At 72.1% G+C, this 57,441-nt stretch carries 47 protein-coding genes and 7 pseudogenes (1 of these 54 only partly in view); 35 read left to right on the top strand and 19 right to left on the bottom strand.

The genetic code is table 11. The features are described from left to right. Positions 1–277: 277 nt before the first annotated feature. Both QMZ92_RS36605 and QMZ92_RS32130 read right to left on the bottom strand, forming a co-directional pair. A pseudogene (locus QMZ92_RS36605) lies at positions 278–529 on the bottom strand (hypothetical protein); the annotation flags it as partial. Positions 530–663: 134 nt separating this feature from the next. Further along, positions 664–993, bottom strand: a complete 330-nt coding sequence (locus tag QMZ92_RS32130; RefSeq protein ID WP_283301100.1) for a PepSY domain-containing protein — start codon at positions 991–993, stop codon at positions 664–666. Between the two features lie 1,517 nt (positions 994–2,510). Here QMZ92_RS32130 and QMZ92_RS32135 point away from each other — a divergent pair. Together QMZ92_RS32135 and QMZ92_RS32140 are read left to right on the top strand one after the other, a co-directional pair. Continuing rightward, a complete protein-coding gene (locus QMZ92_RS32135) occupies positions 2,511–2,717 on the top strand; it encodes a hypothetical protein (protein ID WP_138052150.1) in 207 nt (68 codons plus the stop codon). A gap of 35 nt (positions 2,718–2,752) precedes the next feature. Next, positions 2,753–4,423, top strand: a complete 1,671-nt coding sequence (locus QMZ92_RS32140) for a DUF6895 family protein (protein WP_283301101.1) — start codon at positions 2,753–2,755, stop codon at positions 4,421–4,423. Positions 4,424–4,655: 232 nt separating this feature from the next. Here the strand turns inward: QMZ92_RS32140 and QMZ92_RS32145 are convergent, their stop codons facing one another. The 3 genes from QMZ92_RS32145 to QMZ92_RS32155 form a co-directional block, all read right to left on the bottom strand. Next, positions 4,656–6,884 (bottom strand): xanthine dehydrogenase family protein molybdopterin-binding subunit, encoded by a 2,229-nt coding sequence (locus tag QMZ92_RS32145; protein ID WP_283301102.1) that lies wholly within the window; start codon positions 6,882–6,884, stop codon positions 4,656–4,658. A gap of 76 nt (positions 6,885–6,960) precedes the next feature. After that, positions 6,961–7,947, bottom strand: a complete 987-nt coding sequence (locus QMZ92_RS32150; protein WP_283301103.1) for an FAD binding domain-containing protein — start codon at positions 7,945–7,947, stop codon at positions 6,961–6,963. After that, a complete protein-coding gene (locus QMZ92_RS32155) occupies positions 7,944–8,513 on the bottom strand; it encodes a 2Fe-2S iron-sulfur cluster-binding protein (protein WP_283301104.1) in 570 nt (189 codons plus the stop codon). The genes QMZ92_RS32150 and QMZ92_RS32155 overlap by 4 nt, the downstream gene beginning before the upstream one ends. A gap of 290 nt (positions 8,514–8,803) precedes the next feature. On the opposite strand from QMZ92_RS32155, the gene QMZ92_RS32160 reads away from it, so the two are divergent. After that, on the top strand, positions 8,804–9,703 hold the full coding sequence (locus tag QMZ92_RS32160; RefSeq protein ID WP_283301106.1) for a bifunctional helix-turn-helix transcriptional regulator/GNAT family N-acetyltransferase: 900 nt from the start codon (positions 8,804–8,806) through the stop codon (positions 9,701–9,703). 97 nt (positions 9,704–9,800) lie between these two features. Here the strand turns inward: QMZ92_RS32160 and QMZ92_RS32165 are convergent, their stop codons facing one another. The 4 genes from QMZ92_RS32165 to QMZ92_RS32180 all read right to left on the bottom strand — a co-directional run bounded on the left by QMZ92_RS32165 (position 9,801) and on the right by QMZ92_RS32180 (position 15,384). Beyond that, complete coding sequence (locus QMZ92_RS32165; protein WP_502962185.1) at positions 9,801–10,400, bottom strand: MepB family protein; 600 nt, start codon at positions 10,398–10,400, stop codon at positions 9,801–9,803. 169 nt (positions 10,401–10,569) lie between these two features. Further along, positions 10,570–11,886 carry a Na+/H+ antiporter NhaA gene (gene nhaA / locus QMZ92_RS32170; RefSeq protein WP_283301107.1) on the bottom strand — a complete coding sequence of 439 codons (1,317 nt, stop codon included), beginning with the start codon at positions 11,884–11,886 and terminating at the stop codon, positions 10,570–10,572. A 224-nt stretch (positions 11,887–12,110) separates the two neighbouring features. Further along, positions 12,111–13,646 (bottom strand): alanine/glycine:cation symporter family protein, encoded by a 1,536-nt coding sequence (locus QMZ92_RS32175; RefSeq protein ID WP_283301108.1) that lies wholly within the window; start codon positions 13,644–13,646, stop codon positions 12,111–12,113. Between the two features lie 676 nt (positions 13,647–14,322). Next, on the bottom strand, positions 14,323–15,384 hold the full coding sequence (locus QMZ92_RS32180; RefSeq protein WP_283301109.1) for a PucR family transcriptional regulator: 1,062 nt from the start codon (positions 15,382–15,384) through the stop codon (positions 14,323–14,325). A gap of 397 nt (positions 15,385–15,781) precedes the next feature. Between QMZ92_RS32180 and QMZ92_RS32185 the strand changes: the two genes are divergently transcribed. After that, positions 15,782–16,066 (top strand): YkvA family protein, encoded by a 285-nt coding sequence (locus QMZ92_RS32185; protein WP_283301110.1) that lies wholly within the window; start codon positions 15,782–15,784, stop codon positions 16,064–16,066. A 29-nt stretch (positions 16,067–16,095) separates the two neighbouring features. On the opposite strand, the gene QMZ92_RS32190 is transcribed toward QMZ92_RS32185, so the two are convergent. Then, positions 16,096–16,740 carry a CAP domain-containing protein gene (locus QMZ92_RS32190; RefSeq protein ID WP_283301111.1) on the bottom strand — a complete coding sequence of 215 codons (645 nt, stop codon included), beginning with the start codon at positions 16,738–16,740 and terminating at the stop codon, positions 16,096–16,098. 308 nt (positions 16,741–17,048) lie between these two features. Between QMZ92_RS32190 and QMZ92_RS32195 the strand changes: the two are divergent. From QMZ92_RS32195 to QMZ92_RS32235, 9 genes and pseudogenes are all read left to right on the top strand, one after another. Beyond that, positions 17,049–17,383: pseudogene (locus QMZ92_RS32195) on the top strand (ArsR/SmtB family transcription factor). Beyond that, positions 17,380–17,637: pseudogene (locus tag QMZ92_RS32200) on the top strand (cation transporter); the annotation flags it as partial. The pseudogenes QMZ92_RS32195 and QMZ92_RS32200, both read left to right, overlap by 4 nt. Positions 17,638–17,974: 337 nt before the next feature. Then, complete coding sequence (locus QMZ92_RS32205) at positions 17,975–18,820, top strand: DUF4394 domain-containing protein (RefSeq protein ID WP_283301112.1); 846 nt, start codon at positions 17,975–17,977, stop codon at positions 18,818–18,820. Positions 18,821–19,802: 982 nt separating this feature from the next. Next, positions 19,803–20,528: pseudogene (locus tag QMZ92_RS32210) on the top strand (class I SAM-dependent methyltransferase); the annotation flags it as partial. 1 nt (position 20,529) lies between these two features. After that, a pseudogene (locus QMZ92_RS32215) lies at positions 20,530–20,790 on the top strand (hypothetical protein); the annotation flags it as partial. 244 nt (positions 20,791–21,034) lie between these two features. Then, on the top strand, positions 21,035–21,208 hold the full coding sequence (locus QMZ92_RS32220; RefSeq protein ID WP_283301113.1) for a hypothetical protein: 174 nt from the start codon (positions 21,035–21,037) through the stop codon (positions 21,206–21,208). Further along, a pseudogene (locus QMZ92_RS32225) lies at positions 21,169–21,756 on the top strand (oxidoreductase dimerization domain-containing protein); the annotation flags it as partial. The gene QMZ92_RS32220 and the pseudogene QMZ92_RS32225, both read left to right, overlap by 40 nt. A 402-nt stretch (positions 21,757–22,158) precedes the next feature. Continuing rightward, positions 22,159–23,265: a selina-4(15),7(11)-diene synthase gene (locus QMZ92_RS32230; RefSeq protein ID WP_502962186.1), complete on the top strand. Its 1,107-nt coding sequence runs from the start codon at positions 22,159–22,161 to the stop codon at positions 23,263–23,265. A 206-nt stretch (positions 23,266–23,471) separates the two neighbouring features. Continuing rightward, positions 23,472–23,612: a hypothetical protein gene (locus tag QMZ92_RS32235; RefSeq protein WP_283301115.1), complete on the top strand. Its 141-nt coding sequence runs from the start codon at positions 23,472–23,474 to the stop codon at positions 23,610–23,612. A gap of 62 nt (positions 23,613–23,674) precedes the next feature. Here the strand turns inward: QMZ92_RS32235 and QMZ92_RS32240 are convergent, their stop codons facing one another. Both QMZ92_RS32240 and QMZ92_RS32245 read right to left on the bottom strand, forming a co-directional pair. After that, complete coding sequence (locus QMZ92_RS32240; RefSeq protein WP_283301116.1) at positions 23,675–23,962, bottom strand: hypothetical protein; 288 nt, start codon at positions 23,960–23,962, stop codon at positions 23,675–23,677. A 36-nt stretch (positions 23,963–23,998) separates the two neighbouring features. Beyond that, entirely contained in the window at positions 23,999–25,402 is a 1,404-nt protein-coding gene (locus QMZ92_RS32245; protein ID WP_283301117.1) for a cytochrome P450, read from the bottom strand. Positions 25,403–26,365: 963 nt separating this feature from the next. On the opposite strand from QMZ92_RS32245, the gene QMZ92_RS32250 reads away from it, so the two are divergent. The 3 genes from QMZ92_RS32250 to QMZ92_RS32260 all read left to right on the top strand — a co-directional run bounded on the left by QMZ92_RS32250 (position 26,366) and on the right by QMZ92_RS32260 (position 29,404). Continuing rightward, on the top strand, positions 26,366–27,700 hold the full coding sequence (locus QMZ92_RS32250) for a cytochrome P450 (RefSeq protein WP_349307785.1): 1,335 nt from the start codon (positions 26,366–26,368) through the stop codon (positions 27,698–27,700). Between the two features lie 573 nt (positions 27,701–28,273). Next, on the top strand, positions 28,274–28,702 hold the full coding sequence (locus QMZ92_RS32255) for a subtilase-type protease inhibitor (protein ID WP_283301118.1): 429 nt from the start codon (positions 28,274–28,276) through the stop codon (positions 28,700–28,702). 336 nt (positions 28,703–29,038) lie between these two features. Further along, on the top strand, positions 29,039–29,404 hold the full coding sequence (locus tag QMZ92_RS32260) for an MmcQ/YjbR family DNA-binding protein (RefSeq protein WP_283301119.1): 366 nt from the start codon (positions 29,039–29,041) through the stop codon (positions 29,402–29,404). Positions 29,405–29,534: 130 nt separating this feature from the next. Here QMZ92_RS32260 and QMZ92_RS32265 read toward each other — a convergent pair whose 3' ends face one another. Beyond that, entirely contained in the window at positions 29,535–30,260 is a 726-nt protein-coding gene (locus tag QMZ92_RS32265; RefSeq protein ID WP_283301120.1) for a DUF1775 domain-containing protein, read from the bottom strand. Then, the gene (locus QMZ92_RS32270; protein WP_283301121.1) at positions 30,257–30,526 is read right to left on the bottom strand and encodes a hypothetical protein; all 270 of its coding nucleotides are present in this window, start codon (positions 30,524–30,526) and stop codon (positions 30,257–30,259) included. Before QMZ92_RS32270 ends, QMZ92_RS32265 begins: the two co-directional genes overlap by 4 nt. A 490-nt stretch (positions 30,527–31,016) precedes the next feature. On the opposite strand from QMZ92_RS32270, the gene QMZ92_RS32275 reads away from it, so the two are divergent. From QMZ92_RS32275 to QMZ92_RS32340, 14 genes and pseudogenes are all read left to right on the top strand, one after another. Beyond that, the gene (locus QMZ92_RS32275) at positions 31,017–32,063 is read left to right on the top strand and encodes a cation diffusion facilitator family transporter (protein ID WP_283301122.1); all 1,047 of its coding nucleotides are present in this window, start codon (positions 31,017–31,019) and stop codon (positions 32,061–32,063) included. A 446-nt stretch (positions 32,064–32,509) separates the two neighbouring features. After that, positions 32,510–32,938, top strand: coding sequence for an NfeD family protein (locus QMZ92_RS32280; RefSeq protein ID WP_283301123.1), 429 nt, complete (start codon positions 32,510–32,512; stop codon positions 32,936–32,938). A 3-nt stretch (positions 32,939–32,941) separates the two neighbouring features. Continuing rightward, the gene (locus QMZ92_RS32285) at positions 32,942–33,961 is read left to right on the top strand and encodes an SPFH domain-containing protein (RefSeq protein WP_283301124.1); all 1,020 of its coding nucleotides are present in this window, start codon (positions 32,942–32,944) and stop codon (positions 33,959–33,961) included. Between the two features lie 280 nt (positions 33,962–34,241). Next, positions 34,242–35,036: pseudogene (gene cobF / locus QMZ92_RS32290) on the top strand (precorrin-6A synthase (deacetylating)); the annotation flags it as partial. A gap of 51 nt (positions 35,037–35,087) precedes the next feature. Beyond that, positions 35,088–35,450: a glyoxalase superfamily protein gene (locus QMZ92_RS32295; RefSeq protein ID WP_502962188.1), complete on the top strand. Its 363-nt coding sequence runs from the start codon at positions 35,088–35,090 to the stop codon at positions 35,448–35,450. Positions 35,451–35,711: 261 nt separating this feature from the next. Next, positions 35,712–35,945 (top strand): hypothetical protein, encoded by a 234-nt coding sequence (locus QMZ92_RS32300; RefSeq protein ID WP_283301125.1) that lies wholly within the window; start codon positions 35,712–35,714, stop codon positions 35,943–35,945. After that, entirely contained in the window at positions 35,945–38,209 is a 2,265-nt protein-coding gene (locus tag QMZ92_RS32305) for a heavy metal translocating P-type ATPase (protein WP_283301126.1), read from the top strand. Before QMZ92_RS32300 ends, QMZ92_RS32305 begins: the two co-directional genes overlap by 1 nt. Next, the gene (locus QMZ92_RS32310; protein WP_283301127.1) at positions 38,206–38,709 is read left to right on the top strand and encodes a copper chaperone PCu(A)C; all 504 of its coding nucleotides are present in this window, start codon (positions 38,206–38,208) and stop codon (positions 38,707–38,709) included. Before QMZ92_RS32305 ends, QMZ92_RS32310 begins: the two co-directional genes overlap by 4 nt. A 611-nt stretch (positions 38,710–39,320) precedes the next feature. Continuing rightward, a complete protein-coding gene (locus tag QMZ92_RS32315) occupies positions 39,321–40,091 on the top strand; it encodes a hypothetical protein (protein WP_283301128.1) in 771 nt (256 codons plus the stop codon). 169 nt (positions 40,092–40,260) lie between these two features. Beyond that, a complete protein-coding gene (locus tag QMZ92_RS32320) occupies positions 40,261–40,881 on the top strand; it encodes a sigma-70 family RNA polymerase sigma factor (RefSeq protein WP_283301129.1) in 621 nt (206 codons plus the stop codon). An 89-nt stretch (positions 40,882–40,970) separates the two neighbouring features. Then, a complete protein-coding gene (locus tag QMZ92_RS32325; protein WP_283301130.1) occupies positions 40,971–41,189 on the top strand; it encodes a hypothetical protein in 219 nt (72 codons plus the stop codon). 54 nt (positions 41,190–41,243) lie between these two features. After that, the gene (locus QMZ92_RS32330) at positions 41,244–42,308 is read left to right on the top strand and encodes an ABC transporter substrate-binding protein (protein ID WP_283301131.1); all 1,065 of its coding nucleotides are present in this window, start codon (positions 41,244–41,246) and stop codon (positions 42,306–42,308) included. A 2-nt stretch (positions 42,309–42,310) separates the two neighbouring features. After that, on the top strand, positions 42,311–43,390 hold the full coding sequence (locus QMZ92_RS32335) for a FecCD family ABC transporter permease (protein ID WP_283301132.1): 1,080 nt from the start codon (positions 42,311–42,313) through the stop codon (positions 43,388–43,390). After that, a complete protein-coding gene (locus QMZ92_RS32340; RefSeq protein WP_283301133.1) occupies positions 43,387–44,202 on the top strand; it encodes an ABC transporter ATP-binding protein in 816 nt (271 codons plus the stop codon). The genes QMZ92_RS32335 and QMZ92_RS32340 overlap by 4 nt, the downstream gene beginning before the upstream one ends. Positions 44,203–44,274: 72 nt before the next feature. Here QMZ92_RS32340 and QMZ92_RS32345 read toward each other — a convergent pair whose 3' ends face one another. After that, on the bottom strand, positions 44,275–44,490 hold the full coding sequence (locus QMZ92_RS32345; protein WP_283301134.1) for a heavy-metal-associated domain-containing protein: 216 nt from the start codon (positions 44,488–44,490) through the stop codon (positions 44,275–44,277). Between the two features lie 353 nt (positions 44,491–44,843). Here QMZ92_RS32345 and QMZ92_RS32350 point away from each other — a divergent pair, with 353 nt between their 5' ends. From QMZ92_RS32350 to QMZ92_RS32365, 4 genes are all read left to right on the top strand, one after another. Then, entirely contained in the window at positions 44,844–46,250 is a 1,407-nt protein-coding gene (locus QMZ92_RS32350; protein WP_283301135.1) for an MFS transporter, read from the top strand. A gap of 15 nt (positions 46,251–46,265) precedes the next feature. Further along, entirely contained in the window at positions 46,266–48,092 is a 1,827-nt protein-coding gene (asnB, locus tag QMZ92_RS32355; protein WP_283301136.1) for an asparagine synthase (glutamine-hydrolyzing), read from the top strand. A 10-nt stretch (positions 48,093–48,102) separates the two neighbouring features. Beyond that, the gene (locus QMZ92_RS32360) at positions 48,103–49,368 is read left to right on the top strand and encodes a cytochrome P450 family protein (RefSeq protein WP_283301137.1); all 1,266 of its coding nucleotides are present in this window, start codon (positions 48,103–48,105) and stop codon (positions 49,366–49,368) included. 180 nt (positions 49,369–49,548) lie between these two features. Continuing rightward, positions 49,549–50,490 carry an L-tyrosine/L-tryptophan isonitrile synthase family protein gene (locus tag QMZ92_RS32365; RefSeq protein ID WP_283301138.1) on the top strand — a complete coding sequence of 314 codons (942 nt, stop codon included), beginning with the start codon at positions 49,549–49,551 and terminating at the stop codon, positions 50,488–50,490. Positions 50,491–50,631: 141 nt separating this feature from the next. Here QMZ92_RS32365 and QMZ92_RS32370 read toward each other — a convergent pair whose 3' ends face one another. From QMZ92_RS32370 to QMZ92_RS32380, 3 genes are all read right to left on the bottom strand, one after another. Beyond that, positions 50,632–51,534 carry a SigB/SigF/SigG family RNA polymerase sigma factor gene (locus tag QMZ92_RS32370; RefSeq protein WP_283301139.1) on the bottom strand — a complete coding sequence of 301 codons (903 nt, stop codon included), beginning with the start codon at positions 51,532–51,534 and terminating at the stop codon, positions 50,632–50,634. 169 nt (positions 51,535–51,703) lie between these two features. After that, complete coding sequence (locus tag QMZ92_RS32375) at positions 51,704–53,071, bottom strand: MFS transporter (RefSeq protein ID WP_283301140.1); 1,368 nt, start codon at positions 53,069–53,071, stop codon at positions 51,704–51,706. A 237-nt stretch (positions 53,072–53,308) separates the two neighbouring features. After that, positions 53,309–53,956 (bottom strand): GAP family protein, encoded by a 648-nt coding sequence (locus QMZ92_RS32380; RefSeq protein WP_283301141.1) that lies wholly within the window; start codon positions 53,954–53,956, stop codon positions 53,309–53,311. A 438-nt stretch (positions 53,957–54,394) separates the two neighbouring features. Here QMZ92_RS32380 and QMZ92_RS32385 point away from each other — a divergent pair, with 438 nt between their 5' ends. Next, positions 54,395–55,606: a cytochrome P450 gene (locus tag QMZ92_RS32385; RefSeq protein ID WP_283301143.1), complete on the top strand. Its 1,212-nt coding sequence runs from the start codon at positions 54,395–54,397 to the stop codon at positions 55,604–55,606. Between the two features lie 181 nt (positions 55,607–55,787). Here QMZ92_RS32385 and helR read toward each other — a convergent pair whose 3' ends face one another. Continuing rightward, positions 55,788–57,441 carry the 3' portion of an RNA polymerase recycling motor ATPase HelR gene (gene helR, locus QMZ92_RS32390; RefSeq protein WP_283301144.1) on the bottom strand. The gene runs 515 nt beyond the window's last position, so the window shows 1,654 of its 2,169 coding nt (coding positions 516–2,169); the start codon falls outside the window, past its right edge — the gene reads right to left on this strand; it ends in the stop codon at positions 55,788–55,790.

Below are 57,441 nucleotides of genomic sequence, written 5' to 3' on the forward strand. Positions count from 1 at the left end.
CTCGGTTTCGGCCGGAACGAACCCCTCCAGCGTCCCGGACCCGTAGCAACTCACGTCAGGGCAGACAGAAGCACCCCCGGCGCACGCCACGGGATTTACCACGCCCACGGCGCGCGCCGAAGGCGCGCTGCGCTGCTGACCTGCGGACACCCGCCTGGGCGGCGCCGGCGGCCTCCCGGCCCCAGGGGACCTCGCGGTCCACGAGGCGCACCCGGCCCGGGGTGTTCACGGAGACCGCACGGTCCGCGGTGCCCCGCAGAGGGGGCCGCGGTCGGTCTCAGCTGAGCCGGAACACCGGCCCGCGGGGCGTGAAGGGGAGCGAGGCACCCTCCGGGACGAGATGGGCGTGCTCGGGCCGCACGCGCAGGACATCGCAGCAGCCTTCCGTGATGACGGGCACGGGCGCCGTCGCAGGGAAGTCCTCCGCGCGCCGCAGGAGGCGACCCCCGGCTGTGCGTCCGAACGGTCCGGACGTTCCGGACCTCTCGTCGCAGCCGGCTCTGTCGCCCCGTGCGGCGGTGCGCCCGGCGCGGTCCGGACCGACGCCCGGGGCGCTCGACCGGCTCCGGGCGCGGCCCGGACCGACGCCCGGCGGGCGCGACCGGCTCCCGTGAGCGCCTCGCCCGGGCGCCGGGCGGACGTCCCGTGTCGGCCCGCGGAAGGTCAGCCCTTGTCCACCTGCTCGCGCAGGACCTCGCCGGTGGCGGTGTCGATGTCGCAGGCCGTCTTGCTCCAGTCCTGCTGGTTGACGACGTCCACCGACCACACGAGCGTGTTGTCCTCGTCGCCCAGGTGGACGTCGGTGATGGTTCCCTGCTTCCTCTCCGTGGCCGTCTTCACCGCTTGCGCGGGCGACACCTGAGCCCTGGTCAGGCGGTCGGTGAGCTCACGCATGTCGTCCGCGTCCTGACCGGTCTCCGGCTGGGACCGCGGCACCGTGCCGGACACCCCGTCCACGAGGACCCGGTGGACCGTGCCGTTCTGGTCGGCCACCTCGGCGGTCCACTCGGGGCTGCCGGGGCTCGCTCGGTACGGGTGAGGCGGTGGCGCCGCCCTTGTAACGCCTCAGCTCGATCCCGACCAACTTGCTCCCGGCGACGGTGCCGACGGCCGTGTCCGCGGCCTTGTCCCAGGGGACCTCGGCCGCCTGCACCAGCGACATGCGTGCGACCTGGTCGTCGGTGGGGCGGGCCCGGTGCCGGTGGGGTCCGGTGAACNGACCTGGTCGTCGGTGGGGCGGGCCCGGTGCCGGTGGGGTCCGGTGAACCGGTCGGGCTGACGCCGGTCGGGGCCGCCGGGGTGGCGACGGTCGGGCTGACGCCGGTCGGGGCCGCCGGGGTGGCGACGGCCGCCGGACCCCTGGTGCCCCCGTCGCCGCCGCAGCCGGCGACGAGCAGGGCGGAGCAGACGACGAGGCATGCGGGCAGGGCGGAACGCAGACGGAGAGCATGCAGCGATTCGTTCATGTCGCCACGCGCAGCCGCTGCCCCGTCGAGGCAGACCGGCCGCCCTGAAGATCACCCGTTCGCCCGCCCCGGCCGCCGCCGGGGCGCGGTCCCAACACCTCCGGCAGCCCGATTCCCGCTCCGTATGCGGTGCAGAGGTCCCGGGCCTCGTTGGCGGCGGAGTCCGCGGCCACCGCTCCCTGGAAGGCGGCTCCTCGGCGGCCGGCCGTACTCCGGCCGGCGGGGCGGGCGCGCGGCCGCTGCTGCCGTGTCGGCCCGACGCCGAGGCGGCGACGGACGGTCCGGCCGACCTCCCGCCGCCCACCGCTGACCTGCGACCGGTCGCCCTGGACCCCGCCGGCGACCCGCACCGTTCCGTGTTCCTTCGGACGGCCCCGACACGACCGCGCGGCCGACGGCACCGCTCGACGCGCGCGAGGAGGGTACCCGGGTCCGCAACACGCGTCGGCCCGCTCCCCGTTCCGTCTTCGGCGCGTCGCGCACCCGCGTCCACGGCGGCCACTCCCCGAGCACCCGGGTTCCCCTTGCGTCAGCGACTCCGGCGCGCCCGTTGGCCGGCCAACCGCCGTTCCTCTTCCCGCCGGTGCCCGTGCCGGTGTCCGCGGCGCCCGCGCGAAGCCGTCCGGCCTGCGTCCACTCGGCAAACCACCAGGCACCCGCCACCACGCCCGACCACAGGAGCCCGGCCGATACCGCGGAAGGCCACGACGCCTTCTCCGTCCACCTCTCCACGGCCGCCGGCACCACCCAGCCGCTCAGGAGAACACTCGCGCCCCGTACACGTCGATGCTCGAACATCCGGGCCGACTATCCGGTCCCCGGGGAAGAGCACACGGCGGGCGGTGGTGTACGGGGAGCCGGCGGGCCTGCGTACGCGGTCACGGTCGCCTGGTGGGGCGAGGCGCCGGGGTGCCCTCGATCTGCCCATCCATCCGCACAACAGAGCAGATATGACTGTATGAGTTTCTGTACGCATATTCCGCTGCCATGCCCGTTGGTCAGATAGTGGACGGGAAATGCCGGACTCCGAACAGGAGGTGCGTCATGTCCTGTCCACCGTCGGTCGATGCGCGCAAAGCGCTGGATTTCCTCAGGACCAGTGGACTGGTCGATCTCAGCGTTCCGCTGGAGCGTGTGGTCGGCCAGGTCAGCCAGCTGGACGATGTCGCGGGCTATGTATTGGCCTGGGAACGCTACGTCCTGGTCGTCGCCAACGAGGTAGCGGACGCCGCGGCGCCCACTGACAGCTGAACGAACGACGCAAGATGACTGCCGGGAGGATCACGGTGAGAACAGAACAGCCCGGCGTCCGGTCGTCTCGAAGGCGCGCGGTGGAGGACCGGGCGGTCGCCTGGCTCGCTGCGCGCCGGGCCCTGCTGGACCCGCGCAGCGCCCGGCCGGACAGTGTGCTCTTCACCCGCAAGGCGCTGATCGAGACGGCGTTCCTGGCAGGACTGCGGGCCCGGCTCGACGATTCGCCGCTCACGGACGACTACGCGTCCATTCTCGAGCAGGTCGAGGACGTGGCCCGGGAGCCCTCCTATCGGGAGATGATCGCGCGGGACGAGAGCGCCCTGCTGCTGTACGCCGGCACGTACGCGGCGCTGCGGCTGTGCGGCCGCGACGCCCCCGAGTTCGAGCGCATCATCCGGCAGGCCGCGGAAGGCGGGTACGCGGCGGCTTTCGAGCGAGTTCCGTACCGGCAGCTGGACCTGCTCCACACCCTGTACCTGTGCGGAATCGAGCACGACCTGTCCCCGATGGACGATGTCCTGCCGTACTCGCTCCTGTGCCGGCGCCCGAACGTGCTGAAGCTGGCCGACCGAGACGTCTACGCCATCACCCACACCATCTTCTACGCCACCGACTTCGGCCTGCGCGACCCGGCATGGCCCCGCGGGTTCCGGCCCGGTGAGGGCGTCGAACTCCTCGAAGCGCTCCTCGTCCTGGCCGAGGCACGCGCCAACGCCGACCTCGTCGGGGAGCTGTTGTGCTGCCTGTACTGCCTCGGTGTCACCGACTCCTACGCGGCGGACCGCGCCTGGGCCTTCCTGGAGTCGGTCCAGGACGGCAACGGTCGTGTGAACGGCCCCGAAGGGGTGCTCCACCCCGGAACCGACGCCGGGGACAGCGACTTTCGCCACTGGGCCGAGGGATACCACACCACCATCGTCGCCGCGCTGGCCGGTCTGCTCGAGCGCAGTCCGCGGCGCCGCAGCCAGCCGCCCCCGACTCCGCCTGCCGAGGACGTCCCCCTGCGGACGCCCCTGAGGCGCGCGGTGATGTGGCTGTGCGACGCGGCTCCGGAGCAGGACCACCGCTCCGGCCTCGCCGGGGTCACCGCCGCGGCTGTCGGCGCGTCCGCGATCCAGGAACACGACCTCGCCCGCCCCTCACTCGAGTGCTACGCGGCGCACCTCGCGGACGCCGCCCCGGCCTTCTGGCAGGAGCAGGGCATGGAGATCGCAGGAGAGTTCGCCCTGGCGCTCCGTCGGGCGGAGGTCCACTGCCCCTCCCTGGACGAACACCTCAAAGCCACCGCCGACGCGGTCGCCTCCCTCGAGAGCATCCCCGCCGACATCGCCGGAGGTGTGCACCGGCTGATCAGCCTCGGCGTCCTCAGCCAGTCCGTCGCCTCGGCGATTCCCCGGCAGACCACGCGCCGAGAACGGCACCTCTATCCTCTCCACGCCGCGGTCTCCCTGTGCGAAGCCCGGGAGACCTACCACCTGGGGCAGATGGCGGGGACGCTCCGCACCCTCGTCCAGGAGGGTTGGGGCCACCATCGCATCACTCGGGACGCCGTGTCCTTCCTGATCGCACAGCAGAACACCGGTGGAGCCTTCGGCTACCCGGCCTTCGACGACCGGACGGCACGCCGCAGGGCCCAGTACTCCTGGACGCGAAGTGCGGTGACCGCCCTTGCCGCCGCGGCGACGACCGGGCTGACGGACTGACCTGCCGCCGCCCGCGAGGAGTGTGGCGATACGCGCGAGGAGGGGGAGGCCGGGGCGACGGCCGGGCCGGGCACCTTCCCCGGCGGCTGCCTCTTCTCCGGCCGGTAGGCGAGGCGTACGAGGGCCGGCGGCCGCGGCCTGACGCAAGGTCGGCACGGGGGCGTAACCCTACGGCGCGGACGGACCGGTGCGTGGGGGCGCCGTTCACCGCCCGGCGACGGGGAACTCGTCTTCAGGCAGCCATCGGCGGCAGCCCGGGCAGCACCTTCTCGATGGTGACGGGGAAGTCGCGCACCCGCACACCGGTGGCGTTGAACACCGCGTTCGCAACGGACGCACCGGCACCGCAGATGCCCAGCTCACCGACGCCCTTCGCGCCCAGTACGTTGGCCTTGTCGTCGTAGCCGTCCAGGACGACGGCGTCGACGTCGGTGATGTCGGCGTGCACGGGGACCAGGTAGCCCGCGAGATCCCGGTTGACGAAGGCGCCGGACCGCGGGTCGACGACGGCCTCCTCCTCGAGGGCCGCGCCGACACCCCAGATCATGCCGCCGATCAGCTGCGAGCGGGTCGTCTTCGGGTTGAGGACCCGGCCCACCGAGAACACACCGAGCATCCGCCGCAGGCGGATCTCGGCCGTGTCCGCGTCGACGCCCACCTCTGCGAAATGGGCCCCGTAGGTGTTGATCGAGTAGTCGGAGTAGTTCGGTTCATCGCCCATGTAGCGGACCCGGCCCTCGGCCTCCACACCGTCGGGACGGCTGCGCGCGACGATCCCTCCCAGGGTCTCGGACGCACCGCCGATGCCGACGCTTCCGTCGGAGAACACCGCGTCTGCCGGGTCCAGTCCGTGGAGCGGAGAGCGTGCGTCGCCACAGGCCGCCTCCAGCAACTCCGCGCGCAGGGCCAGGCACGCCCGGTGGGTCGCGGTGCACGAGTTGGTGGCGCCCCACGACCCTCCGGAGCCCCAGCTGGTGGGGAGGTCGGAGTGCCCGAGCTCGATCCGCACCTGTTCGAGCGGGAGTCCGAGTCCCTCGGCCGCGACCTGGGTGAGGATCGTGTACGTGCCCGTGCCGATGTCGGTCATGTCCGTCCGGACAACGGCGGTGCCGTCCGCCTCCAGCCGCACGCGCACCGTCGTCGGCCCCTGGAAGTGCCCGCGGATGGCCGCCGACATGCCGTACCCGACCAGCCACCGTCCGTCGCGCACACTCGCAGGCGTGACCGGGCGGTGCTCCCACCCGAACCGGCGGGCGCCTTCGCGCAGGCAGTCGACCAACCGCCGTTCGCTGTACGGCACGTTCCGCTCGGGGTCGACGGTGGGCTCGTTGCGGATGCGCAGCTCGACCGGGTCCAGGCCGAGCGCGTGGGCCAGCTCGTCCATCGCCGACTCGACCGCCAGCATGCCCGGCGCCTCGCCCGGCGCGCGGACGTCCGTCCCGCGCGGCAGGTCGAGCGCCGCCAGCCGGTGGCTGGTCAACCGGTGGGGCGCGGCGTACAGGCTGCGGGTGGTGGCGGCGGTCTGCTCGGCGTACTCGACGTCGGGGTTGGTGTGCATCGTGACGTCGTGGGCGATCGCCGTCAGCCGCCCGTCGCGCTCAGCGCCCAGCCGGACCCGCTGGCGCGAAGTCGGGCGCATGCCGACGAGTTGGAAGACCTGCTGGCGGGTCATCGCGACCTTCACCGGTCGGCGCAGTGTGCGGGCGGCGAGCGCCGCCAGGATCGTCTCCGAGTGGATGCCCAGTTTTGAGCCGAACCCCCCGCCGACGAAGGGGGCGACGGCGTGGACCCGCTCGGGGTCCATCCGGAGCGTCGTGGCGACCGAGACCTGCGCCGCGTTGACGATCTGGGAGCTGACGTAGACGACCAGGTCCTCGCCGCGCGGTTCCGCCAGACACGCATTCGGCTCTATCGGCAACGAGAACTCGTACGGCGTCGTGTAGTGCTGGTCGAGCTTGACCTCCGCGTCGTCGAACCCGGCGTCGAAGTCGCCCACCTCGGTGTCGGTGGGGATACCGGCGTTGACCACCTTCGGGATGTAGACGTCGTCCTCGAACTCGGTGAAGTCGAAACGCCCCCGCCCGGTGCTGTACTCGACCTCGACGAGGTCGGCCGCGGCCCGGGCCTGCTCGAGGGTGCCGGCGACGACGAGCGCCACCGGTTCGCCGTAGTAGTGGATCTCGGGGCCGGTGAGCTCCGGCTGGGCACGCCAGTACTCGAAGGAAACGGATTCGTCGCGGGGGCCCTGCGCCGGGGCGTTGAGGTGGGTCATCACCAGATGCACATCGGGCGCCCGCTCGGCCTCCTCGGTGTCGATCCGGGTGATGCGGCCCTTGCCGATCGTCGCCCCGACGATGAAGCCGTAGAGCGGCGGGCCGGCCTCCCAGTGCTCGTACGCGTAGACTGCCCGCCCGGTCGCCTTGAGCGGCCCGTCGACGCGGTCCACAGCGTGCCCGATCATCTCGCCTCCTCCTGCGGAGCCGGTTTGCCCGCCGGTCCGCTCCCGGGCCCGGTCGGTCCCGGCCGCCTGGCGGTACTCAGCCGGTCCCGGCCACCTGTGCCAGCGTGCGGCACAGGGTGCGCCCGGCCAGCTCGATCTTGAAGTCGTTGTGCCCCTGTCCGGCTGCGTCGCGCATGGCCGCCTCGGCCGCGGCGCGATACGTGGCCATCTCGGCGGGGCGGCCGGTCAGCGCCGCCTCCGCCTCGGCGGACCGCCACGGTTTGTGCGCCACACCGCCGAACGCCACCCGGGCCTCGCGGACGCTTCCCGCGTCGGTCGTCGACACGACGGCCGCCACGGAGACCAGCGCGAACTCGTACGACGCCCGGTCGCGGACCTTGCGGTACCTCTGCCGGCCGGGCGGGGGCGGCGGCAGGACGACGCTCGTGATCATCTCGCCGGGCCGCAGCACGGTCTCGATGTGCGGTGTGTCGCCGGGCAGCCGGTAGAAGTCGGTGATGGCGACGCGGCGCACCGCCCCGTCGGCGTCGAGCAGTTCGATCTCCGCGTCCAGCACCGTCAGGGCCACGGCCATGTCCGAGGGGTGGGTGGCGATGCAGGATCCACTCGCGCCGAGGATCGCGTGTATGCGGTTGAACCCGCCGATGGCCGAACACCCGCTTCCGGGCTCGCGCTTGTTGCAGCCCGCGGCGGTGTCGTAGAAGTAGGGGCACCGGGTGCGCTGCAGCAGGTTTCCCCCTGTGGACGCCTTGTTGCGCAACTGGCCCGAGGCACCGGACACCAGCGCCTCCGACAGCACCGGATAACGGGTACGGACCAGAGCGTCGGCGGCCACGTCGGAGTTCGGCGCCTGGGCGCCGATACGCAGCCCGCCGTCCGGGTGTTCCTCCATGGCGCGCAGCGGGAGCCGGCTGATGTCGACCAGATGGCTCGGCTTCTCGATGTCCAGCTTCATCAGGTCCAGCAGATTGGTGCCGCCGCTGATGAACTTCGCACCGTTCCTGGACACCGCGGCGACGGCGGCCTGCGGGTCCGTTGCCCGCTCGTAGGTGAAGGACCTCACGCCGTGCCGCCTTCCGCCGTGCCGCGGATGGCCGCGACGATGTTCGGATAGGCGGCGCACCGGCAGATGTTGCCGCTCATCCGCTCGCGGATCTCCGCGTCCGTCAGGGCGATGTGCGGCGAGGCCACGTCGGCGGTGGCGTGGCTGGGCCATCCCGCCTCCACCTCGGCGAGCATGCCGACGGCCGAACAGATCTGCCCCGGTGTGCAGTAGCCGCACTGGAAGCCGTCCTTCTCGACGAAGGCGCGCTGCACGGGGTGCAGGTGGTCGGGATCGCCGAGGCCCTCGATCGTGACGATCTCGTCGTCCTCGTGCATGACGGCCAGCGACAAACAGGAGTTTACGCGCCGGCCGTTGACCAGCACCGTGCAGGCGCCGCACTGACCGTGGTCGCACCCCTTCTTCGTCCCGCTCAGGCGCAGGTGCTCGCGCAGCGCGTCGAGCAGCGAGGTCCGTGGATCCACCTCTAGTCGCCACATGTGATCGTTGACGTTCAGCCGTATCGCCGAGAGTGGGGCCGGCGCGCCGTCGCCCGGTCCGGTGGGGCCCGTCCCCGGATCGCTCATCACAGCCCGCCTTCCTCGCTCGGGTGCGGGTGTCAAGCCCGACATGCGGTCGACGCCGTCGGCGCGCCTCCCCGCGACTGGTCGCCCTTGCGGGGCGCGCTCTTCGGTCCAGCGTCTCGCACATGCCCGCCAACCGCGATTCATGTCCTCGTGGTGCGGTTCCCCGCACGCCACCGTCCCGTGTACCGGCCGGCGAGCGGGACCCGCGCCGCTCGCGCCGGGTACCGCCACGCCGGGCTCCTCGCGCCGGCCGGCTTGCCTGGCCGTTTTTCTCTGACTAAAGTCAGAGGATGATTGAGGAGCAGGTGGACCAGGTGCGGCGCTTCAACCGGACGGTCGCCGAACGAGTGGGAGTGCTGCACGACCACTATCTGGGCGGAGCACGCCCGTACGGGCAGGCTCGGCTGCTCTGGCAGATCGGCGACGGCGACACGCACGACGTCCGCGGCGTACGGGACCGGCTCGGCCTCGACTCCGGCTATGTGAGCCGGTTGCTGCGCGCGCTCGAACGGGACGGCCTCGTCGCCGTCGAGCCCCACCCTCGCGACCGGCGGGTCCGCACCGTACGGCTGACCGAGGCCGGGCGGCAGGAGCGCGCTCTTCTCGACGGCCGCAGCGACGCACTCGCCGCATCGCTCCTCGCCCCGCTCAACGCCCGGCAACGGGACCGGCTGACTTCGGCCATGGCGGAGGTCGAGCGACTGCTGACCGCTTCGACGGTCACCTTGGCCGTGCTCGACCCCGATCACCCGGACGCCGCGCACTGCCTGCGGTCCTACGCCGCAGAACTGGGGGAGCTCTTCGACGGGGGCTTCGACCCCGCGAACAGTCTGCTGCCCGACCCGGGAGAACTGCGCGCGCCGCGCGGACTGTTCCTCGTGGCCCGGCTGCACGGGGAGCCGGTGGGCTGCGGCGGGCTCAAGCTGCCGTCCGGAGCACCCGCCGAGATCAAACGGCTGTGGGTCCGCCCCGATGCCCGAGGGCTCGGCCTGGCCCGGCGCCTCCTGTCCGAACTCGAGGAACGCGCGGCCCGGCACGGCTGCGAACTGGTGCGGCTCGACACCAACAAGGCCCTGGAGGCGGCCACGCGTCTCTACCGCGACAGCGGTTACGCCGAGGTCCCCGCCTTCAACGACGAGCCCTACGCCCACCACTGGTTCGAGAAGCGGCTCACTGCGGGAACGCGGTAGTAAGGAAGGCCCGCCTTCCGGGTGCCGGCCGCCACGGGGTACGTCCGCGCGGCGCAGAGCCGGCGCCGACCATCAGCGGGGGGCGGGCGCCGGGAGGTCACACACCGGCCGCGTGGTACAGCGAGCGGGCCCGGCCGGTGTCGACGGAGCCGTCGGCGGGCAGATGCAGGAAGTGCTTCGTCTGCCACTCCTGTGAGGCACCGGCCTGCCGGCTGGTGGTCGTCACCCATGGCGGATAGACGCGGAGAGCCCGCTTGCCCCCGGAGCCGTTGCGGGCGAAGACGCCCCGTTCGCAGAGCACGTCCCGGGGAAACACGAACTGTCCGAGACTCCCGCCCTCACGCGTGCTGACGACGAGAAGGGCGACGTCGTCCGCGGAGTCGAAGGGCTGGATGGGCCCGCTCGCGGACCTCTTCCACACCGTGACGAACTGACCCGCCTTCGTCGGCGTCGTTCTGGCCGTGCGGAATCTGACGGAGAGGCCGTCGAGCGTGAACCCGCACGCGCCGTAGTCGGCGCTCTCCGGTTCCGGTACGGGGCGGGAGCACGTGAACCCACTGGGGTCGTAGACGAGGTCCTTCGCGGCCAGCAGGTCCGCGGGTACTCCGGCCGCATCCGGCCACGCTCCGGGACCGCGGCCATCGACTTCCGAGAGGACGTCGTGTTCCGTTGTCCTGCCGCTTCCCGCCATGCTCATTGATCGAACATAACACCGGGTGCCGGGTTCCGGCGGGAGCGGAGGTCGCCGCGGCTCCGCTCCCGCCGGAACCCGCCACCCGGGCGTCATCTCACGCCCGCGGACGGGTCGGCCGCCCGGGGACGGGAGCCCGGGGCGGTCCCTCCGTGCGAGGCCGGGTCGGGCTCCGTCACCGGGCGGTGTCGGGTGCTGCGGGGGCCGAGTCCGCCCGCTGGTAGATGTCGGGGATCCCGTCCGCGTCGTCGTCGCGCGTCTCCTCCTCGTAGAGGCGGCGGTAGACGGCGTTGCGGCGTTTGATCAGCAAGGCGGCGAGGCCCGCCGCGATCAGCGATCCGACCAGGACCGCAGCCTTGATCTGCTCGGCCCCGGACGGGTCGGGGAAGGCGAGCTCCCCGATGAGGAGGGCCACGGTGAAGCCGATGCCCGCCAGGACCGCCAGGGAGAAGACGTCCGCCCACTCGAGATCCGGGTTGAGCCGGGCGCGGGTGTAGCGAGCGGCGAGATAGGTGCCGGCGAAGATGCCGACCGTCTTGCCGACGACGAGCCCGAGGACGACCCCGAGCGGTTCGGGACGGGTGAAGACCTCGGACAGGGCCGCTCCGGAGATGCCGACGCCTGCGGCGAACAGGGCGAACAGCGGCACCGCCACGCCGGCCGAGACCGGGTGCAGCAGATGCGAGGTGCGCTCGGCGGGGGACGCGTCCTCGCCCTTGTCGCGGGTGGTGCGCAGGATCAGGCCCATGGCGACGCCCGCGACCGTGGCATGGACCCCGCCGTTGTACATCAGCGCCCAGATGGCTACGCCGAGCGGCACGTACCACCACCAGCCCCTGACACGCAGGCGCTGGAGCACGTAGAAGAGGGCCAGTCCGGCGAAGGCCCCGCCGAGCGCCGCGAAGTTCAGGTCGCTGGTGAAGAACACCGCGATGATCAGGATCGCGCCGAGGTCGTCGACGACGGCGAGCGTGAGCAGGAACGCGCGGAGAGCGGCGGGCAGATGGGTGCTGAGGACGGCGAGGACCGCGAGCGCGAAGGCGATGTCGGTGGCCATCGGTACGGCCCAGCCGTCCGGTGAGCCCCCCGCGGGCATGGCGACGGCGATGTAGAGCGCGGCGGGCACGATCATGCCGCAGATCGCCGCGATCACCGGCAGGGCGGCGGTGGCGGGGTTGCGGAGTTCGCCGACGACGAGCTCTCGCTTGAGCTCGATCCCGGCGACCAGGAAGAAGACGGCGAGGAGACCGTCGGCGGTCCAGTGGCCGACGGAGAGGTCGAGGCCGAGGGCGGGGATGCCGAAGTGGAAGTCGCGTATCCGCTCGTAGACGCCGCTCCACGGGCTGTTCGCCCATACGAGCGCGACGACCGCCGCGGCGAGCAGGACGAGTCCGCCGACCGTCTCCGTACGCAGCGCCTGGGCCACGGCGTTGCGCTCGGGCAGCGGCAGCAGGCCGAGGAAGGTGGTGCGCTGACGCGGAGCGTCTGACATAAGGAGGGCCTCCGGGCCGTCGATGTTGCGGGCACACTGCGCCCTTTGCCGCCGACCAGACTTCCCGGCACACCTCGCGTCGCGTTGACGCGTTCTTAACACCCTAACCAGAAGGCGGGTGCTGTCACCAGACAGCACCCCACCTGCGGGAACGTGCAGGAAGGGGCCGCATGCGCAAGGCGCGGGCGCATGCGGCCCCTCCGGGAGCCGGACCGCGAGGGCGGTCAGGCGGTGGTCTTCACCGACTCCTGGTCGTCGTCGGAGTCGACCTTCTCGCCCGCCTTGCGGGCCCGGACGTACTCCAGGAAGGTGCTCAGTTCCCGCTTGACGATCGGGGCGAGCAGGTAGAGACCGATGATGTTGATGACCGCCAGCATGAAGAGAACCGCGTCGGCCATGTCGATCAGGGTCTGCAGGGTGAGCAGCGAGCCCGCGACGGCGAACAGCGTGTAGAGCACCTTGAAGGTGATCTCGCTGGCCTTGCTGCGGCCGAAGAGGTGCGTCCAGGCCTTGAGGCAGTAGTAGCCCCACGTCAGCACCGTCGAGATGGCGAAGAGCAGCACCGCGATGGTGAGGATGTACGGGAACCAGGGCAGCACCGTGCCGAAGGCGTCCGAGGTGATGGTGACGCCGCCGATCGACTCGCCCGCACGCGCCTCGACCCAGCTCGCCGGGTTGGCGATCACGATGGTGAGGGCCGTCATGGTGCAGATGATGACCGTGTCGATGAACGGCTCCAGCAGGGCGACCAGGCCCTCGCTCGCGGGGTGCTTGGTCTTCACCGCGGAGTGCGCGATCGGGGCGGAGCCGAGACCGGCCTCGTTGGAGAACGCCGCGCGCTTGAAGCCGATGATCAGCGCGCCGAGGACACCACCGGCGACGCCCTCGGGGTTGAAGGCGCCCTCGACGATCGTGACGACCGCGTCGGGCACGGCCGTGACGTTCACGAGGATGACGATCAGACAGGCGGCGATGTAGATGGCCGCCATCGACGGCACCAGCTTGCTGGTGACGTTGGCGATGGAGCGGATGCCGCCGAGCAGCACGATGCCGACGAGCGCGGCGATGAGGATGCCGAAGAACAGGGCGCCCGCGGAGGAGCCGAGAGCGCCGTTCTCGCCGCCGGCGACGGAGACGAGCTGCGCGTAGCTCTGGTTGACCTGGAAGAGGTTGCCGCCGAAGAGGCCGAAGAACAGGACCATGAAGGAGGCCAGGACGGCGAGCACCTTGCCGAAGGTCTTGCCGTTCTTGCCGAAGCGGTCGGCCATGCCCTTGGGGAGGTAGTGCATCGGGCCGCCGGAGACGGTGCCGTCCGCGTGGACCTCGCGGTACTTCACGCCGAGGGTGACCTCGACGAACTTCGTGGCCATGCCCAGCAGACCGCAGAGGATCATCCAGAAGGTCGCGCCGGGGCCACCGATGGAGACGGCGACGGCGACACCCGCGATGTTGCCGAGGCCGACGGTGCCGGAGACGGCCGCGGTCAGGGCCTGGAAGTGGTTGACCTCACCGGCCGACCCCTTCTCGTCGTACTTCCCGCGCACCACGTCGACGGCGAGGCGGAACTTCCGTATCTGGACCAGCCCGAACCAGGTGGAGAAGACGAGGCCGGCGACGACGAGCCAGGCGACGATGAGGGGGAGTTCCGTCCCGGCGACGGGGACGGAGTAGAAGACGACTTCTCCGAGCCAGCTGGCGATGGGTTCGAAGAATCCGCTGACTGCCTTGTCGACGGATTCGGTCATGGAGTCGAGTGACACAGTGGCTACCTCATGGCGCAGGACCGGCGCAGGGAAGGCTGCGCCGGAAGGTGTGCGGTCTTGGAGCGAACGCCGTTGTCCGTTCGGCGACCCGGGGCGCGTCGGTCCGCGGACTCGAACCTGATCGCCCTGGTCGTGCCGCGCCGGCGGGGACCGGCGCGCCCCGCGTCACGGCACGAGGCCATCTGCGGAGTTGCGCAGTTCTAACACGGTTTTTGTGCATCACTGGGTGATCGGAATCACATAACGGCGAGTAACCAAGGGAATTGCCTGCGAGCGTGACGAGACCGTTATCCGGAAGCACGTCCCCGTTCACCGAACGTCCACGACGGCTGGCTGTGTGTGCTCGCCGCGTCTCGGTACTGAGGCGTTGACCTGCGGAAAGGGTGCGTCGTGCGGCCGCGGGCCCGTTGCGGGGAGGCCCTGAGCACGCCGGATACCGCCCCGGAGCGCATTCGATGCCTGCTCCCGGCAGTGTTCCGCCGTAGAGGTTGCCGGTTCCAAGCAGTGACGGCCGGGGAAAGGGGCGGCAAAATCCGCGCGCCGGGCCTCCCGCGCCGAGTTCCCATGCCGTATAGGGCGGTCCGGCCCGCCCGGCGGACCGATCCGCCCGGCCGGACCCCCGGCCCGGAACCGGAACCCCGACCCGGCCGGTGACGCCGCATTCCGCGGCGGCTCACGCCTCCTGCTCGGGCCAGTCGAGGAAACGCGCGCCGATGACGGCCGTCTGGAGCGTGTATCGGTGCACGGGATCCGCCGGATCGGCACCCGTCAGCTTGTGGATGCGGTCGAGCCGGTACGTCATGGCCCGCACGCTGAGCGACAGCCGGCGCGCCGCCTCGGCCGCTACACAGCCGCTGTCGAAGTAGGCAGCGAGCGTCCCGATCAGCGGCCTGGCGCCGCCACGGGCCTCCCGCAGCGGACCGAGGACGCTCTCCACGAGGTCGGTCATGGCCTGCCGGTCGCGGGTGAGCACGGGATACACCAGCAGGTCCGCGGCCCGGAGTACGGGATCCTCCAGGCTCATGCGCTCCGCCAGGTCCAGGGCGTTCAGCGCCTCCTCGTACGAGTGGACGACTCCGCCCGCGCCCGGATGGGCGCGCCCGATGGCCACATGGCCCCCCTCCGCGGCCGCGTACGCCTGTTTGGCGAAGAAGGCGAGGACGTCCGACTGGTCCCCCGGGGCGATGCAGATCAGCCGGCCGTCCTTGGTGGTGAGCAGGATCCGGCGGTCGCCGAAGCGGGCCAGCAGCGCGGACTCGATCCGCCGCGTCGCGGGCGAGCCGTCGCCGAACGGTTCCCCGCCCTGCGCGGCGGCGACGGCGTGCGCATGGGAGAGGAGCAGCCCGAAGCGCTCCGCGCGCTCGGCCAGACGCCCCAGGTCGCTGCGCCCGTAGAGCAGATCGTCGATGAACTCGCGCCGGGCCGCCTCCTCCTGGCGCACGGCGAGCCGTTGCGCGCGCTCGTGGCCCTCCCCGAAGGCGTCGACCGCCTGCTCGACGGCGGCGAGCAGGTGGTCGGCCGCGTCGGGCGCGAGCGTCGAGCGGACCGCTCGGGCGGCGCCCAGCAGCACCCGTACGAGTGCCCGCAGGCCGACGCCCGCCTCGGCTGCTCGCTCGCCCTGGAGCCGGAGCGATTCGAGCTCGTTTCGGGTGAGCCTGCGTCCCGTGGTGCAGGCCGCGACCAGGATCTCGTCGTACCCCGCCGCGTAGTACTCGGGGGCTGTCCGATCCGCCATGCGCTCTCCCGTTCCCCCGGCTTGAGGCGTTTCCCGGCGCTGTCGCGCGCCGCGGAGGTCCGGGTGCCGGGCGGCGCGATGCCGGCACGGAACGGGCCCCGGGCGTCAAGGGTACGTAAAGATTGCCGGTGAACGGCAATGCCGGCGGGAGTCACGGTAGGAGAAACCCCTGTGCCGTCCCGTGGCGGCTGCCGGGCCTGGGCATGATGCCCCTCCACGGGCGCTGCCGGCACGATGTTCCGCGCACCGGCTGAGCTGCGCGCCCCCCGGTGGTCGGCCGCTCGCCGGGTACACGTCCGCCCGGACGGGGCCGGTGCTCAGGACCCGCCGCCGTCCGTCCGGAGGCCGTTCGGCCCCGGGCCGACTCACCACCGCCTACCGGGGTAGAAGGAAGGTCATGGACGGCAGTGCCCTCTGGTGGGTCCTCGGCGCGATCACCCTCGCCACGGCCATGGGCGCGGGGTGGCTGCTGTTGCGTGTGGTCAGGGCCCGCAGAGCGCTCGCCGACGTCGGGGTGCCGGTCAGGGACAAGGCCCTGTTCTGGGCGGCCGTGCTCTACACCGTGTCGCCCGTCGACCTGCTGCCCGACCCCGTGTACGTCGACGACATCGGTGTCCTGGTGCTCGCGCTCAGGGCTCTGCAGACGGCTGCCCGGGGTGCGGCACGGGAGAAGCCCGGATGACCGCGCCGGGACAGGGGCTCTTGGGCGCGCTACCGAGCGCCCCGCGCCAGCACCGGGCCGCTCCATGATCCGGCCGGCTCGGAGGCGGCCGGCACCGGCAGTGACCTCGGCGACGTCGGGTTGACCCCGCAACCGGCGGGAGCCCTGGTCACCAGCTTGCGGTGTGCGCCGAGAAGGTTCACGTCCCAGTAGCGGCGGTCGTATCCGATGCCGATGGCGACGATGCCGCGGTTCATCAGGACCTTGTACACCGCGTTCCCGGGGTCCGGGTCCGTCGCCCTGTCCGCGAAGTACCCGTCGTGGGTGTAGCCGTAGGCCATGGACTCGGAGATCAGACCGGAGTACAGGCCCGCGTCGGACATCCGGGTCCGCAGGTCGCGGCCGTCGCTGCCCACGGAGGTGAGCCGACCCATGGCCGCCATGTCCTTGGCGTGCGACCGCCCCACCTCGCTCGCCCGGTCGGAGACGCGCAGACCGGGCAGGCCCTGGGCCGCGCGTTCCTTGTTGATCTCACACACGATCCAGTCGACGTTCGGGTGGTACGACTGCCCGGTGGCCTCCCTCTCCGCCGCCGGGGAGGGCGACGGGGCGTCAGCCGCTTGCGCGGGGACGGCGGGTCCCCACAGGAGGGCGGCCGACAGAGCGGCTGACACAGCCGGGACCAGGGTCTTCACGATGAATCCTCCGATTCGCGCAGGGCGGGCGAGCCTCGCGTCGCCGATGCCGTCACCGTGGCACGGAGCCGGACTTCCGGCGGCCCTGACACGCCATGATCACCAGCAACCGCGACCGTGGTTGCGCCGGTGCGGTGTGCGTGAGCGACTCGGCCGTGGCGGTGCTCCACCACGTCGCGGGCGCCTGAGGGCGACCAGCGAGAGGGCCGCGAGCCGCCGTGCAGGGGGTCCGGCGCCGCCCCGCCCGACGTCAGCTCCCCTGTCGTTCATGGATCTCTGAGCTCAAGGATTCCTGTGCTGTCGACGGGGTGCGCGATCTCGTGACCGACATCGAGGTGCTGGCGCGCTTCGGCCGCGCGCTCGCCGCCCCGATCCGCAGCCGGCCGCTCCTCGCACTGCGCGAGGCCAAGCTCGTCCGCCCGACCTGGCGGACGCGATCGGCGTCTCCCGTACACGTCTGTCGAACCGTCCGGCGTGCCTGCGTTCCTGCGGTCCGGTCGTGGCCGTGCCCGAGGGGCGGCGCACGCGCTACGAACCGGCCGACCCGCGCCTCGGGCACGCACTGGACGATCCGCGCCGGGCCGTCGTGGCGGTCGCCGCGGACAGCACCCGCCCGGACACCGCGGACAGGAGCTGCCGCTGACGGCCGCGCGGATCCTGCCCGTCCCGGCGCCCGCGCGCCGGGACGCCCTGGCGCGCAGGCCACGGCTGCTGGTGGCGGCCACCATCGTCCATGACGTGACCGCGGCGGTCGTCGCGCTCACCGCGGGCTCGACCGCCTCCTCGCCGGCGCTCGTCGGCTTCGGCCTGGACTCCGTCATAGCGGTCTCCTCGGCGGCAGCCGTCGCCCGGCAGTTCTCCGCACGGGAGCACGACGTGCGGGAGTCACCGGAGAGGAACCACCGAGCTGCGTCCTCCCGGCTCCGGGACCGCCTCCCGCCGGAGAGCAGCCGTGCCGATTCCCGCACCGGCCCGAACGGTTTCGGTGTCCGTCCCGGCACCTGCACGGCCTACCCGACGTCACCGACCCGGGCTTCACCCGAGTGCCGTACACGGGCGTCCGGTGTCGGCCACGGCCGGGGCCGACACACAGGACGCGGGCCGACGCCGGATCCGGGCAGGCGTTCCCACCGCGTCTCACCGGGGTCCTCCGGCGAGCCCGTCTCCGCCGCGGGTGCTTGGCTCGCAAGTGTGTCGCCCGACGGTACGGGCGCAGACGTCTGTGGGGAACACCATGCGTAAAGCAGTCATCGGTGCAGCGCTTGCCGCTGCGGTCCTGTCCACCACGTCCTCGGCCCTGGCCACGACCGGCCCCGCGACGGGGACGCAGGGCAAGGGTCCGCGGGTGATCGGGCTGACGGCCGATCAGCGGCTGGTGGAGTTCCGGGCCGACCGGCCCGACTCCGTCTCCTCGTCGCGCGCCGTCACCGGTCTGCAGGGCGACACCACACTGGTCGGCTTCGACTTCCGCGTCCAGGACGGCCTCCTGTACGCGGTCGGCAACGCCGGTGGCGTCTACACCGTCAGGACCCGTACCGGTGTGGCCACCAAGGTCTCGCAGCTCGGCGTTCCGCTCGTGGGCACACACTTCGGTGTGGACTTCAACCCCGCCGCCGACCGGCTGCGGATCATCAGCGACGCCGGCCAGAACCTGCGGCACGACGTGACCGCGGCCGTCGGCGGAACGGTCGTCGACACCACACTCACCAACGCCCCGTCCCCCGACCCCGCGCTCGGTGTGTCGGGCGCGGCCTACACCAACAACGACCTCAGCGTCGCCACCGCCACCACCCTCTACGTCATCGACACCGTCAACGACCTCGTGTCGCTGCAGTCACCCGCCAATGGGGGCACCCTCGCTCCCACCGGCAGAATCGGTGTGGACGCGGGACCCAACGCGGGCTTCGACATCCACTACTCGCCCAAGCAGGGTGTCAACACGGGCTACGCCGCCCTCCGGGTCGCCAACAGCTACCGCTTCTACCGCGTCAACCTGCAGAACGGGGCGGCCAAGCGCATCGGCACCTTCCCGGCCGCGCGGCAGGTGACCGACATCGCCCTGCCGCTGAACCAGAAGTGAGCCGTGCCCCGCGCACCTGCGCGGAGCCACAACGCCCGTGAGGGCAGGGCGAACTGTCGCTCCCCGGACGGCACCGTGCCTCCGGGGAGCGGTTCCGGTCCGGCCGGATACACCGCCGCACTCCAGGCGGCTCGTGCCGTGTTCAGGCGGAGCGGATCACGCGCCGCGCGTTCCGTGCCCGCCGTAGGACGGACGCCCGCCGTACCGGGCAAGGCTGTGCGGCGAGGTGCTTCGCCGGCTCCCCGGCCTCGGTGGTCGCCTCCTCGGAGGCGCGCGACCGGCGTGGGCGCGGGGTCCGGACGACCGGGGCGGAGCACCGCCGGCAGCTGCCCGGGCCATCGCCGCCCAGATCGCCACTCAGCTCCGGCGCGCCGGCTACCGGCCCGGCAGCGGCGTCCCCGTGGTGCTGCTCAGCTGCAGCGGCGGCGCTCAGGTCGCTACAAAAGCGGTCGAGGGACTGCACACCTGGCTCCGCGTCCCCTCCTGCTGATCACACTCGGCGGGTTCCACAACGGAGCCAACGACCTCACACGTGCCGTGCGCCTGCATCGGCTGACCAGCGCGAGCGACCGCATCGAACGCGTCGGCACGCCGATGTTCCCCCCAGCGATGGCGGCTGTTGCGCGGCAGCGGATGGAACCGGGCCCGCCGTGCCGGGAAGAGCACCGTGCATCGGCTCGGTCCCGCCACGCGCGTCGGGCCGCGCAGCTACAGCAGCCGACGGCCCGGGTGCCCGACGGCCGCAGCCATCTCGACCGCACCGCCGACACGGTGACCGCGCTGATCCACGCCCATCGCGGTGCTGCGGCACGGAAATCCCCCGTTGCGCCGAGGGCGTCGGCCGCGGCGCGGACCTTGCCGTACACGGCGCCGGTCCCACCCGGCGGCGTCCGACCGGCGTACTGTTGTGCCGGTGCGCAGGGACCCGCCATCCCTCACCGCACCCCCCCGAACGGCGCCTTTGCACGGAGGTCGCTCCACCATGCCCGCCGACGCCACGTCACCGAAGAAGCTGCGCAACAACCGGGCCGCCCTCGCCCACAAGGTCGGGTACGCCCTGCACCACCCCGGCCGCGTCTTCCCGTACGTCCGCCGCGCCGTCCGGGACTTCTGGCTGCGCCTGAAGCACCCCGACCACATCGGCTACTACCGGGCCGTGATGGCTTCGGACACCCGCCGCAACCCCGAGGCCGCCGTCGGCAGCCAGACCCACGAGCGCTGGCTCGCGCTCGGGCGGATGCAGTTCGACTACCTCCTCGAGCACGGCCTGCGCCCCGAACACCGGATGCTCGACATCGGCTGCGGCAATCTGCGCGCCGGCTGGCGTTTCATCGACCATCTCGGCACCGGCAACTACTACGGCATCGACATCTCGCCCGACATCCTGATCGCCGCCAAGAAGACCCTGACCGAGCGCCGGCTCCAGGACAAGCTTCCCCATCTGACCCTCGTCGGCGACCTCACCCTGGACTTCCTGCCCAGCGACCACTTCGACGTCGTCCACGCGCACAGCGTCTTCTCCCACTCGCCGCTGGAGGTCATCGAGGAATGCCTCGCACACGTCGGCCGAGTGCTGACGGACACCGGGTTCTTCGACTTCACCTTCGACCGCACCGAGGGAGCCGAACACCAGGTGCTGCGCGAGGACTTCTACTACCGGACCGAGACGCTCCTCGCCCTGGCGCGCGGACACGGCCTGCAGGCACGCNGCACACGTCGGCCGAGTGCTGACGGACACCGGGTTCTTCGACTTCACCTTCGACCGCACCGAGGGAGCCGAACACCAGGTGCTGCGCGAGGACTTCTACTACCGGACCGAGACGCTCCTCGCCCTGGCGCGCGGACACGGCCTGCAGGCACGCTTCATGGAGGACTGGGAGAAGCGCCCCCACGGCCAGTCGAAGATCCGGGTCAGCCGCGCGCCCCTGGCGGGAAGAGGGGCTTCTGGCCGCCCGGGGAGCAACCTCTGAGAATCGTGTTCCAGGGCGAGGGCAGGGCAGCAATCACAGGCGTTCGCGAGCTGCCGGAGGAGACGGGGACCTCATCGCATCGGAGCTGACCGCCCAGGGCTTCGGCACCTGCTCGGCCCGTTCGCACTCGGGCGGCTACTCGTGGTGCCGCTGAGAGCGTCCGCGCCTGCGAGAGCGGGTGCTGTCACGGGGCACCGCTCGCACGTATCCGGAACGGTCGCCCGAAGAACCGTGCCCAGACGCCGTGGAGCCCTTCCAGGGGACGGCGGCGTGCGACGACGTCACCCTGATCCTCGTGCGCACCCGCGCCCTCAGCCCCACACAGGCCGTCTCCCGGACGCTGCCCCGCGACCAGAGCGCCGTTCGGCACGCCCAGGACCTGGGGACCGGCCGACCGTGGACGACACGTACCGCGTGACGGGAGTCGCCGACGGCTGGCTGTACGCGGTCGGCGACGTCAACCACCGAGCGCTGATGGCGCATCAGGGGAAGTACCAGGCGCGGATGGCAGGTGCCGTGATCGGCGCCCGCGCCAAGGGGGAACCGCTCGTTGACGGGCGGTGGGGCGCGCACGCCTCGACCGCCGACAGCGACGCCGTGCCCCAAGTCGTCTTCACCGCCCGGACGTCGCCGACGTGCGTCTGACCACGAGGGAGCCGAGCGCACCGGCCGCCGGGTCGACGTCGTGGACTACGACATCGGCCGGGTCGCGGGCTGTCCAGTACGCCGAAGGCTACCGGGGGAAGGCACGTGCTGATCGACCGCGACCGAGGCACCGTCGTCGGCGTCACCTTCGTCGGCCCCGGAGTGCAGGAACTGCTGTACTCGGTGACTGTCCTGATCACCAGTGAGGCCCCAGTGGAGCGGCTCTGGCACGCGGTCCCGGCGTTCCCGACCATCAGCGAGGTGTGGCTGCGCATCCTCGAGACGTACCGCGTCCGGAACCGGGGCAACGAGGCGGCCTGACGTCGACCGGAGCGAGGGTGCGGCCTGACGTCGCGTCGGCGTCACCCGGCCGTCCCGGGTGTGCGGTCCCGCCTCCCTGGTGCACGGCCCCGGACCAACGGCGCTTCCTGCGGCTTGGGTTGCCCGTCCAGCGTGGTGCACGGGCTCCGGGACGTCCGCGTGCGGTGCGGCCCTCTGCGGCGGACTCAGCCCTCGGCCACCCGGATGATCGTTCTGCCGGGGACGCGCCGCCCGGCTCCGCGCCTGGACGAATCAGCACCTGACCGGCCCCACGCGCCTCAAGCGTCCGGAACCTCTTGGACCACCGACTTTCGGTCACTACGATGCCACTTAGTATGTGATCACTCTGTGTGCAGTTCCGGCCATGGTCTGTGCATCCCCCCGGAGTGACCGTCGCGCGCCATGACTGAAAGGGACTCAAGAGTGAGGCCTGCGCTGGCAGTTCCCCCCATTTACGCTCCTATCCCTCCCGCCGTGCACCCGAGCCACAAGGCGATCGACGCCCGGACGGCCGCTTGGGCGGACCGGTTCAACATCGGTTCACCCGAGTGGCGACGGCGTCTCGTCACCCAGGACATCGGCGTCTTCGCCGCGCGGATCCTCCCGGAAGGGCGGGAGGAGGTCGTCTCGGTCCTGTCCGACTTCGTCATCTGGCTGTTCGGGGTGGACGACGGCTACTGCGAGGAGGGCGAGCTCGGCATCAAGCCGGGCGAGCTCGCCGCCACGCTCAGTCGGCTGCTGCGCGTGGCGCAGAACCCGGAAGTGACCATGCTCTCCGGGGACCCACTCGCCGAAGGACTGCGGGACCTGACGCTGCGGGTATCGCGATGGGGAACGCCCCTGCAGACCGCACGGTGGGTGGACACCCTGCGGGAGTACTTCTTCGCCGTGGTGTGGGAGGCCGAGCACCGGGCAGCGGGCCGGATCCCCGGCCTCAACGACTACGCGCTGATGCGTCTCTACGTCGGCGCGACTTCCGTCGTGCCGCCGTTCCTGGAGATGGGCCACGGGTACGAACTCCAGCCGCACGAGCGGGACAGCAAGGCGGTGCGGGCAGCCGGCGAGATGACGTCCTTCATCACCACGTGGGACAACGACATCTACTCCCACCACAAGGAGAGCCGGGGCGCCAATTACTACCTCAACGTCATCCGGGTCCTCGAGCACGAGTACGGGCTGAGCCCGCACCAGGCCCTGACCCGGGCGATAGCCCAGCGCGACCGGGTGATGTGCCTCTTCCTGAGCCTGCGCGCGAAGCTCGAGGACGAGGGCAGCCCCCAGGTACGGCAGTACCTCGCCAGTCTGGCGTCCTTCATCCGGGCGACCCAGGACTGGAGCGTCAGCTCGCTGCGCTACACCACTCCGGACGACCCCGCCGCCCTTTCGTCGTCGTTCTCCGACCGCCCGACCGACACCAGCCGGGAACCCCTCGACATCCCTTCGATCTCCTGGTGGTGGGACCTGGTGCCCGCTTCCCGGACCGCACCGTTGAATGACGCCGCCGCATAGGGCGGTTGAGCAGACGGGAGGGCCCGGGCGTACGGCGCTGTGCGCGTACGGCCGGGCCCTTCCCCATCGGTCTCAGACCCCTGTCACAACTGCCTTCGCGGCACGGGATCGCACGACCGGCCGACGAGACCGGCAGCATGGTCCGCCGGTGGGGCGAGCCGTGGGGAACTGATCACCGGATGCGTCCGGGTGCGGAGTCCACGGTGGTGACCGAGCCGGAGCCGGAGCAGTCGCCGTTCAACGTGGTCGTGCGTGACCCGGGCATCCCGGTGTGGGTGAACGCGGGGCATGACGCAGAGGTCTTCGACAAGAACGCGCCACGGGCCGCTACGACCGTTGCCGACTGACAGGAACGGCCGGCCTTTCCTGCCGGTCGGCCACACTCGGATCGCCCCGCCCCGTGTCCGCATCACACGACTCGGGCCCGGAGCAGGCACATGATCGGCCGGACAAGTCGCGGGCGCCTGGTGACGGCAGAACGGGCCCCGTCCAGCTCGGTGAGCTGGACGGGGCTCGCGGCCCTGCTCTTCCACTCCTGCCGGCGGCGGGCGACGCGTGGCGTGATCAGCCGCGACTCGACGAGCGGCACGATCACTCTCTCCACGAGGGGACGCACGAGCGCAGCAAGGCCGGCGCAGACGGTGCAGGAGACGAGAAGAGCGGCCGTGCCGCTCGGCACTCCCTTCCTGGACCACATCCAGTGATCACGTTTCAGGCGTGCCGGGCACGGCTGCTACCGAGAGAGCAGCGAGCGCCACCAGGACCGCTGCAGGCCTGACACCGCTGCGGGAGGACGGGGGTGCTGCTGCGTGGCCGACGCCGCGGGTAGCGGCTGAGCGGCGACCGGGGCCCCCTGCGCGGGATGGAGGTCGCCGAGGGAGCGCGGCGAGGTGAACCGAACGGGAAGCGCGTCCGGTCGCTTGGTGAGCCAGTTGGAGGTGACACCGATCTCGGTCTCCGGGATCGACAGGGCCATGTCGGGCAGGAGGGACATGAGCTCGTCGATGCCGGTGTCGGCGATGGCGCGGCCGATGTCACCGCCGGGGCACTCGTGCGGGCCGGCGCTGAGCGCGAGGTGCGAGCGGTTGCCGTGCATCGGCACGCTCAGGTCGGGGCGCTGTTCGGGGTCCACGTTGGCTGCGGCGATGCACAGCATGAGCAGGTCACCCTTCCTGATGTGCTGACCGCCGATCATCGTGTCGGACGTCGCCCACCGGCCGGGGATGGTGGCAATGCTGGGGTTGTCCCACATGACCTGCTCCAGAGCGTCGGGGAGGGTCATCTGCCCGCCGGAGAGGTTCCCGCGGAACCGCCGGTCGGTGAGGATCAGCCGCAGGGTGTGGGCGATCAGATTGACCGTGCCCTGATGCGCCGCCACGAGGATCATGCGCAGGTGCTCGACGACCTCCGTGTCGGTGAGCTGAGACTCGTGGAGGATGAGGCGCGATGCCAGGTCATCGCCCGGGGCGGTCTTCTTGTAGGCGACCAGGTCGGTCAGCACCTGGGTGACCACCGCATTGCTGGCGGCCGCGGTCTCGCTGCCGCGCACCAGGTCCAGCGTCGGCTCGACCAGGAGGGGACCCTTGTCCGGCGTCATGCCGAGCAGGCGGCTGACGACCAGCATGGGCAGCGGCTCGGCGTAGTCGCGCACGAGGTCGGCGGTGCCGTCCCTGCGGAAGCCGGCGACGAGCTGGCGGGTGTAGTGCGTCACGTACTTGCGCATACCGCGGCGGTTGAACTGGGTAAGACCGTCCACGACGGCGCCGCGCAGGCGAGCATGCTCGTCACCGTCGGCGAAGACGCACAGAGGCTGCCAGGCCACCATGGGCATGAGGGGCGAGTCCGCCGGAACACGGTTCTCGATGAAGGCGTTCCAGAGCCGGGAGTCCCGGCTGAACAGCTTCGGCGTGCGCATGACCTCCAGGTTCTCCCGGTACCCCAGGACCATCCAGGCCGGGATGTCGCCGTGCAGGAGGACCGGGGCGACCGGACCGTGCTGCTTGCGGAGCCCCTCGTACGTCGCGGCCGGGTCGGTGACCTCCGGCAGCCGCACGAGGCCGTTCCTGGCCATGCCGTGCGCGGGGCACCCGGGCGGCGGCATGAGCCCGTCGGCAGATATCGGGGATGGGGTGGTCACGGGGCCTCCGGTGATTGAGAGCACCCCTGTCACGAAGGCCGGCCGGGGCACTCATGAGCGTCCTTGCGGACCGCGGGCAGCGGTCCCGGCCGCCGGTCTCCGATGAGCAAGATCGGCAGCGCAGGGGCAGCATATCTTCCGCACAAGAACACCCGACAAGCCATCAAAGCCCTTTCAGGACAGCATGGTTAAGCAGTCAACCGATCGTCGGTGTCCAAGCTGAGCAGAGCCTGCTGGTGAAGGGCCGGCTCGGCGTCCTGCTCCCTGGGGTCGCGCAGGCGAACGTGGCCCGCTGGGGAGTGGGACCTCGGTCCAGGTGCTTCCCTTTGCCTTGGGCAGCCGCCTGATCGGTCGACCACGTGGGCGTCTTGCGCGTACGGCTCCGCGGGGTGAGGGGCAACTCCTGGAACGGGCCGGGACGTCGAGGTCAGCGGCGAGGACCCGGGCGGGACCAGGAAGTCGCGACGGGCCGGGGCCGGAGGAGTCTCGAGCACCCTATCGGCCGGTTTGCGCAGGTCACAATCCCATGACCCGCAAAGGGGAGAGTCCGTTTCCCTCTTCTTCTGCGTTCCCGTGTCCACCCACCCCGGCCGCGGGCAGCGCCAGACGCGAGGCCGGGCGCAACTGGCCGGGTGCGGCTCTGAGGTGAACCGGCTGCCTCAGAAGCCCTGTTGAAAACGATCAAGCGCGAATAGTATGCGCCGGACTGGATCGTTCCGGCTGGCCGATTGATCGCGCGCAACCGACCATCCCCCCCCCACACACCGTCACGCCGGGGCAGCCCAGCACCGGCGCGAGACCGTCGCGAGAGGACCCAGACGTGTCACTGGATTCCATACCCCGGGCGAAGGGCCGCGTGCCCGGCCTCGGCCACGTACCCCGCGTGCTGCGTNCCCCCCCCCACACACCGTCACGCCGGGGCAGCCCAGCACCGGCGCGAGACCGTCGCGAGAGGACCCAGACGTGTCACTGGATTCCATACCCCGGGCGAAGGGCCGCGTGCCCGGCCTCGGCCACGTACCCCGCGTGCTGCGTGATCCGCTCGGAGTCCTCAGAGCCCTCCACGCCGAAGGGCCCGTCCTGCGCCTGGACATCGGCACCATGCCCGTCGTCGTCGTCACCACCCCCGACACGATCACCGAAGTCCTCGTCAAGAAGGGCAAGCACTTCAGGAAGGGCCGACTCTTCGACCGGCTGAGGCCGCTGGTCGGCAACGGCATCGGCAACTCCGAGGGCGCGACCCACATCCGCAACCGACGCCTCATCCAGCCGATGTTCTACAAGGAGCGCCTCGAGGGCTACGCGCACGTCATGGCCGAGCGTTCCCAGATGCTGGCGGACTCCTGGAGCCACGGCCAGACCATCGATGCAGCCAAGGTCGCGGGCAGCTTCACCATCGAGACCCTCGCCGCGACCATCTTCAGCGCCGACATCGGCCGTCCAGCCGTCGAGTCCGTCCGCGAGGACCTGCCCGTCATCCTCCGCGTCATGCTGCGCCGGGCCCTCGCCCCCAAAGCCCTGGACGGGCTCCCGATCTGGAGGTCCTTCGACCGCTCGGCCTCCCGGATGCGCGCCGTGATCGAGGAGGTCATCGCCACCACCCGCGCCTCCAACCCCGAGAGCCGCACGGACCTGCTCTCCCTGCTGCTCTCCGCACGCGATGAGACCGGCGCCGGCATGACCGACGAAGAAGTCCGCGACGAACTCGCCACCATGCTCTTCGCCGGGAGCGAGACAACCGCCTCCACACTCGCCTGGGCCATGTACCACATCGGCCAGCGGCCCGACGTCGAAGCAGAACTCCTCACAGAGATCAAGAACGCCGTCGGCGACCGGCCCGTCGCCTTCGCCGACGTACAGAACCTGCCCGCCATCACCCGCGTCCTGAACGAAGTGATCCGGCTCCACGGAGTCACCACGCTCATGCGACGCACCATCGACCCCGTCACCATCGGCGGCTACGACCTTCCCGCCGACACCGAGGTCCTCTTCAGCCCCTACGCCATGCACCGTGACCCGAACCTGTACCCGGAACCCGACCGCTTCGACCCCGACCGCTGGCTTCCCGAACGATCAGCCGACCGCCCGCGCCACCACGTTGCTCCCTTCGGCGCCGGCAACCGCAAGTGCATCGGCGACAAGTTCGCCTGGCTCGAAGCAACCATCATCCTGGCCACCATCCTGCCCCGCTGGAAGCTCCGCTCCGTCCCCGGCAGCAAGCCACCGGCCGAGGCCACCGCGTCCATGGCACATCCCATTCGCGTGCCCATGGTCGTCCACCGCCGCCAGGACGTCTGACCCTCCCGCTCGATACGACGCGAGCCAGTGGTGGCACCCGATCCGGGAAGGGCTCTGCAGACGCCCACGGAGCCGGGTCTGCCGGTCGCGGTTCGCGGGCGGCCGAAGGCGACGACTTCCTCGAGCAGGGCCCTGTTGCGAGTGGCAACAGCCCGGGACTGCTTCAGGCGGTTGACGGCGCGCCCAACAGCGTTGCGTCGCTGTACCGATCTCGGAACCTTGACCCCCTTTGACGCGGGCGCCGGTGGTGGGTCGGTGCGGGCCCCGTGCATGCTGGTGCGCGCGGACGCCGGGTGCGCGGTCCGGTCCGGGGGACGAAGCCGTCCGGCCGTTTGCGGACCGGTCCCGTCCGGTCCCGGGCGAGGGTGCCGGAACGCGGGTCGTCGCGACCGCCTGGGTGCTTTCTCATCTTCTCCGTGGGCTCCCGGCCAGTGGTTGAAGAGGGGAAGTTACCGAAACGAACGGGGTGGTTGTGCCGTTCACACGGGGGACCGGCAGACTCGGGAACGCCCACCCGGTGCTGCAGCACTCATCGTTCACCCAGGAGAGTCCACCCACGAAAGGACGAGAACCATGCGGAAGACCGCTCGATGGACGGCAGGCGGTGCCACCCTCGCCTTCGCGCTGCTCGGGTCGACGGCCGGCGTCGCGTACGGCGCGCCCGCCTCGCTGTACGCTCCCTCGGCGCTGGTCCTGACCACGGCACACGGGGAGAGCGCCACAACGGGCCCGGAGCATGCGGTCGTCCTCACCTGCGCGCCCGGCGCCACCGGTACGCATCCGGACTCGGAAGGCGCGTGCGCCGCCCTCGCACAGGTGAAGGGCGAGTTCGGCAGCCTCGCCGAGATCAGCCGCGGTCAGCCGCGCTTCTGCACCAGGGAGTACAACCCCGTCACGGTGACGGCCCGGGGCGTCTGGCAGGGCATGCGGGTGAACTATGAGCACACCTTCGCCAACGAATGCGTCAAGAACACCGAAGGCGCGGCCGTCTTCGCGTTCTGAGTGATTCCGCGGAGGAGGGATCACCCGACAGGGGAATCGGGGGTGGCCGTCGCCACCCCCGATTCCCGTTCCCCCGGAAATCCGGCGTCCGCACGCCGAACGCCTGAGCTACTGCCATGCGGGCAGCGCGAGATCGCCGTACGCGAGATGCCGTACGGCGGTACGGTGACGTGCAGTGCCACAGCGGTGGGGGTGAGCGGGCCCACGTCCTGGAGCGTACGACCGGGGCGAACGCCGCGGCACCGACTTCTCGCCGTCCGGCGCGCCGTGACGCCGTCGGCGTCGGCGCGGTCCGCGCGCGGAGGTGTGTCAGCGGCGCTGGCTACGGTGGGGCACATGATCGAGGCCGAGGACATCCGCCGTATCGCTCTGTCGCTTCCTGAAACGGTGGAGAAGGAAGCATGGAGCATGCCCACGTTCCGCGTGGCCGGGAAGATGTACATCACGATCCCCGACGATCAGACGTCGTTCGCCGTGCGCTGCCCGAAGCACGAGCGGACCGAACTGATCGCCGCGGAGCCGCAGAAGTTCTGGGTGCCACCGCACGAGGCGAGTTCGTCCTGGGTCCGGGTGCGGCTCGGCGCGCTGGAGGACCTGGCCGAACTACGTGACATTCTCGTCGACTCCTGGAGACAGGCGGCGCCGGACCGGTTGGCGGAGGAGCATCCCGAACTGCGGCCGGGAGTGGGCTCAGGCGAGTGAGGGGCGTGCGGTCTGGGGAGGGAAGGACACGGCTGAGGCGGGCGTGCCCTCGGGCCGGTGACCGGAGTCGGCCCCTCCCTCCGGCCTGGTGACTCCGGCCGGCGAGGACCACACCCGCGATCCCCGTCCGTCAGCTCGCGCGGGAGCGCCGCCGGAGCAGGTACACCAGCGAGGCGACCGCGGCCGCGACCGCCGTGGCGATCGCGGTCCAGCCGCCTGTCGACAGACCGCCGCTCTCCGCCGCCGCACCCGTGGCCGGAGTGTTCGCAGGGGACGCCTCGGGGGCGGGGCGCGCCGGAGCGCTGGGAGCGGGTGTCGGCGAGGCGGCGGGCGTGGGGTTCTTCACGGTGGCGCCGGGCGCGGCCGCCCCGAGCTTCAGCACGGGTGCGGAGTTGCCGTGGCCGTGGCCGCTGGTGGCGCCGAGTTCGATCCAGCGGTCGACGCGTCCGTCGCCGTAGCCCTGCAGCGTCTTGAAGGCGAGTTCCTCGACGTCGGGCAACTGCCGGACGCGCACCGAGTACTCGGCGTCGGCCCCGACGGCGACGGCGGGCCCCTTGACCGTGTAACCGTCGGCCGCGGTGCCGAACGTCCAGCCCTCGGGGCCGTCCTCGTACGTGACGTCGGTGGGGACGATCCCCGCGGGGAGGACGACGCGCAGGGATGTGATCCCGGCCCTGTCGGACTCCGATTCGGCGTTGAAGGTGAGCGTGACGTTCTCGGCGAGAGCCTGTGCCTTGTCGGCCTCGACTTCGACGTGCGCGGCCGCCGGGCCGGCGCCCAGCAGTACGGCACCGGCACCGGCAGCGGTGGCGAGGCAGAGGCACGCGCGGCGGATGCTCGTGGGGGTACGGGTCATGGCGTCTCCGGATCGTGGTGGATGAGCGCCGCCCGGGGGCCGCGCGGTGACGGCCATGGCCTGCCCAGGGGCTCGCGGCCGCAGCGGTCGTGCACCAGTCCCACAGCGAGGAGCGCGGTCACCGCCGCGGCGTCCGCCGCCCGGTCCGAGGGCTCGCGGGCCGCGAGGGGGCGGGCGGTGAGCCCGAGTACGCCGCCCACGAGGGCGAACACGGCCGCCCGCACGACGTGCAGTGGGGAACGCGGGTCCGCGTGCGGCAAGTGCATGGCCCGCCCATCATGAACCATCGTGTGACCAGTCGGCAGGCACACACGGCGCGTCGGGTCCCCGTCGGCAGTCGCCCGGCCCGTCCGCTCCCGGCCGGCAGGCACACGGCCCACCCCGGGGTGGTCGGCGTCGTTCTCCGGGCGAAGCGGAGCCCCCGATCGACCGCCTGATACGGGTGCGGGACCGCGACCGGTGATCGTCCGGCGGACGAAGGGTTCGCCGTCGCGGTGGCTGCGCGCGTCGACGACGGGCGCACGGATGCCCGGAGGGCGACCGGATCCGGCTGCCGACCCGGTGAGGACGTGCACGCCATGAATGCGACAACGACTGTCGATTTATTGAGGAATCTCTCACTCTGAATGTGAAATGCCAGGTCGCAGGCCTGTTATCGGTAGCGATTACCAACATCGTTGCAGCCTTTGCATGGATCCGTTCCGTGCGTTTCACTGCGGACCGGAAAGCACGTGACGCTCAGGTCAGGGGGAATCGATGGGTAAGGGGCACGCTCACGGTGGTGCACACGGCCATGATCACGGTCACGGGGTAACGGGGGACTCGGACAAGCGATGGCTCTCGATCGCCCTCGCCCTGATCGTCGGCTTCATGTCGGTCGAGGTCGTCGTCGGTGTGGTGGCGAAGTCCCTGGCGCTGATCTCCGATGCCGCTCACATGCTCACCGACGCCGTCGCCATCGTCCTCGCGCTGGTGGCGATGCGGATGGCCAAGCGGCCCGCAAAGGGCAGCTACACCTACGGTCTGAAGCGGGTGGAGATCCTCTCCGCCCAGGTGAACGGCCTCTCCCTGATCCTGCTGGGCGCCTGGCTGTCGGTCGAGGCCGTCGAGCGGCTCATTGATCCCCCCGAGGTCGAGGGCGGGCTGATGCTCGCCACCGCCCTCGCGGGGATCGCGGTCAACGTGGCCGCCACCTGGTGCATCTCCCGTGCCAACCGCTCCTCGCTGAACGTCGAGGGCGCCTACCAGCACATTCTGAACGACCTGTTCGCGTTCGTCGGCACAGCGGTCGCGGCCTTCGTCGTCCTCACCACCGGCTTCGCACGTGCCGACGGCATCGCGACGCTCGTCGTGGTCGCCCTGATGTTCAGGGCGGGCTACGGGCTGCTCCGCGACTCGGGACGGATCTTCCTCGAGGCGGCTCCCGCCCATGTCGACCCCGACCGGCTCGGTGGGCGACTGGCGGCGGAGCCGGGGGTGCGGGAGGTCCACGACCTGCACATCTGGCAGATCACGTCCCAGGAGGTGGCCCTGTCCGCGCACGTGCTCGTCGAGGCCGGCGGCGACTGCCACGCCGTACGCCGGGACCTCGAGGACCTGGTGCGCCGCGACTTCGGCATCACCCACACCACCCTCCAGGTGGACCACCGTCCGGAGGTCCTGCTCCAGGTCGGCGGCCCTGCCGGCGTGCCGGGCGCGGCGGGGCACTGCGCGGACCCGCACGGCACGGCGCACCGCGACGGCCCGAACGGCCCCGACGACGGTTCGTACGCCGACGGGACGGTTCGCGTACCGGGGCCATGACGGCCGCCGGCCCGGGGATGGGGCGGTTCGCGTACCGGGACCGCGCGGCACATGATGTGCGGGCGAGAGCGGAGACGTACTCCGGACCGACGCCCCGTCCGATGGGAAGCGTCGTACGCGACTCCTCGCGCCGGGCTTCGAGGAGCCGGTCGCCGAGGCCGCACCTTTCCGGACGCAGGGCCATCGGATGCACGTCCCACCCGGCGCACACGAGGTCCGGAGGCCGGTGCCGGAGGTCCGGACATGCCGTGACACCGGCATCGAGCAGGTCGTGACGAAAGGTGGAATACGGGTGATTTCTATGTTTTTAGGATGGGTAGATACGAGACGTAAGGGGTGACTCGGTAACGGTCACCTCCCGGCCCGGCGTACCCCGGGCCTTCGTGGGAGGAGGACGGGACATCGCCCGGGATCTCCGAGCACCTGCGTCAGTCAGGAGGGGCGAGATGGACCTCTGGGCGATCTGGTTGATCATCGCTGCGGTGCTGATCGCCGCGGAGACCCTCACGCTGACCGTCGCGCTGGGCATGCTGGGCGGAGCCGCGCTGATCACCGCGGCATGCGCCGCGGCGGGAGTACCGCTGCCCCTCCAGTTCCTGGTCTTCACCGTCGTCGCCGTGATCAGTGTGGTGTTCGTGCGCCCCCGTGTGCGGCGCGTGCTCACCCCGCGGCGCGAGCGGTTCGGCGTGGACGCTCTGGTCGGCAGCACCGCCCAGGTCGTCTCCGAGGTGACGGGCACGGGCGGCAGGGTCCGCATCGGCGGCGAGGAGTGGACGGCCCGCGCGTACGACGAGTCGCTGGTGATCCCTCCGGGAACGGCCGTGGACGTCATGGAGATCAGCGGCGCCACCGCTGTCGTCTACCCCCGGGAGTGAATCATGGAAGGCACGGCACTCCTCCTCGTCGGCGTGATCGTCGCGCTCCTGGCGGTCTTCACCGTCGTTCGCGCGGTGCGCGTCGTACCCCAGGCGCGTGCGCGCAACGTCGAGCGGCTCGGCCGCTACCACCGCACGCTGCAGCCGGGACTCAACGTCGTCATCCCGTACGTCGACCGGGTCTACCCGGTGATCGACCTCCGCGAACAGGTCGTCTCCTTCCAGCCGCAGCCCGTCATCACGGAGGACAACCTGGTCGTGGAGATCGACACCGTCGTGTACTTCCAGGTGACCGATCCGCGTGCCGCCGCCTATGAGATCGCGAACTACCTGCAGGCCGTTGAGCAGCTCACCGTCACCACGTTGCGCAACGTCGTGGGGTCGATGGACCTGGAGCAGACCCTCACGTCGCGGGACACCATCAACAACCAGCTGCGAGGTGTGCTGGACGAGGCGACCGGGAAGTGGGGGCTGAGGGTCAACCGCGTGGAGATCAAGGCCATCGACCCCCCGCAGTCCATCAAGGACGCGATGGAGAAGCAGATGCGGGCCGAGCGGGACAAGCGGGCCGCGATCCTCGGGGCCGAAGGTCATCGCCAGGCCCAGATCCTCACCGCGGAGGGCGAGAAGCAGTCCGCCGTCCTCCGGGCGGAGGGCAACCGGACCGCCGAGATCCTGAAGGCCGAGGGCCAGTCCCGGGCCATCGACGAGGTCTTCCAGGCCGTGCACCGCAACGACCCGGACCCCAAACTGCTCGCGTACCAGTACCTCCAGGTGCTGCCCCAGCTCGCCCAGGGCCCCGGCAGCACGTTCTGGGTCATCCCCGGTGAGGTCACCTCCGCACTCCAGGGGGTGTCCCGCGCGTTCGGTGAGGTGCTGCCCCGATCCCCGGCGACGCGGGAGGATTCCCCCGGCGGGGCGGCCGACCGGAGGGCCGCCGACGACGCGGCGCGGGCGGCGGAGGCCGCAGCGGAGGCCGTCGCCGACGCGGTCCAGGCCGACGGCGCCACTTCACGGCCCTGACCGCTCCTGGCCCCCTCGCCGGCCAGTGGGCGAGGAGCCGTGCAGCAGGGGCGACGGTGAGGGAGCATCTCGCGTTGCGGACCGGCCCCGCCGGAGGCCTACGCTTCCAACACCGGCTGGTCCACGCCGTGTTCGTCGCCGACCGGGAGGCGTGACCGTGTGCATGGAGGAGCGGCCACCGGAGTCCACCCACCGCTGACCGGCGCGCCGACCCGGGACGCGCGCTCCGCGCGGCGGTCCACCCTTCCACCCTTCCACCCCGCCCAGAAGGCCGGTACGCATGAGCACGGACCACCGCCACCTCCTCGTCATCGGCATCGGCGCCGGTGACCCGGACCATCTGACGCTCGCGGCGCTGAAGGCCATGCGCCGAGCCGACGTCTTCTTCCTCCTCGGGAAGGGGCCGGAGAAGTCCTCGCTCACCGATCTGCGGCGTCGGATGCTCGACGAGCACGCCCGCGCGCCGTACCGCGTCGTCGAAGCGGACGACCCGTGGCGCGACCGGACGCCGGGAGGCCGGAGCGAGTACACGGCGGCGGTCCACGACTGGCGCAGCCGGCGCGCCGACGTCTACGAGCGCCTGATCCGGGACGAGTTGGCACCGGGACGGACCGGGGCCTTCCTGGTGTGGGGCGATCCCGCCCTGTACGACAGCACCCTGGGTGTCCTGTCGGAGATCGAGGCGCGGGGCACGGTCGCCTTCGACACCGAGGTCGTCCCGGGAGTCAGCAGTGTGTCCGCCCTGGCGGCGCGGCACCGCATCACGCTCAACCGGGTCGGCCGTCCGGTCCGCATCACTCCCGCGCGCAGACTGCCCGAGGTGGGGCTCGACGACGACGGCGACGTCGTCGTGATGCTCGACGCGCAGGAGTCGTTCAGCGGGATCGAGGGCGACGACGTGTGGATCTACTGGGGCGCCTACCTCGGAACGCCCGACGAACTCCTCGTGTCCGGCCGTCTGTCGGACGTCGCCGGACGCATCCAGCGGCTTCGTTCCGAAGCACGTGCGCGGCACGGCTGGATCATGGACACGTACCTCCTGCGCACGGTCGACGGAGCGGTGGACGGCGGCTCAGGTCCGTCCGGTACCGCGGCCGCGGCGCGGTCCTCGGCCCTGACGCCGTCCGTGCCCGACCCGGCGCGAAGGGCGGGGGAGGGGGACGAAGAGGCGGTCCCCGTGCTTCGGGTGGCCGATGCCGACGCGGCGGTCGCCTGGTACCGGCGGCTCGGGTTCGTGAAGCGATGGGGGCACCGGTTCGAACCGGGGCTCCCGGCCTTCGTCGAGATCGCGAGGGGCCCGGTGAAGCTCTTCCTCTCCGAGCACGTGGGCGACGCCCGCCCCGGCACGCTGGTGTATCTGCGGGTACGGGACGTCGACGCCGTCGCGGAAGAGTTCGGCGTGCCGGTGACCACCGCGCCATGGGCGCGCGAGGTGGAGCTCCGCGATCCCGACGGCAACCGGCTGCGGGTGGGCACACCGGCGGAGTGATCGCCGGTCGGGGCGGACCGGCCGGTCGGGGCGGAGGTGCGTGAGGTGAGTCACACACGCTGCCCGGAACCCCACCCCTCACACGTACGACATCTGGACCGTACGGAGAACCGGGCCGACCGGGAGGCCGACTCCGTGCCGGACCGGCGTCCGGCCGAGCCGGAGAAGCCGAGCAGGGCCCGAGCCGGTCCGCCGTGCGCAGGCCGCCCGGACGCACGCGGGCGACCAAACCGTACGCATGTGATGAGGGAGAGCTCGGTCATGGACGATTCCCGACGAGCGGCGCCCGGTGCCACCTCGGTGCTCTCGGTGCTCCGCAAGGTGGCGCCGCCGCCCGCGCTGTGCGGCTTCCTGCTGCTGCTCGCCGTGGTCTTCGCGGGTTCCTACTGGGTCGGAACCCTCGTGGGGCCCGTGGCGCCGGGCATGCACGCCACCCCGTCCGGCGGGGCGGGGGAGGACGACGGAGCCGGCCACGGCCACGGAGGGCGCGACTGATGGCCGCCGGAACGGGGCTGCTCGTCATCACCGACCTGACCGTGGGGGGAATGACCTGCGCGGCGTGCGTGCGGCGCGTCGAGAAACGGCTCGGCAGACTCGACGGCGTCACGGCCACCGTGAACCTGGCGACGGGTACCGCACGGGTGAGTCATCCGCCGGGGACCGAAGTCCCCGCACTCGTCGCCGCGGTGGAGGGCGCCGGCTACTCGGCCGCGCTCTCCGAGCCGCCCGAGCCGCGGGAGGAAGGGGAGCGCCAGGAGCCGGACGCGGGCGCCGAGGAAGCGCGGCGGAACGCGGAACGGCTGCTGCTCACCGCACTTCCGGCGGTGCCGGTGCTCGTACTGTCGATGGTTCCGGACTGGCAGTTCCGCAACTGGCAGTGGCTCTGCTTCGCGCTCGCCGCGCCGGTGGCCCTGTGGGGGGCATGGCCGTTCCACGTACGGGCGGTGCGCGGGCTGCGGCACGCCACCGCCACCATGGACACCCTGGTGTCGCTGGGAGTGTTGGCGTCCTTCTCGTGGTCGGTGTACGCGCTGTTCCTGGGCGGGGCGGGAGAACCCGGCATGACGATGCCGTTCACCCTGCTCCCCGCGGCCTCGGACGGCAGGGCGCACCTCTATCTCGAGGCGGCCGTCGGTGTGCCCCTCTTCGTCATGACGGGGCGGTACCTCGAGGCGCGGGCCAGACGCGGAACCGGCGCTGCGCTGCGGTCGCTGGCCCGGCTCGCCGTCAAGGAGGTCGCGGTGCGCGAGGACGGTGGTGAACGACTCGTCCCCATCGAGGAGTTGGGGGTCGGCCAGGTCTTCGTGGTGCGTCCCGGGGAGCGTGTCGCCACCGACGGCCAGGTGGCCGAGGGCAGCTCCGCGGTGGACCTGGCCCTCGTCACGGGGGAGAGCGAGCCGGTCGAGGTCGGACCGGGATCGCCCGTGGTCGGCGGCGCGGTCAACGCGGGCGGCCTGCTGCTGGTGCGCGCCACAGCGGTCGGCGCCGACACCCGGCTCGCCAGGATCACCCGCATGGTCACCGACGCCCAGGCCGGAAAGGCCAGGGCACAGCGGCTGGCCGACTCGGTGTCGGGGGTGTTCGTGCCGGTCGTCCTCTCCCTCGCCGTCACGGCCCTCGGCTTCTGGCTCGGTGCGGGTGCCGACCCGCAGGCCGCCGTCACCGCGAGCGTGGCCGTCCTGGTCGTGGCCTGCCCCTGCGCGCTCGGCCTCGCGACCCCGACGGCGCTGATGGCGGCGACCGGCCGGGGCGCCCAGCTGGGCGTCCTCGTCGGCGGGCCCCGGACGCTGGAGGGCCTGCGGCACGTCGACACCGTCGTGCTGGACAAGACCGGCACGCTCACCACCGGGCACATGGCCGTCGCCCGCTTCACGGCCGTGACGGACGGGCCCGGGCGCGAGGCGGTGCTACGGCTGGCCGGCGCGGTCGAGCAGGGCTCGGAGCATCCGCTGGGCCGTGCGGTCGTCTCGTATGCGCGCAGCGCGGCCCCCGACCGGCCGCTGCCTGAGGTGAGCGACTTCACCGCCGAGGCCGGCCGTGGTGTACGGGGCCGGGTCGCCGGCCGCCTGGTCGAGGTGGTCGCGCCCGGCGGCGAACTGCCGGAGCCGCTGGGCGAAGCGCTGCGGACGGCGGAGAACGCCGGGCACACCCCGGTCCTGGTCCGCGTGGACGGAGAGCCCCGGGCCGTCGTCCAGGTCGGCGACGTCGTACGGTCCGGTAGCTACCGTGCCGTGGAGCGGTTGCGACGGCTGGGCGTCGAGCCGGTGCTCGCCACCGGCGACCGGGAGGCACCCGCGCGGAGCGTCGCGTCGGACCTCGGCATCGAGGTCGTGCACGCCCGGTGCACCCCCGAGGGCAAAGCGGCGTTGGTGCGGCGGTTGCGGGAGGACGGCAGGCGGGTCGCGATGGTCGGCGACGGGGTCAACGACGCCGCCGCGCTGGCCGGGTCGGACCTCGGGATCGCGATGGGCAGCGGCACGGACGTGGCGATCGGGGCGGCCGACGTGACCCTCGTGCGCGGTGACATCGGGGCCCTGGCGGACGCCGTCCGGCTGGCCCGCCGCACCCTGGGGACGATCCGGGTCAATCTCGTGTGGGCGTTCGGGTACAACGTCGTGACCGTCCCGCTCGCCCTCGTGGGGCTGCTCAATCCGATGCTCGCCGCGGTGGCGATGTCGGTCAGCTCACTCCTCGTGGTCGGCAACAGCCTGCGGTTGCGGGCCTGGCAGCCGTCTCCCGTGCGGAGCCGCCGGCGATGACGGGGAAGAACCGCCGGCTCACCGACGCACTGCCGGCCGTACTGGTGCCCCTCGTCGCGTGCAGCGTCGCCCTGGGCGGCCTGACCACCTGGGTCGGGACGGGCAACGCGGGCTCCCCGGCCCGCATCGCCGTCGTTCCCGGCCGGGTGTACCTGCCGTACGGGGACGGCAGGGAGACCGCGGCCTTCTTCGACATCGCCAACTCCGGCGGCTCGGAGGACCGGTTGACGGGAGCCACCTCGCCCTCCGCCCCGGGCGGGGTCACGCTGACCCGTCACCGCGGCACCGAGACGGGCGGGGCGTACCGGGACGCGGTGGCGTCGACGACCGTCCCGGCCGGAAGCGGACTGTCCATGTCACCGCACGGTGTGAGTCTCACCCTCCGGCCCAGGGCCGAGCTGCGGCCGGGCGACATCGTGCCGTTCACGCTGCGGTTCGAGCGGCGCGGACCCGTCAGGACCGTCGCCGTGGTGGTTCGCCCGGGCTCGTCCTCCTCGTGACGGGCCCGTCACCGGTCGCGGAGCAGCCGTAGGACGGGGGCGCGCGGCTCCCACGGGGCGGTGGCGGGACGGACTCTCGTCCAGCAGGCGGCTCGCGGTCGACCGCGGCTCTCCCACACGTCGCGGCGGGACTTCCGGGCGCCTCGCAGCGGGCGGTAGACGCGGGGCCGGGGGCCGGGGCGAGCACGGGACGCACGGGCCGGAGCGCTGTTCGTACCGAGGCGGTCCGGCACCGCACGGTCCTGGGCCCTTCCGGCCCACCCACCCTCCCTCCTCCGCCGCGGGCGAGTCGCTTCCTCGTGGGCCGCGCCCGCGTCGTTCCCCTCCGGGACCGGTGCCGCGTGTCCGTCCTTCCGGGCCGTGCACGCCGGTCGGCCACCGGTGTCGTCCGCCCGGGACCTGTGCCCGCGGTGCGCCGGACGGCGGGTGCGCCGCGACGGCGAGCGCGGCGATCTGCCCGGACGCCGACTCCCCGTGGTATTCGTCGATGCGGACGCAGTCCGCCTGCCGCAACTGTGGTCTGGATCAACCGGTTTGGTCCGAGACGGTGACCGGGCCCCGGTGCGTACCCATGCGTGACGACGGACGTCAGGATGCGAGGATGAGGCGCCATGACTGCTGGGTGGTGCTCGCGCACGGTACGGGCCGCGGTGTTCGCGGCCGTGTGCGTGCTGCTCGCCGCCCTCGGTCACGTGATGATGTCCGGGGAGTCCACGCCCTGGTGGACGCTGGCCGGCGGGTTCGTCGCAACAGGTGGACTGGGCTGGGGACTGGCGGGCCGTGAGCGGGGACTGCCGTCGGTCGTGGCCGCGGTGGTCGCCGTCCAGACGGCGCTGCACACGGTCTTCGCCCTCGCGCAGTCCGGGGCCGGCGCCGCAGGACACGCCGTACGTGCAGCCGCGCCCGCCCACCAGGGGCACCACCACACGGGGTCCGGCGGTACGGGGCAGGCCCACACAGGCGCCACACACGGTATGGCGATGGGGCATGGGCACGGCTCCTCCCTCGAATCTGCGGGGCACATGGGGTCGGGGCATACATCCCTCGCGGGCGACGTGGTCGACATGGGCCGTACAAGTCACCTGCATCATCCGGATGTGCTGTCCGGAGACTCCTCGTCCTGGGGCATGCTCGCCGCCCACCTGCTGGCGGCGCTGCTGACGGGCCTGTGGCTCGCCTACGGGGAGCGGGCCGCGTTCCGCATCCTGCGCGCCGTCGCCGGATGGCTGACCGCGCCGCTGAGGCTGCTGCTCGCGCTGCCTGCTCCGCCGCACCGTCCGCGGCTGCGCGGCCGCCGCCGTCCTTCCCGTGCGTCGCGGCTCCTTCCGCTGGTCTACGCGATCGTCTCCCGAGGGCCGCCCGTGGGGTCCGCTGTCGCCTGACGACAGCCGGAATCCCGAGGTGGCCCAAGTGCCCCTCGGGCACGGCCGTACCCGGCGCGCGGTGGGTCACCCACCCCGGCGCCGTACGGCCGCACCCCACACACCGGGTGGCGGACCCTGTGGCCTCGGGCCCCGGTCCCGGACCCGGACGACCCGAGAAGGACATCTGGTGATCTCTTCTGCCCTGCCCGCTTCATGCGACGCGACGGAGAAGGCGCCTTCGGCCGACGAGTCGATCACCTCCTGGGCGCTCGCCGCCCGCTCCGGTGATGCCGACGCCGTGGAGCGTTTCGTCCGCGCCCTGCACCGCGACGTCCTGCGCTACGTCGCCCATCTGTGCGGCGACCCCCAGTCGGCCGACGACCTCGCACAGGACACGTTCCTGCGTGCGCTCGGCAGCCTGCACCGGTTCGAGGGACGGTGCTCGGCCCGTGCCTGGCTCCTGTCCATCGCCCGCCGCGCGGTGATCGACAGCTACCGGTACGCGGCCGCGCGACCCAGGCTGCACGACGTACCGGACTGGCAACTCGCCGTCGAACGTGCCCAGCCGTGCGACGTACCCGGCTTCGACGAGGGCGTCGTGCTGCACGAACTGCTGGCGGGCCTGCCGCAGGAGCGGCGGGAGGCGTTCGTCCTCACCCAGATGCTCGGGCTGCCCTACGCGGAGGCCGCCGAGCTGAGCGACTGCCCGGTCGGTACGGTGCGCTCCCGCGTGGCCCGTGCCCGGGCGACGCTGATGGAGCGGCTGACCGAGGCGGAGGAGCCGTCCGCGCCCGCGCTGGCGGCCTGACGCGGCAGGGTGCCGGCGCGTCCTCGTGCACGCGCCGGCACCCGCGTTCAGGCCGGATCCGGACGTGACACGGCCGCCCGTGCGACCCCGTGGGCGCGTGGACGCGGGCATCCGCGGGGTTCGCCGGTGCGGGCGTACCGGGCGGCGATGTCGGTGCGCTCGTCGTGCTGATCGCCGGAGCGTCCGCGTCCTCCCAGCGGCGCACGTGGCTGACGTGGATCAACGGCGTGCCGTTCGGCTGCCGGGAGCCGGGAGCCGGGAGCGTGAAGCCGGGAGCCGGGAACTCACCCGTCACCCGTTCCGACTAGTGGACCGGGGGACGGCGTTTCGCCCCCTGCGTCAAGTGAACTCTGGAGACTCTCATGCGTTCTCGTGTGTGGTGCGGTACGGCGATCGCGGTGCTCGGCCTGCTCGCGTCGGGTTGCGGTGGCGGGGAGGGCAGCGGAAACAGGGGAACGGGGAAGTCCGCGGCCTCCGGCGGATACCCCGTGACCGCAACCGACTGCACGGGCGCCGAGACCACCTTCGCCGCCGCCCCGAAGAAGATCGTCACCAGCGACGCCTCCGCTCTGGAGCTCCTGCTCCGCCTGGGAGCGGGCGACAGGGTGATCGGCACGGGGTTCCCGCCCGGAAAGGGCGCGCTGCCCGGCGAACTCGACGCCCAGGCGCAGAAGGTCGAGGTCCTCAGCCGGACGGTCGTCCCGAAGGAGAAGCTCCTCGGCTCCGGAGCCGACCTGTACATCGACACCTTCGCCTCGATGGCCGGCATGGGCGGCGGCATGGGTGACGCGCCGACCGAGGAGGAGTTCAGGGCAGCCGGGATCAACCGCCTCCACCTCAAGTCCACCGCCTGCGCGGCGATGAGCAAGACCCCGTCGACGGACCTGTCCGCGGTCGAGAACGACATCACCTCCCTCGGAGCCGTCACGGGCACCAGCGAGAAGGCGAAGGAACTCGTCGCCGGCATGAGGGAGAAGGTGGACGGCGTCCAGAAGGCGATCGGAGGAGCCGCCGGGGACGCGCGGCCGACCTACTTCTTCTTCGACTACGACGCGGGTACCAGGCAACCGGTCGCGGTGTGCAACCGCCAGGTCGCCAACGCGCTGATCACCCTGGCGGGCGCCCGCAACGTGTTCGCGGACTGCGACGCCGACTTCAAGCAGGTGAGCTGGGAGGACGTGGTGTCCAGAAACCCGGACTGGATCCAGCTCGGCGTGCGCAACCGGGGCAGCGAGGCCGGGAACGACAAGGCGTTCGACGAGGCGCGGGCGTGGCTCGAGGGCAACCCCGCCACCAAGGGCCTGAAGGCCGTGAAGGAGGGCAGGTTCCTGCGCATCGGCTCCGAGCGCACCACGATCGCGGGAGTGGAGAACGCCACCACGGTCCGGGACATCGCCAGGGCCATCCACCCGGACAAGGTCAAGTGACCGTGCTGGACACGCCGGCCGCGTCCCGCCGCGGGGCGAGGACCCCCGGCGAGGCGCGTACCGTGCCCGCCGGGTTGCTCGCGATCGTCCTCGGCGCGGCTCTGCTGGCCGCCCTGACCGCGGCGGTCTCCTGGGGCGCCACGTCCATCCCGCCCGGTGAGGTGTGGGGCGTCGTGGGCAGACGGCTGACCGGCGAGGCGCCGCGGCCCGGCACGGACGACCTGATCGTCTGGCAGCTGCGGGTCCCCCGGGCGCTGCTCGCCGCGCTCGTCGGCGCCGGACTCGGCCTCGTGGGGACGGCGGTGCAGGCCCTGGTACGCAACCCGCTGGCCGACCCGTATCTGCTGGGCATCTCCAACGGGGCCTCCCTGGGTGCCGTCGCCGCGATCGTGCTGGGGCTCGGTGCGGGCGGAGCACTGGGCCTCGGGTTGTCCGGCGCCGCCTTCGCCGGTGCCCTGGCCACCTTCGCCCTGGTGTGGGCGGTGGCCCGGCGCGGCGGCGGGTTCGCTCCGCTGCGGCTGGTCCTGGCCGGTGTGGCGATCGGGCAGTTCCTCTCCGGCCTCACCAGTTACCTGGTGCTGCAGACCGGGGACGGACAGCAGACGCACAGCGTGCTGTTCTGGCTGATGGGGAGCCTGAGCGGGGCGAGCTGGTCGATGCTCGCCGTGCCCGCCGTCGCCGTGCCCGCGGCGCTGCTGTGGCTGCACGCGCGCGGCCGCGGGCTCAACGCCCTGCTGATGGGCGACGAGACCGCGGCCGGACTCGGCGTCGACGTCACGAGGCTGCGCCGCGAACTGTTCACGGTGACCAGCGTCCTGACCGGAGTGCTCGTCGCCGTGTCCGGCGCGATCGCGTTCGTCGCCCTGATGGTGCCGCACGCCTGTCGTCTGGTCGTCGGCGGCGACCACCGCCGGCTGCTGCCGGTCTCCGCGCTCTTCGGGGCGCTGCTGATGGTGGTGGTCGACATCGTGTGCCGGACGGCCATGGACACGCAGGAGCTGCCGGCCGGTGTGGTCACCTCCCTGATCGGAGCCCCGGCCCTGCTGTATCTGCTGGACCGACGCCTGGGGGGCGGCAGTTGAGGATCGACATGGAGGACCTGCACGTCGCCTATGCGGGCAGCACGGTCGTGTCCGGCGCCCGCCTGATCGCGGCCGAGGGGGAGATCACCGGGCTGGTCGGCCCGAACGGCAGCGGCAAGTCCACCCTCCTGCGCACCGTCTACCGGCATCTGAGTCCCGTCGCGGGCCGGGTGCTGCTGGCGGGACGCGACATCCGCGAGCTGTCGCCTGGCCGCTCGGCGCGCCATGTGGCGGCGCTGCCGCAGGAGCGGGGCAGCGAGTTCGAGCTGACGGTACGGGAGGTGGTGGCCATGGGGCGTACGCCGTACAAGAGGGCGTTCGCCGGGGACGACGCCGCCGACCGGGACGTCGTCGCCCGCGCCCTGGCGGACGTCGGCATGGGCACGGCGGCCGGACGGCGCTTCACGGCGCTGTCGGGCGGCGAACGCCAGCGGGTGCTGCTGGCCCGTGCGTTCGCCCAGGAGCCCGACGTCCTGGTGCTCGACGAACCGACCAACCACCTGGACGTCCGGCACCAGGTGGAACTGCTCGCCCTCCTCAGGGCACAGCGCCGCACCACCCTGGTGTCGCTGCACGACCTCAATGCGGCCGCGTCCGTGTGCGACCGGCTGCACGTCCTGCACTCCGGGACGGTCGTCGCCTCCGGACCGCCTCGTGAGGTGATCACGCCGGAGCTGATGGCGGACGTGTTCGGGGTCCGGGCGGCCGTGGTAGACCACCCCCTCACCGGCGACCCGCTCATCGCCTTCGACCACAGGGCGCCCGCCGCCGCCCCGGCGGCGCCCGCGCTGGAGCCCGACACCGCCGGATGACGGTGGAGCCCGGACGGCGCCGGAGGGGCAGGACGGCCGTCCTGCCCCTCCGGCGTGCATGCGGTCCGGGGGTCACGCGCTCACCGGATCGCCGATCCCGTAGCCGGCCTCGACGATGGCGGCGCGGAGCCGTTCGTCGTCGAGGTCCGTGCCGTGCACGGTGACGGCGTTCGCGGCCAGGTCGACCACGACCTCGCTCACACCGGCCACCTCGCGGACCTCCTCGGTGATGCTCGCCACGCAGTGCCCGCAGCTCATACCGGTGACGTTGTAGTGCTTCTGGGTCATGGGACCACTCCTCGGTGCCGGTGAGCGCTCTCACCGGCGTACGGGTGCGCGGGGGCGGCTGTTCAGCGCCGCGGCGAGAGGGGTACCTCGCGGCACGGGCGCACCACTGGTTTCAGGTGTCACAGCAGACGTCGGCCGAGGAGGCCCCGGGGTTCCCCGTCGCCGGATTCGGTACCCGCCGGGCGGGTACCGGTGGCCCGGACGGCGACGGCGGAGTCACGCCCCGCCCGCGCCGCAACAGCCCTGCCTCCGGGCACAGTTCCCGGAACCGGCCGGGAACTCATCGCGGGGTGGCAACGACATGTGGGACGAGGCCGCCGCCCGGCGGCCGTCCCACAGCGGAGGGCGGACGGGTGACGCACCACGGCGGGGGCTCGGCGGAGCCCGGACGGATACCCGGCGGCGGAGACCGGTGGCTCCTGGTGGCCCTGGCGGGACTGCTGTCGTTCGTGGCCATGCTCGACATGAACATCGTCAACGTGGCGCTGGCGGAGATCTCCCGGGACCTGGACGTGACCGCCGCCACGGCCCAGTGGGTCGTGCTCGGCTACCAGCTTCCCGTCGTCGCCCTGCTGCTCCCCGTCGGCCGGTGGCTGGACGGCGCGGGTCGGCGTTCCGCGGTCCTGGCCGCGACCGCCGGTTTCGGCCTGTGCAGCGCCCTCGCCGCGGCCGCCCCCTGGGCCGGTCTGCTCGTCACGGCCCGGCTGGCCCAGGGCGCCTTCGGGGCGGTGCTGTTCGTGCTGATGCCCGTGCTCGCCGTCGGGTCGGTGCGGCCGGAGCTGCGCGGCAGGGCGATGAGCGTGCCGGCGACGCTCGGTCCGCTCGGCGCGGTGACCGGCCCCGCGGTCGGCGGACTGCTGCTGGACGGCCTGGGTTGGCGTGCGGTCTTCCTCGTCAAGATCCCCTTCTGCCTGCTGGCGCTGGTCGTGGCGTGGAGGGCGATGCCCCGCGACCGCGGACCGCGCCTGCCCCGTACGAGAGCGCTCCCGGACGTGGCGCTCGTCGCCACGGGCGTAACGGTTCTGCTCGTGGCTCTGACACTCGCCGCGGGCGACTCCTCCTGGCTGGCGCTCACCGTCGCCGCCGTACCGCCGCTGTGGCTGTGGCTGCGCGGAGAGGGCGGCCGGCCCGTGACCGGAGTGCTGCGCACGCCCGGACTGCCCGCGGCGCACGGCGCGGTGCTGGCACTGGCGACCGGCTTCGCCGCGACGCACTACGTCGTCGCCCTGTACCTGCAGCGCGTCAACGGCGTCAGCGCTACCGCCACCGGCCTGACCGTGCTCGCCTTCCCCCTCGGCATGGGACTTGCCGGGCCGCTCGGCGGACGCCTCGCCGACCGGTACGGCGCCCGGCCGGTCGCGGCCGTCGGAGCCGTGGTCACCTCGGCCGGGCTGCTCCTGCTGGTCCCGGTCGACGGAGGGTGGTCACCGGGCGGTGTGGCCTGCCGCCTGGCACTCGCCGGACTCGGCATGGGACTGGGCGGCGGCCCGACACAGGCCCTGGTGATGGGGGCGGCGCCGCCGGAGCGCGTCGCCACCGTCGGCTCGACGGTCCAGCTCGCCCGGAGCCTCGGCTTCACGCTCGGTCCCGCCCTCGCCACCGCCGCCTGGGGCCTCGCCGGATCCGGTCACGGCGCCCGGGCCGGCCTGGGACTGGCCGCCGCGGCCGGCTGCCTCTCCGTACCCCTGCTCCTTCTGCCCGCACGCCGCAGCGCCGGCACGGCGGCGACGACGAACGCGGCCACCGCCGCCCCCAACTGACCGAGGAGACTGCCCGTGTGCGGAATCACCGGCTGGGTGTCCTTCCACAGGAACGCCCGCAGCCGAGCACCCGTCATCGAGGCCATGACGGCCACCCTCACCCCCCGCGGACCCGACGCGGGCGGCGTCTGGCTGGGCCGGGACGCGGCATTCGGACACCGCCGCCTCGCCGTCATCGACCTTCCCGGCGGAGTCCAGCCGATGACCGACCGGCCCGACGAGCCGGCCGTCGTCCTCACCTACAGCGGGGAGGTCTACAACCACCGCGAACTGCGCGCCGAACTGAGGAGCCTCGGCCACCACTTCCGCACCCGGAGCGACACCGAGGTGGTGCTGCTGGCCTACCGGCAGTGGGGTGAGGACGTCGCGGAGCACCTGGACGGCATGTTCGCCTTCGCGGTCTGGGACGAACGTGCGCGGCGCCTCCTCCTGGTCCGCGACCGCCTCGGCGTGAAGCCGCTCCTCTGGGCCGCCGTCGACGGCGGGCTGGCCTTCGCCTCGGAGCCCAAGGCCCTGTTCGCCCACCCCGAGATCCACCCCCGCGTCGACGCGGACGGACTGCGGGAGGCGTACAGCCTGCTCTTCAACACCGGACCGACGGTGTGGTCGGGCGTGCGCGAGGTCGAGCCGGGCGGCATCCTCGTCCTGGACCGCCGCGGTATCCGCGAACGCCGCTACTGGCAGCTGGAGGCGCGGCCCCACGACGACGACCGGGACGCCACCGCCGACCGGATCCGCGAGCTCGTCGCCACCGCGGCGCACAGTCAGCTGGAGGCGGACGTCCCGCTGTGCAGCCTGCTGTCCGGCGGCATCGACTCCACCGTCCTGACCGCGCTGCTCGCCGGTGAACTACGGCGACGCGAAGGCCCTGACGCCCGTATCCGCTCCTACGCCGTCGACTACAGAGACCAGGCCGAGCAGTTCACCGGCGACGTGCTGCGCACCGGCCACGACACCCCGTTCGCCACGGAGGCCGGTGCCTACATCGGTACCGACCACTCCACGGTCGTTCTTGACCCGCGTTCCCTGCTCGACCCCGGGCACCGCAAGGCGGTCGTGGTGGCCCGGGACTCGCCGATCGGGGTGGGGGACATGGACACCTCGCTGTACTTGCTGTTCGGGCGGATCCGGCAGCACTCCACCGTGGCGTTGTCCGGCGAGGCGGCGGACGAGGTGTTCGGCGGCTACCCCTGGTTCCACAACCCCAAGGCGCTGGCCGCTTCCACCTTCCCCTGGCTGCTGGTCACGGGGGACGAGGCAGCCATGCCCATGAACCCCGAACTCGATCTCCGCATGGCCGAGTTCCGCGAGGACACCTACCGCGACGCCCTGGCAGCCGTCCCGCACACCGACGGTGAGACCGTGACCGAGCACCGCCAGCGCGAGATGCAGCACGTGTCACTGACCCGCTGGCTCCGCCAGCTGCTGCACCGCAAGGACCGCCTCAGCATGGCGCAGGGGCTGGAGGTCCGCGTCCCGTACTGCGACCACCGGCTGGTCGAGTACGCCTTCAACACGACCTGGGATCTGAAGAGTTTCGACGGCCGGGAGAAGAGCCTGCTGCGGGCCACGGGCGCCGGCCTCGCCCCGGACTCGGTGCTGTACCGGCCCAAGAACCACTACCCGGCCACCCACCACCCCGACTACAACCGCGGGCTGCAGGAGATGGCCCGGGACGTGCTCTCCGTCCCCCAGGTCCGCTCCCTGGCGGACGAATCCGTCATCAAGCCCTGCCTCGACACCCCGCCCGACCGGCTGGAGTGGGGGCACCGCCTCCGTCTCGAACGCGTGGTCGACCTCGCCCTGTGGCTGGACCACCACCGGCCCGAACTCGCCCTCTGAGGAGTGCATCATGACCCTTCACGAAACGCCTCCCGCCGCCTACCACGCCGACGCCCTCCCGGTGCCGGTACCGCTGACGGGCTGTCCGTACAAGAGCAATCCCCACCCCCTCTACGAGCGGATGCGGGAGGCAGGACCGGTCCACCGGGTGGTCTTCCCCAGCGGGGTGAACGCCTGGCTCGTCACCGGTTACGAGGCCGCCCACGCCGCTCTGAACGACGACCGCCTCGGCAAGAACCACGACCGGGGCAACGACCGCTGGCGCGCCCGCGCTTCGATCATGCCCGAGCCCCAGCACTCCCAGCTGCAGGTGCACCTGCTCCACCAGGACCCGCCGAAGCACACCCGCATGCGGCGCTACCTGACCGACGCCTTCACCCCCCGCCGTGTCGAGGGCCTGCTGCCGCGCTTCCGGCAACTGGCCGACGCCCTCGTCGACGCCCTGCCCGACACCGGACCCGCCGACCTGGTCTCCGGCTTCGCCGCCCACTTCCCCTTCCAGGTCCTCACCGAGGTCATCGGCCTGCCCGCCGAACTCGCGGCCCGCTTCGACCGTGACTGGGGCAAGGTCGTCCAGCCGGTCGGCCCCACCGACCCCGGCCGGCCCGTTTACGAGGCGCGGCTGCACGGGCTGCAGCTCTACATCGCCGAGGTCGTCGCCCACAAGCGCGAGCACGGGGACGACGACCTGCTCAGCCGGCTCGTCGTGGCCCGCGACCGCAGGGAGCTGTCCCAGGAGGAACTGGACTCCATGATCTTCCAGCTCCTCGTCGCAGGTCAGGAACCGGTCACCAACCAGATCACCACCGCGCTCATCGCCCTCTTCCGCCATCCGGACAAGCTCCGGCGGCTGCGCGACGACCCCGGTCTGCTGCCCCGCGCCGTGGAGGAACTCCTGCGCTACGACAGCGCGTTCGAGCTGACCACCTGGCGCTTCTTCGCCGAGGACAGCGATCTGCACGGCACCCCGGTCCCGGCCGGGGACTCCGTGATCGTCTCCCTGTGCGCCGCCAACCGCGACCCCCGGCGCTTCCGGAGGCCCGACGAGCTCGACCTCGACCGCAGTCCCAACCCGCACCTCGCCTTTGGGCACGGCATCCACTTCTGCCCCGGTGCCGCGCTCGCCCGCGCCGAACTCCGTACCGCACTCGGCACCCTCCTGGCCCGGCTGCCCGGCCTCCACCTCGCCGTCCCGGACGAGGACATCCGGTGGATCCCGGCCGTCCTCGGCCGCGGCGCCGACCTGCTGCCCGCCGGTTACGACCGGCGCCTCTGAGCCGTTCCGGACCCGGCCGACCCGGAAAGGCCCGGTCCGCCACGCAAACGATCCTTCCCGACCGACCGACCGACCGACCGACCGCCCGACCGACCGCCCGACCGAACGGCCGCGCCCGCCCGCCCGCCCGCCGAGGCGCCATGCCGCCGTATCCGCACACGCCCCTCACGGAGTCCCCGCATGCCGCTGACGACAGCAGCCGACGCCCGTACCGTCGCCACCGCGGTCCTGAACCTGCTCCTGCCCCACCACCGCACGGCCGACGTCCGGTCCGCGCCGGCCGGCGCGTTTCCCCACCAGCTCCGGCAGATCGGGGGCCACGTGCGTCGGAACGAACCCATCGTCCTCACCCTGCCCGGATTTCCCTGCAAGTCCCCGAACCCGGCCAAGGTCCTCGGTCGTCTCCCCGACCAGGGGGAGCGGCTCTCCCTCGCCTTCCTGAACTCGCTGTGCGCCCGCATCGGGGAGGTCCACGCCCCCGGTGCCCGGGTCGTCATCTGCTCCGACGGCCATGTCTTCGGCGACCTCGTCCGGGTTCCCGACGAGCACGTGGACGCCTACTCGGACGAACTCGGCCGGCTGATCTCCGAGCTCCGCCTGGACCACCTGTCCGTCTTCGACCTCAGGGACGTCCTCGGCGACCTGCCGAATCCGGCGAAACGCGCCTGGGTCCACGACCGTTACGCCCCCGGCCTGGACGAACTGCGGTGCGAGGTGCGTACCGACGAGCACACCCTCGCGCTCTACCGGGGCATCACGCGCTTCCTCCTCGACGACACCGCGGACTTCGCCGGCACCCGGTCCGCCCTCCAGCGCGAGTGCCGGCGCCGCGCCTACGGTGTCATCCAGCGCAGCCGCGCCTGGGGAGCACTCGTCGCGGAGCACCACCCCCGGTCGGTGCGCCTCTCCATCCATCCCCAGCCCGCCGGCGCGCCCAAGTTCGGCATCCGACTGCTCGACGCCCCCGACGCATGGACCACTCCGTGGCATTCCGCGGCCCTGCGACGAGCGGACGGCACATGGAGCCTCCTGCCGCGTACCGAGGCCGCCGGTCTGGGACGGCTGGTCACCCGCGACGGCAGGCCGAGCCACTTCGAGCACGGGCCGGGCGGGCCGGCTTGACCGGCTGTGACCGCATCCCGGCGGCCGGAGTTGTGGCCGGGCCGTCAGCCGGCGGATCCGCGCGCGGAGCGCCGGGCCGGGAAGGGCCCCGGAGGGGAGGGACACACCGGAGCGGAACGAAGCGGGCCCCGGCGGCCCCGGTCATCCGTCGGCGAGCATGCGCCTACGCAGCTTGGCCAGGGTGCCGGCCAGCAGGCGTGAGACGTGCATCTGGGAGATGCCGAGCTCGGCGCCTATCCGGGCCTGTGTCATCTCACCGCCGAACCGGAGTTCGAGGATGGTGCGCTCGCGGTCGTCGAGTTCGGCCATGTGGGGCACCAGGGCGCGGATGTTCTCCACGAGTTGCATCCCGGGGTCGTCGATGCCGATCCGGTCCGGCAGGGATCGGCCGCTGGCCAGGGCCGCGTGCTCGTCGTCGCTGTCGGTGTTCGGGGTGTCCAGCGAGCCGGCCCGGTATCCGGCGGCGGCCACCATGCCTTCGACGACCTCGTCCTTCGTGCGCCCGAGGTGTTCGGCGAGGTCCTCCACGCTGGGATCGCGGTCCAGTTCGGCGACGAGCCGCTCCCTGGCCCTGGCGAGTTCGACGCGCAGTTCCTGGAGGCGGCGCGGCACGTGCACGGCCCAGGAGGTGTCGCGGAAGTACCTCATGATCTCGCCCTGGACGTACGGGACGGCGAAGGAGGTGAAGGCGACCTCCCGGCTGAGGTCGAACCGGTCGATGGCCTTGATCAGCCCGACCGTACCGACCTGCACGATGTCCTCCATCTCCCCCTCGCCGCGGTTGCGGAAGCGGTTGGCCACGAACCTGACCAGGGAGAGGTTCATCTCGATCAGGGTGTTGCGGACGTACTGGTGCTCCCGCGTGCCCTCCTCCAACTCGCCCAGCCGTTGAAGGAACAGGAGGGTCAGTGGCCGAGCGTCCTCGGGCGAGACCTCGGTGGCACGGCCGATGCGGGGAAGTCCGGCGAAGCCGCTGCCCCTCGGACCGGGGCCCGGCGCTCCGGCAGGAGGAGCGGGATCCAGGTGGGTGGCGGGCGTCGTCATGAGCTAGCACTCCTCCCCGAAGGTGGGCTGGTTCCGGGCGCCTTCCCTGTCGGTTGCTGCTCATGCATTGTTGTTCTGCGGCAAATGTCTGCGCGCGTGTGAATCGCCTTCCGGGAACGCGCGACCCGCGACGCACGCCGGAGGAGGTGGGTGGATCGGGAGTGCCCGGTCAGGCGTTGAGCTCCTCCAGCGTCCTGCCCTTCGTCTCGACCGCGAAGCAGGCGATGACCGTGCCCACCACCGCCACGGCCGCGAACTGGGCGAAGACGAGCGTCAGGCTGCCGCCGGCACCCAGGACCGCGCCGACGACGATCGGGCCGAGGACGACGCCCAGCCGGTTCCACAACCCACCGAAGGCCGCGCCCCTCGCGCGGTTCCGTGTGGGGTACAGCTCGGGGGAGTAGAGGTAGAGCCCGCAGTTGACGGCGTACACGAAGAACGTCGTACAGGACGCGAAGAGTGCCACCCGTCCGCCGGAGGCGGCTCCGGTCACCGCGAGCGTGGTCAGTGCGAGCGCGCTGCCGCCGAGTGCGGTCACCAGCGCCGGCCGGCGGCCGACCCGGTCGATCAGCAGGGCGACGAGCAGGGTGCCGAGCAGCCCGGTCACATTGCTGAGCAGGGTGTAGCCGAGGGCCGTGGCCAGGCCGAGGCCGAAGTGCCCGGTGTAGAGCGACGGCAGCCAGACGGAGATTCCGTGGTTGACGTAGTACGCGACGAACCACAGGGCCGAGACGACCGTCGTGCGCCTCAGGTACCGTCCGGTGAACAGCTCTCTCAGCCTTCCCCGGGCGCTCTCCTCCCCCTTCTCCACGGCGGCGGGTTCGGGCAGCGGCGCCCCGGTGGAGCGGACGACCTCCGCCTCGATCGCCGCGATGACCCGCTCGGCCTCCTCCGTCCGTCCGCGCGCCAGCAGCCAGCGCGGTGACTCGGCGACGTGGCGGGGCAGCACGGCGGCGATCAGCACGGGCAGGGCGCCGATCAGGAACATCGCCCGCCAGCCGAGGTTGGGCACGACCCACACGGCGACCAGGGTCGCGACCGCGAGCCCGGCGGGGAAGATCATCTCGTAGAGCAGCACGAACCGGCCACGCTTGTCCGAACGCGCGATCTCGTTGATGTAGGTGGCGGCGACCGGGACGACACCGCCGATGCCCAGGCCCTGGGCGAAGCGGAAGAGCGCGAAGAGCTCGATTCCCGTGGACAGGGCCACGGCGAGCCCGGCGAGCGCCGTGACGGCGACCCCCACCGCGACCGTCCGCACCCGGCCGACGGCATCCCCCATCCATCCGGCGACCAGGGCGCCGAACAGCATGCCGACGGAGCCGGCGGTCACGGCCAGGGTGGCCTGCCCGGCCGTCAGGTGCCATTCCTTCATGAGGACGGGAAGCGCGGAGGCGGCGAGCAGCTGGTCGAACGCCTCGAAGAAGGTGACGGCGCCGATCAGGAAACGGACCTTGACATGCCAGCGGGAGTGCGGCAGACGTTCGAGGCGTGCCGCTATGGATCCCGCGGGGGGCAGGCCGGCCACAGTCGTCATGAGTGCCTTCCCTCGGAACGTGGGCCGGTCCGGGAGCAGTACGGCCCGCGCGCGGATACGGGTGTCGGTGCCGGCAAGGGACATTACTGGGAGGTGGCGGTCTGCGCCGAGGGCGAGTCGCCGTTCTCGACGGAGGCGGTCGAGGACGAGGCGGCGGGGCGTGGTGATGCCGAACAGACACGCGGACCACCCGCCGGCCGCCCGGGCGGAGCCCGGAGCCTGACGACCCGTCGGAGCTCAGAGCCTGACGACTCCCTCGAAGAGGACGAGAACACCGATGGCGGCGATCACCACCGCCATCACTCCGGCCGCCTGCCTCTCCAGCCACTGTCTGACCCTCATCAACGGGATGAGGACGCGCTCGCCCATGAGCAGATGGAGCACCACCGGCAGTGCCACGGTGCTGGCGGCGCACACGGTGAACACCGCGAGGGCCGTCACGCCGCTCGTGGTGGCCGCGCCGGCTGCCCCGACCGTGAGACCGGCCGCGGCGGACAGCAGCAGGATCTTCGGGTTGGCCAGCGACAACAGCAGTCCGAGCCGGAACGCCCTGGACGGGCTCGCGTCGGAGAGGAGCCGCATCCAGGCCGGTGCGGGCCTGCCGTGTCTGGTCAGCCACTGGCGGAGGCCGAAGAGGATCAGGAGCGAGCCGAGTACGACTCTGGCCCAGGCGACCCAGCCGTGCCCCTCCGCCGGACGCTGGACCACGGAGGCCAGCGCGGCGCACGCTACCGCGGGCACGACGATGCCGATGACCCAGCCGGTCAGGAAGGCGCTGCTGGTGGCCCGGGGCTGCGGGGTGAACTGCATGAAGAGGGCGGGGATGAGGGTGAACGGCGACAGGGCGATCACCACCGCGAAGAACACGACCTCACCGAACGCCACAGGCACCGCCTTCCGCCGCCATCGTCGTACGCGGGCGCACGAACAGCCGACTGTCCGTGCGGGTGTGACGGCCCGTCCGGGGCCGTGAGGCCGGGTGGGACACGGACCTGCCCCGAGGATGACACACGGTCCGGCGGATCCCGCGGCAGCGACCTGCCTGGGTGTCCGTGCTGCGACCCGGTCCCCGGCCGTTCCCGGCCGCTCGTCCCGTACGGCGGTCCGGCGTGGGTGCTCGGCGACGGCGGCCGCCGCCCGCACCGGCCTGACGGCGGGGCACCTCGACCCGGTCGACGACGCCGGTCGCGACCGCACTCCGTGTGCGCCGGTCAGGGGACGTGCCGCGCGGGTTTCGCCTCGGGACGACCGGACGATTCGCGATCGTGGTCAGAATGCCGGATGGTCCGACGTCGGGCGTGGTGAGTGGGAGGAGAGACCGGCATGGACGGCGAAACCCTGATGCGGCAGATTCTCGACTACGGGAGCCGGGCTGATCCGTATCCCCTGTACGCGGAGCTCCGCAGGACGCCGGTGTGCCGGCAGGAGGACGGCAGCTACGCTGTCAGTACGTATCACGAGTTGCTGGCTCTGCTCCACGATCCGCGTCTCACCTCCACGCACCCGGATCTGGAGGAGGCGTCGGGTGGACAGTTCCCACCCAGTTTCATCGCCATGGATCCGCCGGAGCACGACCGGGTCCGCGGTCTGGTGATGCGTCAGTTCGGGCCGCCGCACTCGCCGCACCGGATCCACGACATGCGCGGGGAAATGGAAGCCGCCGTGAGGGAGCTGGTCGACGCCTTCCCCGCGGGTGGAGAGATCGATGTGGTCGACGCGTTCGCCTACCCGTTCCCCGTGACCGTCATCTGCCGGCTCCTGGGGGTGCCGCACGAGGACGAGCCGAAATTCCGCACCTGGGCCGACAAACTGGTCGCCTCCATCGACCCGCGGCCGGGTGAGGACCCGTCCGTGCGGCTGCGGGAGGGCGCCGAGACCCGAAAAGAACTCGCCCTCTACCTCAACGACCTGATCGAGAACGGCGCCGGCGGGTCCGACGGCGGCATGCTCTTCCGGCTCGCGGCGGACCACGACGCGGAGGGCGGACCGCTCAGCCGTCTGGAACTCGTGGTCACCGCGGTCCTGCTGCTCATCGCCGGGCACGAGACGACGGTCAACCTGATCACCAACGGCATGCTGACCCTGCTGCGCCGGCCGGACCAGTGGGAGCGGCTGCGCCGGGAGCCGGAGATCGCGCCCCGGCTGGTCGAGGAACTGCTCCGGTTCGAGCCGCCGGTGCAGATCATTCCGCGGCGGGGCGCTCTGACGGACATCGAGATCGGCGGTGTGACGATCCCGGAGGGGTCGGTGGTCGCCCTGGTCCTGGCATCGGGCAACCGGGACCCGAAGCGCTTCACCGACCCGGACGAGTTCGATCCCGACCGCCCCGACATCGAGCACCTCGGCTTCGGCAGCGGTGTCCACAGCTGCTTCGGCGCACCGCTGGCCCGTCTTGAGGCGCAGATCGCCCTCACCGAACTCGTCCGGCGGCTCGACAACCCCCGCCTCCTCGCCGACCCCCCGCCCTACCGGGGCAGCGCCGTACTGCGCGGACCCCGGCACCTGCCCGTCGCCTTCGACCGCGTTCTGCCCTGACTCCGTCCGGCGGCCGACGGGCCGTGAGCCGGCTGGGGACGCCGAGGCGCCGCACCCGGGAGGCGCCTCCCCGCTGCCGGCCGGCCCGGCTTCGCGGGGCGGCCGGTGCCGAGCGGGCCGGGCTGCCGGCGCGCTGACCGCGCCCGCCCCGCGGGCGGTTCTCACGCCGCCCCGGCAGGCGTCAGGAACGCGTGAGGACGACGAGTTGCCGGGTCGCCCGCGTCATCGCGACATAGCGGTCCACCGCCCCTTCGACACCCGTGCCGAACGCCTCCGGGTCGACGAGGACGACGAGGTCGAACTCGAGCCCCTTCGACGACTCCGGGGTCAGCGCCCGTACGCGGGACGTCGGGCGGAACGTGGGATCGCCGATGACGCAGGCGATCCCGTCGGTGTGCGCGGCGAGCCAGGTGCCGAGCACGGAGTCCAGGTCCGCGACGGATCCGTGGAGTACGGGGAGGCCGCCGCTGCGGACGGACGTCGGGACGTTGGCGTTCGGGAGCACCGCCCGGACGACCGGCTCGGCCTCCGCCATGACCTCCTCCGGCGTCCGGTAGTTGATGGTCAGGGAGGCCACCTCGATCCGGTCGAGCCCGATCCGGGCCAGGCGCTCCCGCCACGACTCCGTGAACCCGTGCCGGGCCTGGGCGCGGTCCCCGACGATGGTGAGGCTCCGGGACGGGCAGCGGAGCAGCAGCATCTGCCACTCCGCGTCGGTCAGCTCCTGGGCCTCGTCCACGACGACGTGCGCGAACGGTCCGGCGAGCAGGTCCCGTTCGGCGGTGGGCAGTTCGGACACGTCGACCAGGCTGACCCCGGCGTCGCGACCACGCAGCATCGTCACCAGGCCTTCGCCGTCGTCGCCGTCCGCGCCGGAGTCGGCCGCGGCCTCGATCAGATTGTCGACGACCTGACCCATGCGCTCGCGCTGGGCGGCGAGGACGGCCGCGTGGCGACGTTTCAGCCGCGCCGCCTCCGGGTCGCCGAGCCGCTGCCGTGCCGCGTCCAGGAGCGGCAGATCGGACACGGTCCAGGCCTGGGCGTCCACGCGCTGCAGCCTGCGGACGTCGTCGCGACTCAGCCAGGGAGCGCACATCCGCAGATAGGCAGGCACCGACCACAGGTCTCCGACGAGATCGGCGGCCTCGAGCAGGGGCCAGGCCCGGTTGAGGGTCCCCATCAGCTCCTCGTCGTGCAGCAGCGACCTGCGGAACCGGTCGGGCGGGACATCGCCGTCGTGCTTGTCACCGAGGATGGCGAAAAGGGCCTCCCGGACCTGGTCGCGGGCCTCGTTGTGCGGAGTGCCCGGCTCGGCCGCGGCGAACGCCTCGGCCCAGTCGTCGGCGCCGAGCCGGACCTCGGCCCACGGGGTCGTGACCGTCATCCCCTCCGCGGGCGGCTCCTCGTAGAACCGCACGGCCGTCTCGATGGCCCTGACCATGTCGACGGACGACTTCAGCCGGGCCACGGCCGGGTCGGCCTCGACGGCCGCTCCGGCCCCCTCGGCCACCAGGTCCCGCAGCGTGCAGGTCCGCACGCCCTCCTCGCCGAGGCCGGGGAGGACGTCGGAGACGTAGGCCAGATAGGGCTGGTGCGGACCGACGAACAGCACACCGCCCCGACGCCCGCCGAGACGGGGATCGGAGTAGAGCAGGTACGCCGAGCGGTGCAGGGCGACGACGGTCTTGCCGGTGCCAGGACCGCCGTCGACGACGAGGGCACCGCGGGAGCCCGCCCGGATGACGGCGTCCTGGTCGGCCTGGATGGTGGCGAGCACGTCCCGCATCCGGTCCGACCGGTCGCCGCCCAGGCTGGCGATGAAGGCCGACTGGTCG

The organism is Streptomyces sp. HNM0645 (assembly GCF_030056615.1).
GTDB lineage: Bacteria > Actinomycetota > Actinomycetes > Streptomycetales > Streptomycetaceae > Streptomyces > Streptomyces marianii.

Bases quoted from the DNA above. Each gene is read 5' to 3' on its own strand.
- QMZ92_RS32205 (WP_283301112.1), top strand. From the start codon at position 17,975: ATGCGTAAAGCAGTCATCGGTGCAGCGCTTGCCGCTGCGGTCCTGTCC.
- QMZ92_RS32315 (WP_283301128.1), top strand. From the start codon at position 39,321: ATGACTGCTGGGTGGTGCTCGCGCACGGTACGGGCCGCGGTGTTCGCG.
- QMZ92_RS32240 (WP_283301116.1), bottom strand. From the start codon at position 23,962: ATGTGGTCCAGGAAGGGAGTGCCGAGCGGCACGGCCGCTCTTCTCGTC.
- QMZ92_RS32375 (WP_283301140.1), bottom strand. From the start codon at position 53,071: ATGACGACTGTGGCCGGCCTGCCCCCCGCGGGATCCATAGCGGCACGC.
- QMZ92_RS32145 (WP_283301102.1), bottom strand. From the start codon at position 6,884: ATGATCGGGCACGCTGTGGACCGCGTCGACGGGCCGCTCAAGGCGACC.
- QMZ92_RS32345 (WP_283301134.1), bottom strand. From the start codon at position 44,490: ATGACCCAGAAGCACTACAACGTCACCGGTATGAGCTGCGGGCACTGC.
- QMZ92_RS32300 (WP_283301125.1), top strand. From the start codon at position 35,712: ATGGACGATTCCCGACGAGCGGCGCCCGGTGCCACCTCGGTGCTCTCG.
- QMZ92_RS32330 (WP_283301131.1), top strand. From the start codon at position 41,244: ATGCGTTCTCGTGTGTGGTGCGGTACGGCGATCGCGGTGCTCGGCCTG.
- QMZ92_RS32385 (WP_283301143.1), top strand. From the start codon at position 54,395: ATGGACGGCGAAACCCTGATGCGGCAGATTCTCGACTACGGGAGCCGG.
- QMZ92_RS32260 (WP_283301119.1), top strand. From the start codon at position 29,039: ATGATCGAGGCCGAGGACATCCGCCGTATCGCTCTGTCGCTTCCTGAA.
- QMZ92_RS32155 (WP_283301104.1), bottom strand. From the start codon at position 8,513: ATGAGCGATCCGGGGACGGGCCCCACCGGACCGGGCGACGGCGCGCCG.
- QMZ92_RS32165 (WP_502962185.1), bottom strand. From the start codon at position 10,400: ATGAGCATGGCGGGAAGCGGCAGGACAACGGAACACGACGTCCTCTCG.
- QMZ92_RS32230 (WP_502962186.1), top strand. From the start codon at position 22,159: ATGACTGAAAGGGACTCAAGAGTGAGGCCTGCGCTGGCAGTTCCCCCC.
- QMZ92_RS32360 (WP_283301137.1), top strand. From the start codon at position 48,103: ATGACCCTTCACGAAACGCCTCCCGCCGCCTACCACGCCGACGCCCTC.
- QMZ92_RS32370 (WP_283301139.1), bottom strand. From the start codon at position 51,534: ATGACGACGCCCGCCACCCACCTGGATCCCGCTCCTCCTGCCGGAGCG.
- QMZ92_RS32135 (WP_138052150.1), top strand. From the start codon at position 2,511: ATGTCCTGTCCACCGTCGGTCGATGCGCGCAAAGCGCTGGATTTCCTC.
- QMZ92_RS32275 (WP_283301122.1), top strand. From the start codon at position 31,017: ATGGGTAAGGGGCACGCTCACGGTGGTGCACACGGCCATGATCACGGT.
- QMZ92_RS32280 (WP_283301123.1), top strand. From the start codon at position 32,510: ATGGACCTCTGGGCGATCTGGTTGATCATCGCTGCGGTGCTGATCGCC.
- QMZ92_RS32265 (WP_283301120.1), bottom strand. From the start codon at position 30,260: ATGACCCGTACCCCCACGAGCATCCGCCGCGCGTGCCTCTGCCTCGCC.
- QMZ92_RS32270 (WP_283301121.1), bottom strand. From the start codon at position 30,526: ATGCACTTGCCGCACGCGGACCCGCGTTCCCCACTGCACGTCGTGCGG.
- QMZ92_RS32310 (WP_283301127.1), top strand. From the start codon at position 38,206: ATGACGGGGAAGAACCGCCGGCTCACCGACGCACTGCCGGCCGTACTG.
- QMZ92_RS32160 (WP_283301106.1), top strand. From the start codon at position 8,804: ATGATTGAGGAGCAGGTGGACCAGGTGCGGCGCTTCAACCGGACGGTC.
- QMZ92_RS32365 (WP_283301138.1), top strand. From the start codon at position 49,549: ATGCCGCTGACGACAGCAGCCGACGCCCGTACCGTCGCCACCGCGGTC.
- QMZ92_RS32255 (WP_283301118.1), top strand. From the start codon at position 28,274: ATGCGGAAGACCGCTCGATGGACGGCAGGCGGTGCCACCCTCGCCTTC.
- nhaA (WP_283301107.1), bottom strand. From the start codon at position 11,886: ATGTCAGACGCTCCGCGTCAGCGCACCACCTTCCTCGGCCTGCTGCCG.
- QMZ92_RS32305 (WP_283301126.1), top strand. From the start codon at position 35,945: ATGGCCGCCGGAACGGGGCTGCTCGTCATCACCGACCTGACCGTGGGG.
- QMZ92_RS32185 (WP_283301110.1), top strand. From the start codon at position 15,782: ATGGACGGCAGTGCCCTCTGGTGGGTCCTCGGCGCGATCACCCTCGCC.
- QMZ92_RS32285 (WP_283301124.1), top strand. From the start codon at position 32,942: ATGGAAGGCACGGCACTCCTCCTCGTCGGCGTGATCGTCGCGCTCCTG.
- QMZ92_RS32180 (WP_283301109.1), bottom strand. From the start codon at position 15,384: ATGGCGGATCGGACAGCCCCCGAGTACTACGCGGCGGGGTACGACGAG.